General features: G+C 59.9%; 58 protein-coding genes, 1 rRNA gene and 1 riboswitch (1 of these 60 only partly in view). Of the genes, 23 read left to right on the forward strand and 36 right to left on the reverse strand.

Annotated elements, in window-relative coordinates:
- Positions 1-63 (reverse strand): 16S ribosomal RNA (locus CGX12_RS04690); the annotation flags it as partial.
- Between the two features lie 565 nt (positions 64-628).
- Between CGX12_RS04690 and CGX12_RS04695 the strand changes: the two genes are divergently transcribed.
- Positions 629-1,099 carry an RNA recognition motif domain-containing protein gene (locus CGX12_RS04695; protein ID WP_094038739.1) on the forward strand — a complete coding sequence of 157 codons (471 nt, stop codon included), beginning with the start codon at positions 629-631 and terminating at the stop codon, positions 1,097-1,099.
- Between the two features lie 11 nt (positions 1,100-1,110).
- On the opposite strand, the gene murI is transcribed toward CGX12_RS04695, so the two are convergent.
- The gene (gene murI / locus CGX12_RS04700) at positions 1,111-1,902 is read right to left on the reverse strand and encodes a glutamate racemase (protein WP_232513362.1); all 792 of its coding nucleotides are present in this window, start codon (positions 1,900-1,902) and stop codon (positions 1,111-1,113) included.
- Between the two features lie 82 nt (positions 1,903-1,984).
- Complete coding sequence (locus CGX12_RS04705; RefSeq protein WP_094038795.1) at positions 1,985-3,775, reverse strand: TonB-dependent receptor domain-containing protein; 1,791 nt, start codon at positions 3,773-3,775, stop codon at positions 1,985-1,987.
- Between the two features lie 42 nt (positions 3,776-3,817).
- A riboswitch (cobalamin riboswitch) is annotated at positions 3,818-4,022 on the reverse strand.
- Positions 4,023-4,172: 150 nt separating this feature from the next.
- On the opposite strand from CGX12_RS04705, the gene trmA reads away from it, so the two are divergent.
- The gene (trmA, locus tag CGX12_RS04710; RefSeq protein ID WP_094038741.1) at positions 4,173-5,270 is read left to right on the forward strand and encodes a tRNA (uridine(54)-C5)-methyltransferase TrmA; all 1,098 of its coding nucleotides are present in this window, start codon (positions 4,173-4,175) and stop codon (positions 5,268-5,270) included.
- A gap of 361 nt (positions 5,271-5,631) precedes the next feature.
- Here the strand turns inward: trmA and CGX12_RS04715 are convergent, their stop codons facing one another.
- From CGX12_RS04715 to rpmE, 3 genes are all read right to left on the reverse strand, one after another.
- Positions 5,632-6,876, reverse strand: a complete 1,245-nt coding sequence (locus CGX12_RS04715) for a malic enzyme-like NAD(P)-binding protein (protein ID WP_094038742.1) — start codon at positions 6,874-6,876, stop codon at positions 5,632-5,634.
- 96 nt (positions 6,877-6,972) lie between these two features.
- Complete coding sequence (locus tag CGX12_RS04720) at positions 6,973-7,734, reverse strand: thermonuclease family protein (RefSeq protein WP_094038743.1); 762 nt, start codon at positions 7,732-7,734, stop codon at positions 6,973-6,975.
- Positions 7,735-7,843: 109 nt separating this feature from the next.
- Positions 7,844-8,059: a 50S ribosomal protein L31 gene (gene rpmE, locus CGX12_RS04725; protein ID WP_094038744.1), complete on the reverse strand. Its 216-nt coding sequence runs from the start codon at positions 8,057-8,059 to the stop codon at positions 7,844-7,846.
- A gap of 138 nt (positions 8,060-8,197) precedes the next feature.
- Between rpmE and priA the strand changes: the two genes are divergently transcribed.
- Positions 8,198-10,393: a primosomal protein N' gene (priA, locus tag CGX12_RS04730; RefSeq protein ID WP_094038745.1), complete on the forward strand. Its 2,196-nt coding sequence runs from the start codon at positions 8,198-8,200 to the stop codon at positions 10,391-10,393.
- A 3-nt stretch (positions 10,394-10,396) separates the two neighbouring features.
- On the opposite strand, the gene CGX12_RS04735 is transcribed toward priA, so the two are convergent.
- On the reverse strand, positions 10,397-10,987 hold the full coding sequence (locus CGX12_RS04735; RefSeq protein ID WP_094038746.1) for an LON peptidase substrate-binding domain-containing protein: 591 nt from the start codon (positions 10,985-10,987) through the stop codon (positions 10,397-10,399).
- Between the two features lie 166 nt (positions 10,988-11,153).
- Here CGX12_RS04735 and argS point away from each other — a divergent pair, with 166 nt between their 5' ends.
- From argS to CGX12_RS04770, 7 genes are all read left to right on the forward strand, one after another.
- Positions 11,154-12,908 (forward strand): arginine--tRNA ligase, encoded by a 1,755-nt coding sequence (gene argS, locus CGX12_RS04740; protein ID WP_094038747.1) that lies wholly within the window; start codon positions 11,154-11,156, stop codon positions 12,906-12,908.
- A 3-nt stretch (positions 12,909-12,911) separates the two neighbouring features.
- A complete protein-coding gene (locus tag CGX12_RS04745; protein WP_094038748.1) occupies positions 12,912-13,478 on the forward strand; it encodes an SPOR domain-containing protein in 567 nt (188 codons plus the stop codon).
- An 87-nt stretch (positions 13,479-13,565) separates the two neighbouring features.
- Positions 13,566-14,096, forward strand: a complete 531-nt coding sequence (gene hslV / locus CGX12_RS04750) for an ATP-dependent protease subunit HslV (protein WP_094038749.1) — start codon at positions 13,566-13,568, stop codon at positions 14,094-14,096.
- Between the two features lie 47 nt (positions 14,097-14,143).
- The gene (gene hslU / locus CGX12_RS04755) at positions 14,144-15,475 is read left to right on the forward strand and encodes an ATP-dependent protease ATPase subunit HslU (protein ID WP_094038750.1); all 1,332 of its coding nucleotides are present in this window, start codon (positions 14,144-14,146) and stop codon (positions 15,473-15,475) included.
- Positions 15,476-15,572: 97 nt separating this feature from the next.
- Positions 15,573-16,058 carry a ribonuclease E activity regulator RraA gene (gene rraA, locus CGX12_RS04760; protein WP_094038751.1) on the forward strand — a complete coding sequence of 162 codons (486 nt, stop codon included), beginning with the start codon at positions 15,573-15,575 and terminating at the stop codon, positions 16,056-16,058.
- A gap of 127 nt (positions 16,059-16,185) precedes the next feature.
- On the forward strand, positions 16,186-16,971 hold the full coding sequence (locus CGX12_RS04765) for a threonine/serine exporter family protein (RefSeq protein ID WP_094038752.1): 786 nt from the start codon (positions 16,186-16,188) through the stop codon (positions 16,969-16,971).
- Complete coding sequence (locus tag CGX12_RS04770) at positions 16,968-17,435, forward strand: threonine/serine exporter family protein (RefSeq protein ID WP_217898117.1); 468 nt, start codon at positions 16,968-16,970, stop codon at positions 17,433-17,435. Before CGX12_RS04765 ends, CGX12_RS04770 begins: the two co-directional genes overlap by 4 nt.
- A 34-nt stretch (positions 17,436-17,469) precedes the next feature.
- Here CGX12_RS04770 and CGX12_RS04775 read toward each other — a convergent pair whose 3' ends face one another.
- The 11 genes from CGX12_RS04775 to CGX12_RS04825 all read right to left on the reverse strand — a co-directional run bounded on the left by CGX12_RS04775 (position 17,470) and on the right by CGX12_RS04825 (position 25,552).
- The gene (locus CGX12_RS04775; RefSeq protein WP_094038754.1) at positions 17,470-17,679 is read right to left on the reverse strand and encodes a cell division protein ZapB; all 210 of its coding nucleotides are present in this window, start codon (positions 17,677-17,679) and stop codon (positions 17,470-17,472) included.
- Positions 17,680-17,798: 119 nt separating this feature from the next.
- Positions 17,799-18,581 carry a serine O-acetyltransferase gene (gene cysE, locus CGX12_RS04780; protein WP_094038755.1) on the reverse strand — a complete coding sequence of 261 codons (783 nt, stop codon included), beginning with the start codon at positions 18,579-18,581 and terminating at the stop codon, positions 17,799-17,801.
- Between the two features lie 3 nt (positions 18,582-18,584).
- Entirely contained in the window at positions 18,585-19,517 is a 933-nt protein-coding gene (gene fieF, locus CGX12_RS04785) for a cation efflux pump FieF (RefSeq protein ID WP_094038756.1), read from the reverse strand.
- Positions 19,518-19,662: 145 nt separating this feature from the next.
- A complete protein-coding gene (locus tag CGX12_RS04790) occupies positions 19,663-19,965 on the reverse strand; it encodes a hypothetical protein (RefSeq protein WP_094038757.1) in 303 nt (100 codons plus the stop codon).
- Positions 19,966-20,083: 118 nt separating this feature from the next.
- Positions 20,084-20,548 (reverse strand): tRNA (cytidine(34)-2'-O)-methyltransferase, encoded by a 465-nt coding sequence (locus CGX12_RS04795; protein WP_094038758.1) that lies wholly within the window; start codon positions 20,546-20,548, stop codon positions 20,084-20,086.
- Positions 20,541-21,914, reverse strand: a complete 1,374-nt coding sequence (dinF, locus tag CGX12_RS04800) for an MATE family efflux transporter DinF (RefSeq protein ID WP_094038759.1) — start codon at positions 21,912-21,914, stop codon at positions 20,541-20,543. Before dinF ends, CGX12_RS04795 begins: the two co-directional genes overlap by 8 nt.
- 29 nt (positions 21,915-21,943) lie before the next feature.
- Positions 21,944-22,591 (reverse strand): SCO family protein, encoded by a 648-nt coding sequence (locus CGX12_RS04805; protein ID WP_094038760.1) that lies wholly within the window; start codon positions 22,589-22,591, stop codon positions 21,944-21,946.
- Positions 22,584-23,480, reverse strand: coding sequence for a heme o synthase (cyoE, locus tag CGX12_RS04810; RefSeq protein ID WP_094038761.1), 897 nt, complete (start codon positions 23,478-23,480; stop codon positions 22,584-22,586). The genes CGX12_RS04805 and cyoE overlap by 8 nt, the downstream gene beginning before the upstream one ends.
- Complete coding sequence (locus CGX12_RS04815) at positions 23,441-24,448, reverse strand: COX15/CtaA family protein (RefSeq protein ID WP_094038762.1); 1,008 nt, start codon at positions 24,446-24,448, stop codon at positions 23,441-23,443. Before CGX12_RS04815 ends, cyoE begins: the two co-directional genes overlap by 40 nt.
- A gap of 8 nt (positions 24,449-24,456) precedes the next feature.
- Positions 24,457-24,888: a redox-active disulfide-containing membrane protein gene (locus CGX12_RS04820; RefSeq protein WP_094038763.1), complete on the reverse strand. Its 432-nt coding sequence runs from the start codon at positions 24,886-24,888 to the stop codon at positions 24,457-24,459.
- A complete protein-coding gene (locus tag CGX12_RS04825) occupies positions 24,878-25,552 on the reverse strand; it encodes an SURF1 family protein (RefSeq protein WP_094038764.1) in 675 nt (224 codons plus the stop codon). The genes CGX12_RS04820 and CGX12_RS04825 overlap by 11 nt, the downstream gene beginning before the upstream one ends.
- A 26-nt stretch (positions 25,553-25,578) precedes the next feature.
- Between CGX12_RS04825 and CGX12_RS04830 the strand changes: the two genes are divergently transcribed.
- Positions 25,579-25,785: a DUF2909 family protein gene (locus CGX12_RS04830; RefSeq protein ID WP_094038765.1), complete on the forward strand. Its 207-nt coding sequence runs from the start codon at positions 25,579-25,581 to the stop codon at positions 25,783-25,785.
- Between the two features lie 18 nt (positions 25,786-25,803).
- On the opposite strand, the gene CGX12_RS04835 is transcribed toward CGX12_RS04830, so the two are convergent.
- From CGX12_RS04835 to CGX12_RS04865, 7 genes are all read right to left on the reverse strand, one after another.
- Positions 25,804-26,673, reverse strand: coding sequence for a cytochrome c oxidase subunit 3 (locus CGX12_RS04835; protein WP_094038766.1), 870 nt, complete (start codon positions 26,671-26,673; stop codon positions 25,804-25,806).
- A gap of 14 nt (positions 26,674-26,687) precedes the next feature.
- Complete coding sequence (locus CGX12_RS04840) at positions 26,688-27,215, reverse strand: cytochrome c oxidase assembly protein (protein ID WP_094038767.1); 528 nt, start codon at positions 27,213-27,215, stop codon at positions 26,688-26,690.
- Complete coding sequence (gene ctaD, locus CGX12_RS04845; RefSeq protein WP_094038768.1) at positions 27,202-28,827, reverse strand: cytochrome c oxidase subunit I; 1,626 nt, start codon at positions 28,825-28,827, stop codon at positions 27,202-27,204. Before ctaD ends, CGX12_RS04840 begins: the two co-directional genes overlap by 14 nt.
- A gap of 9 nt (positions 28,828-28,836) precedes the next feature.
- On the reverse strand, positions 28,837-29,958 hold the full coding sequence (coxB, locus tag CGX12_RS04850; RefSeq protein WP_332461899.1) for a cytochrome c oxidase subunit II: 1,122 nt from the start codon (positions 29,956-29,958) through the stop codon (positions 28,837-28,839).
- Between the two features lie 291 nt (positions 29,959-30,249).
- Entirely contained in the window at positions 30,250-30,867 is a 618-nt protein-coding gene (gene lexA / locus CGX12_RS04855; protein ID WP_094038769.1) for a transcriptional repressor LexA, read from the reverse strand.
- Between the two features lie 115 nt (positions 30,868-30,982).
- Positions 30,983-31,855 (reverse strand): 4-hydroxybenzoate octaprenyltransferase, encoded by an 873-nt coding sequence (gene ubiA, locus CGX12_RS04860; protein ID WP_094038770.1) that lies wholly within the window; start codon positions 31,853-31,855, stop codon positions 30,983-30,985.
- Positions 31,852-32,400, reverse strand: coding sequence for a chorismate--pyruvate lyase family protein (locus CGX12_RS04865; protein ID WP_232513361.1), 549 nt, complete (start codon positions 32,398-32,400; stop codon positions 31,852-31,854). The genes ubiA and CGX12_RS04865 overlap by 4 nt, the downstream gene beginning before the upstream one ends.
- Positions 32,401-32,532: 132 nt before the next feature.
- On the opposite strand from CGX12_RS04865, the gene CGX12_RS04870 reads away from it, so the two are divergent.
- A complete protein-coding gene (locus CGX12_RS04870; protein WP_094038798.1) occupies positions 32,533-32,934 on the forward strand; it encodes a flagellar basal body-associated FliL family protein in 402 nt (133 codons plus the stop codon).
- On the opposite strand, the gene glpG is transcribed toward CGX12_RS04870, so the two are convergent.
- The 7 genes from glpG to CGX12_RS04905 all read right to left on the reverse strand — a co-directional run bounded on the left by glpG (position 32,928) and on the right by CGX12_RS04905 (position 38,972).
- Positions 32,928-33,761: a rhomboid family intramembrane serine protease GlpG gene (gene glpG, locus CGX12_RS04875; protein ID WP_094038771.1), complete on the reverse strand. Its 834-nt coding sequence runs from the start codon at positions 33,759-33,761 to the stop codon at positions 32,928-32,930. The genes CGX12_RS04870 and glpG overlap by 7 nt on opposite strands.
- Positions 33,758-34,078 (reverse strand): thiosulfate sulfurtransferase GlpE, encoded by a 321-nt coding sequence (gene glpE, locus CGX12_RS04880; RefSeq protein WP_094038772.1) that lies wholly within the window; start codon positions 34,076-34,078, stop codon positions 33,758-33,760. Before glpE ends, glpG begins: the two co-directional genes overlap by 4 nt.
- Before the next feature lie 55 nt (positions 34,079-34,133).
- Positions 34,134-34,838 carry an ABC transporter ATP-binding protein gene (locus CGX12_RS04885; protein ID WP_094038773.1) on the reverse strand — a complete coding sequence of 235 codons (705 nt, stop codon included), beginning with the start codon at positions 34,836-34,838 and terminating at the stop codon, positions 34,134-34,136.
- A gap of 2 nt (positions 34,839-34,840) precedes the next feature.
- On the reverse strand, positions 34,841-35,605 hold the full coding sequence (gene livG / locus CGX12_RS04890) for a high-affinity branched-chain amino acid ABC transporter ATP-binding protein LivG (protein WP_094038774.1): 765 nt from the start codon (positions 35,603-35,605) through the stop codon (positions 34,841-34,843).
- Positions 35,602-36,843, reverse strand: a complete 1,242-nt coding sequence (locus CGX12_RS04895; RefSeq protein WP_094038775.1) for a high-affinity branched-chain amino acid ABC transporter permease LivM — start codon at positions 36,841-36,843, stop codon at positions 35,602-35,604. The genes livG and CGX12_RS04895 overlap by 4 nt, the downstream gene beginning before the upstream one ends.
- Positions 36,840-37,763, reverse strand: coding sequence for a high-affinity branched-chain amino acid ABC transporter permease LivH (gene livH, locus CGX12_RS04900; protein ID WP_094038776.1), 924 nt, complete (start codon positions 37,761-37,763; stop codon positions 36,840-36,842). The genes CGX12_RS04895 and livH overlap by 4 nt, the downstream gene beginning before the upstream one ends.
- Positions 37,764-37,856: 93 nt before the next feature.
- Complete coding sequence (locus tag CGX12_RS04905) at positions 37,857-38,972, reverse strand: branched-chain amino acid ABC transporter substrate-binding protein (protein ID WP_094038777.1); 1,116 nt, start codon at positions 38,970-38,972, stop codon at positions 37,857-37,859.
- Positions 38,973-39,287: 315 nt separating this feature from the next.
- On the opposite strand from CGX12_RS04905, the gene CGX12_RS04910 reads away from it, so the two are divergent.
- Positions 39,288-40,301 carry a substrate-binding domain-containing protein gene (locus CGX12_RS04910; protein WP_094038778.1) on the forward strand — a complete coding sequence of 338 codons (1,014 nt, stop codon included), beginning with the start codon at positions 39,288-39,290 and terminating at the stop codon, positions 40,299-40,301.
- Between the two features lie 93 nt (positions 40,302-40,394).
- Here CGX12_RS04910 and tdh read toward each other — a convergent pair whose 3' ends face one another.
- The 3 genes from tdh to CGX12_RS04925 all read right to left on the reverse strand — a co-directional run bounded on the left by tdh (position 40,395) and on the right by CGX12_RS04925 (position 43,383).
- Positions 40,395-41,420, reverse strand: a complete 1,026-nt coding sequence (tdh, locus tag CGX12_RS04915) for an L-threonine 3-dehydrogenase (RefSeq protein WP_176442001.1) — start codon at positions 41,418-41,420, stop codon at positions 40,395-40,397.
- 13 nt (positions 41,421-41,433) lie between these two features.
- Positions 41,434-42,624, reverse strand: a complete 1,191-nt coding sequence (locus CGX12_RS04920; protein ID WP_094038780.1) for a glycine C-acetyltransferase — start codon at positions 42,622-42,624, stop codon at positions 41,434-41,436.
- A 96-nt stretch (positions 42,625-42,720) separates the two neighbouring features.
- A complete protein-coding gene (locus tag CGX12_RS04925; RefSeq protein WP_094038781.1) occupies positions 42,721-43,383 on the reverse strand; it encodes a TetR/AcrR family transcriptional regulator in 663 nt (220 codons plus the stop codon).
- Between the two features lie 142 nt (positions 43,384-43,525).
- On the opposite strand from CGX12_RS04925, the gene rfaD reads away from it, so the two are divergent.
- From rfaD to waaA, 10 genes are all read left to right on the forward strand, one after another.
- Complete coding sequence (rfaD, locus tag CGX12_RS04930; RefSeq protein ID WP_094038782.1) at positions 43,526-44,479, forward strand: ADP-glyceromanno-heptose 6-epimerase; 954 nt, start codon at positions 43,526-43,528, stop codon at positions 44,477-44,479.
- 14 nt (positions 44,480-44,493) lie between these two features.
- Entirely contained in the window at positions 44,494-46,260 is a 1,767-nt protein-coding gene (locus tag CGX12_RS04935; RefSeq protein WP_094038783.1) for a bifunctional glycosyltransferase family 4 protein/polysaccharide deacetylase, read from the forward strand.
- A gap of 26 nt (positions 46,261-46,286) precedes the next feature.
- Positions 46,287-46,898 carry an acyltransferase gene (locus CGX12_RS20180; protein ID WP_094038784.1) on the forward strand — a complete coding sequence of 204 codons (612 nt, stop codon included), beginning with the start codon at positions 46,287-46,289 and terminating at the stop codon, positions 46,896-46,898.
- 69 nt (positions 46,899-46,967) lie between these two features.
- Complete coding sequence (locus CGX12_RS04945; RefSeq protein ID WP_094038799.1) at positions 46,968-47,762, forward strand: glycosyltransferase family 32 protein; 795 nt, start codon at positions 46,968-46,970, stop codon at positions 47,760-47,762.
- A gap of 95 nt (positions 47,763-47,857) precedes the next feature.
- Positions 47,858-48,238 carry an HAD-IIIC family phosphatase gene (locus CGX12_RS04950; protein WP_094038785.1) on the forward strand — a complete coding sequence of 127 codons (381 nt, stop codon included), beginning with the start codon at positions 47,858-47,860 and terminating at the stop codon, positions 48,236-48,238.
- Positions 48,229-49,818, forward strand: a complete 1,590-nt coding sequence (locus tag CGX12_RS04955; protein WP_094038786.1) for a capsular biosynthesis protein — start codon at positions 48,229-48,231, stop codon at positions 49,816-49,818. Before CGX12_RS04950 ends, CGX12_RS04955 begins: the two co-directional genes overlap by 10 nt.
- On the forward strand, positions 49,815-50,549 hold the full coding sequence (locus CGX12_RS04960; RefSeq protein WP_094038787.1) for a glycosyltransferase family 2 protein: 735 nt from the start codon (positions 49,815-49,817) through the stop codon (positions 50,547-50,549). The genes CGX12_RS04955 and CGX12_RS04960 overlap by 4 nt, the downstream gene beginning before the upstream one ends.
- Positions 50,530-51,477, forward strand: a complete 948-nt coding sequence (locus tag CGX12_RS04965) for a WavE lipopolysaccharide synthesis family protein (protein WP_094038788.1) — start codon at positions 50,530-50,532, stop codon at positions 51,475-51,477. The genes CGX12_RS04960 and CGX12_RS04965 overlap by 20 nt, the downstream gene beginning before the upstream one ends.
- 152 nt (positions 51,478-51,629) lie before the next feature.
- On the forward strand, positions 51,630-52,685 hold the full coding sequence (gene waaF, locus CGX12_RS04970; RefSeq protein ID WP_094038789.1) for a lipopolysaccharide heptosyltransferase II: 1,056 nt from the start codon (positions 51,630-51,632) through the stop codon (positions 52,683-52,685).
- Positions 52,686-52,689: 4 nt separating this feature from the next.
- Positions 52,690-53,952: a lipid IV(A) 3-deoxy-D-manno-octulosonic acid transferase gene (gene waaA, locus CGX12_RS04975; protein WP_094038790.1), complete on the forward strand. Its 1,263-nt coding sequence runs from the start codon at positions 52,690-52,692 to the stop codon at positions 53,950-53,952.
- Positions 53,953-54,135: 183 nt separating this feature from the next.
- Here waaA and CGX12_RS04980 read toward each other — a convergent pair whose 3' ends face one another.
- Positions 54,136-55,932 carry the 3' portion of an acyltransferase family protein gene (locus CGX12_RS04980; RefSeq protein ID WP_094038791.1) on the reverse strand. Its footprint extends 234 nt past the window's final position, so the window shows 1,797 of its 2,031 coding nt (coding positions 235-2,031); the start codon falls outside the window, past its right edge — the gene reads right to left on this strand; its stop codon occupies positions 54,136-54,138.

Genomic DNA, 55,932 nt, shown 5'->3' on the forward strand with positions numbered 1-55,932 from the left:
GACTTGCATGTGTTAGGCCTGCCGCCAGCGTTCAATCTGAGCCATGATCAAACTCTTCAATTTAAGTTTGATGCTCAATGAATTACTGAAGTGTTTGTGCACTTCGACAATCATTGAAAAACAATATTTTTTGCTTCCCAACCACTGCGAGTGCCCACACAGTTTGCTTGATAAGTTGTTAAAGAGCGTTGACCGTTAGCGGGTCAGGGCTGCGCATTCTACGCCGTCCGTTTGATTCGTCAAGCCTCAAAACCGAAGTTTTTCCGCTTGTGACCACCGGCGTGTTCCGCCGTGTCAGTGAGGGCGCATTATAGGGAGCCGCGTTTTTTGCGCAAGGGCTTTTTTGTGAAAAACATCACTTTTGCCACCAAGCGCTGATTAACCCAGCAAAAATACAGCTTAACCACAGGGTTATGCACATCCGGCTGCACCGGGGGCCCACTAACTGATGCTATTTTGCTCGACCCAACGACCTTCATACTGGGAGATCACATTTCTGCCTGCTTTTCCCTGACACCGTTGGCCGCCGAACTCCAATTGAGACTATGCTGTTAGCAATGGCGTAGACTTCGTTGCCCAGGCTTCCGATACGCCGCATCCGTTCAGCCAGCTTGAGATTAGATTGCCGATGAAGCTATTCCAGTATCCCATTTATGTTCAGTCCGCCCTTTTCGCTCTTGTGCTGGCCCTGCTCGGCTACCTGGCCATCAGTTGGACAGCATCAAGTCTCTCCCCTTCCCTTCTTTTTGCGCTCGGCCTGCTGTTCGGGGGCCTGATAGTCCCTTTGCTGGTCCGGGCGCCGGCGCCGGAGGTCATACCGACCATTACCCTTTATGTGGGTAATCTGCCCTACAGGGCCAATGAAGCCTCTGTGAGAACCCTGTTCGAAAACTACGGCCAGGTGCTGTCGGTACGGTTGATGAAGGACAAGCACACCGGCAAGCGGCGTGGTTTCGGTTTTGTGGAGATGCCAAGAGAGGCGGCGCTGGCCGCCCAACAGGCGCTGAATGATTCGGAGTTTCAACAGCGCACCCTGAAAGTCAGGGAGGCGAATGAACGCAAGGACGACGAGGAAGACGGCGAGCAGACACCGTCCTGAGTTTGCTCCCCCTAGGGGAAGAGGCATTGCAGCTCGCCAAATCCCTCCTTGGCAAAGGCGGCGGCCTGCAACCGGGCCTTGGTCGTCCATTCGGTGCAAAACAGCCTGGCCCTCTCTCCCTGCCCGGGGAGGGCTTCTGGCGACAGCAGGCTGGCCACCCGACGGGCAATGGCCTCTCCCGAGTCGATCAGCCTGGTATCGGGCAGCCAGAGGCGCAGCTCTTCGGCCAACAGCGGGAAGTGGGTACAGCCCAGCACCACCGTATCCGGCCGCCACACCCCCAGCCAGGGCGCCAATACCCGTCCCAGCCGTTGCCGATCAACCCCCTGACCGGAGAGCTTGTCTTCGGCCATCTTGACCAGTTCGGTGGTGCCGATAGCGGAAACATCGAGATCGGCGGCGAAGTTGCGAATAAGGTCGGCGGTATATTGCCGGGAAACGGTACCGGGAGTGGCCAGCAGGCCGACCCGGCCGTGCCCATAAGCGCGACTGTGCTCGGCGGCCGGTTTGATGGCAGGCACCACCCCAACCACGGGGATCTGCAATCGCTGGCGCAACGCCGGCAGCACATAGGTACTGGCGGTGTTACAGGCGATAACCACGATATCGACCGGATAACGGCTTACAAAGGTGTCGAACAGCTCTACTACCCGGCTGACCAGTCGCTGTTCGCTCAGTTCGCCGTAAGGAAAGCAGGCATTGTCGAACAGGTACAGATACTGGTGCCCGGGCAAGGCCCGCTGTACCTCGCGGTAAATGGACAGGCCGCCCATGCCGGAGTCGAAAAGAAGAATGGATGCCACTGGCTGCCCTCGCTGTGCAAGGCCGCCATGATAACGCCAAAAGCGGGGATGAAAAAGCCGGCACAAAGGCCGGCTTAAAGGGTCAGAAGCGGTAGTCGGCGCCGATATAGAACTCCATGCCGGGGGCATCGTAGCCGGAGACCACCTGGTAGTCCTTGTCGAACAGGTTGTTCACCTTGCCATTCAGGGTCAGGTTGCTGGTCAGCGGATAGCGGGCACCGATATTCCAGATGGTGTAGGAGGGTGTAAAGGTTCTCGCAAAAGTATTTGCATCAAATGTTTCACGATCACCGACATACAACACCTGAGCAAACAGGTTAGTGTTAGCTATATCGATGTCACCGGTCCAGCTGAGTTTGCGCTTCGCACGGTTAACTAATTGTTTACCTTGGTTAGGAGCACGCTGATCTTCCGCGTCGGTGTATTCATAGCTGGCGGTATGGTGTACAGGACCAGTCGTAGCTTTCACTACAAACTCTGCACCTTTGATTAGCGTATCTGTACTGTCCTTCCTTGTTGGGCTTTGACTAAAAAGCAAGTTATCAATTTCATTACGATACAAATTCAGTTGCCAATTAAACCTCTGATAGTCACCTGTGAATGACAACTCCCAGTTTTCGGACTCCTCTGGATCGAAATTTGGGTTCCCCCAAAAAGCGTATAATTCCAGTAAATTTGGTGCTCTAAATGCAGTGCCATAGCTTAATGTAGCCTTATGCTGCTCGGGCAAGGCAACCGACAAGGCACTCTGCCAAGTTCCGTAAGTACCAAACTGTTCATTATCATCCATCCGGCCGGTCAGCTCGATTGATACCGGAGCCCAAGTATGAAAGACGGATGCGTAAACACCAGTATTGTCTCGGTCAGGAGCGGTGGTGCCTGTGGTTCTAGCCAGCAGCCGATCCCGCTGCCAGTCCATTCCCATCAGTACATAGCCCTGTTCGGAGTAGTGGTACTGGGTCAAGCCATCGAGACGGGTAGTGGCAGTGCTGGTATTGGAAGCAGTTTGGCGACCAGCCCCTTTATTCCAGTCTTCCGCTTCGTATTCACCATAGCTGGCGTTCAGTTGGCCAACTAACTCCTTGCCCTGATAACGAATACCCGTATCAATCTGGTAGGCCTTCGTTTCATTAATATCGGTCCAGCCATCATATTCAAGGTTATTCTTCCAACCATTGAAATTGGCATCCAAGGTCCATTGCTGGTTTAACTGATGCTCAATACCCAGAGTCAGATTTTTACTTTCAAAACCATCTCTATCGGGCTGATTATTGCCAGGCTGCACATCATAGCCCCGGGTCTCACGATAACCAGAGGCCAATTGCAGCCGGGTGGCATCAGTCACCCACTGGTTGATGGACAGATCGGCGGCATAGTAATCATTGCTGCCGGTGGTGACACCAACCTGAGTAGTGTTCACTTCGGATGTAGTGATGATATTGACCACCCCACCGATGGCCTTGGAGCCGTAGATGGCGGCGCGGGGACCACGGATATACTCGATGCGCTCCACATTGGAGACCGGTAACTGGCTGAAATCGACATTGCTGGATACCATCTGCGCCATGGGTCTGCCGTTCATCAGCACCAGCACATGATCCGAGTTGGTGCCACGGACAAATAAACTCGATTGCTGACCAATGCCGCCGTTCTGGCTGCCGAACTGCATCCCCGGCAGGGTTTCCAGCAGATCCACCAGGGAGCGGGGCTGCCGCCGTTCGATTTCGGATTTGGTGATCACTTCCACCGGAGCCAGCGCGCTGGTGAGCGGTTGCGTTACCCGGTTGTAGATGGTGATATCGGTAGAGTCGGAGGAATTCTGGGCAAAGGCCGCCCACGGCAGCAAGGCGGCTGCCAGCCATTGTTTAGACATCTTGTGCTTCCCTAGAACGCGTAGCATCGGCTGCCAGGCCCTTCCTGGACAGCCGCCTTGGCAGGTATTCGGGCTTAAAGGCACAGATGCATGGCATCCACCTAGGCGACAGCTTCCCGCCCATGCCGGGCAGTGCTCGGGGCTTTCCCCCGCGTCGCTTTCGTTCCTTATTACCGCTGCGCGCCAGCTCCGGATTTACACCGGATTCCCGTTTACGCCTGTCGGCACCAAAGCGGTGGGCATTATAGGGAAAGCCCCCCCGGCTGTATATCAAAAACAGCCATAAAGAATGCTGGATGGCTACAACGAAGCACCCGCCCGCGCTTCCATCGGCCACAAACTGGACAAATGAGCCAGAGTCCTTAGAATCGGCGGCTCGCTGTACAGGAGCCCGATCATGACCCACCTCGATACCACCCATTACCCCCGCCAGCTGGACGAAAAGGCCGAACGCCTGCGGCAGGAGTTTGCCGGCTTTGCCCCGCCGGCGTTGGAGGTGTTCGCCTCCGCTCCGGAGCATTACCGGATGCGGGCCGAGTTTCGGGTGTGGCACCAGGGGGACGATCTCTACTACATCATGTTCGATCAGGCCAGCAAGCAGAAATACCGGGTCGAACAGTTCCCCGCCGCCTCGCTGCTGATCAACAGGGCCATGCCGCTGTTGCTGGATGCCTTGCGCCCCTCGCCGGTACTGCGCCGCAAGCTGTTCCAGGTGGACTTTCTGTCGTCCCTCAGCGGTGAGCTGGTGATAAGCCTGCTCTACCACCGCCAGCTGGATGAAGACTGGCAGCAGGCGGCGCGGGCCTTGCGCACTCAGTTGCGTGAACTGGGTATAGTGGTCGACATCATCGGCCGGGCCAAGAAGCAGAAGTGGGTGGTGGAGCGCGACTATGTGGTCGAGAAACTGCAGGTGGCGGGCCGGGAGCTGGTCTACCAGCAGGTGGAAAACAGCTTTACCCAGCCCAACGGCCGGATGAACGAGCAGATGCTGGCCTGGGCCCTGGATGTCACCCGGGGTGCCGCGGGCGATCTGCTCGAGCTCTACTGCGGCAACGGCAACTTCTCCCTGGCCCTGGCGGCCAACTTCCGCCGGGTGCTGGCCACCGAAATCTCCAGCTCCTCGGTCAAGTCGGCCCAATACAACATCGCCGCCAACGGCATCGACAACGTCACCATACTGCGGATGTCGGCGGAAGAATTCACCCAGGCCATGCGCGGTGTGCGCGAGTTTCGCCGCCTGCAGGGTATCGACCTGCAAGGCTACCACTGCAACACCATACTGGTGGACCCGCCCCGGGCCGGCCTGGACGAGGATACCGTACGCCTGGTGCAGGAATACGACAATATCGTCTATATTTCCTGCAACCCGGAGACCCTGCGACAAAACCTGGATACCCTGGCCGACACGCACAGGATCAGCCGCTTCGCCCTGTTCGACCAGTTCCCCTACACCCACCATATGGAAGCCGGGGTTTACCTGACCCGCAAGCCGTAATGCAGAAGGGGAGCCGAAGTCCCTTTCAGATTGCTGACAAACCTTCAGGCTGGCTTACGCAGGCAACGGTTATGCCAAAACAGGCGGACAAAGGGAACTGCTCCGCCGACCGTCACCTGCCAGGGGGCGCGGAGCGCCTTGCACCGGAGGTATCGCCGCGACCGAGTTGCCAGTGACAAGTCGCAGCGCGGCGATACCGACGGTTTCCGCGACATTCGGCATGTGCGAGCCTACATGGACGTACTTGCGGCGTGTAGGCGGAGTTGGCCCTTTGGCCGGCTCATATCAGTGAAACAGACGACTTTGTCATCAAGCAAAAAGGGGAGCCGAAGCTCCCCTTTTTCTGTTACCGGACCGGTGCTCAGTCCAGCATATAGTTGGCCGGCAGCTCGATGCCGGCCACACCGGACTCGACCGCAGCCACGGCCACGGCGCGGGCCACGCGCGGCAACAGGCGCGGATCCATCGGCTTCGGGATCACGTAGTCCTTGCCGAATTCCAGAGCTTCCACGCCGGCCGCGGCCAGCACTTCCTGGGGCACCGGCTCCTTGGCCAGGCTACGGATGGCTTCTACGGCCGCCACTTTCATCTCGTCGTTGATGCGGGACGCACGCACGTCCAGGGCACCGCGGAAGATGAAGGGGAAGCACAGCACGTTGTTGACCTGGTTGGGATAGTCGGAGCGACCGGTCCCCATCACCAGATCCTGGCGCACGGAATGAGCCAGCTCGGGCTTGATTTCCGGATCCGGGTTGGAGCAGGCGAAGATCACCGGCTTTTCCGCCATCATCGCCACCGCTTCCGCCGGCAGCACATCCGGACCGGATACGCCCACAAACACATCGGCGTCGGTGATCACATCTTCCAGGGTGCGCTTGTCGGTGTTGTTGGCGAACAGTTCCTTGTACTCGTTCAGGTCGTCGCGGCGGGTGTGGATCACGCCCTTGCGGTCCAGCATGTAGATGTTCTCGCGCTGGGCACCACACTTGATCAGCAGTTCCATACAGGCCACGGCAGCGGCACCGGCGCCCATGCAGACGATGCGCACGTCGTGGATGTTCTTGCCCTGGATCTCGAGGGCGTTGAGCATGCCGGCGGCGGTGACGATGGCGGTCCCGTGCTGGTCATCGTGGAACACGGGCACGTTGCAGCGCTCGATCAGGGCTTTTTCGATCTCGAAGCACTCGGGCGCCTTGATGTCTTCCAGGTTGATGCCGCCGAAGGTGTCGGCGATGGCCGCCACGGTCTGAATGAATTCTTCGGTGGTGCGGTGCTTGACTTCGATGTCGATGGAGTCGAGACCGGCGAACCGCTTGAACAGCAGGGCCTTGCCTTCCATCACCGGCTTGGAGGCCAGCGGGCCCAGATTGCCCAGGCCGAGGATGGCGGTACCGTTACTGATCACCGCCACCAGGTTGCCCTTGGCGGTATATTTGTAGGCGTTCTCGGGATCGGCAGCGATCTCACGCACCGGCTCGGCCACGCCCGGGCTGTAGGCGAGGGCGAGATCCTTGGCGGTTTCTGCCGGTTTGCTGATTTCGACGGAGATCTTGCCCGGCTTGGGGAAGGCATGATAGTCGAGCGCTTTTTGACGAAAGTCGGTCATTCTGCGAGTACCCTGATGCGATTGTTGACATTTGTGCTTTTAAAGTGTGAACAAGTTTACCACAATGTTTATACAATGTGATAGTAGTCAACTTATTCAACATTGCCCAGCACAATCACTAACTTTTTCCTGGTAAAACTGCCAGGGATGGTTTAGCCACAGCTGCCAACCATTCCCGGCGGGCCTGACCCAGCCCCGGACGAACAGGCGGTCACCCGGCCCGAGCAGCGCCAATCGATGGCGGGCTTCGGACGGCAGCCGTTTGCCGGCCCGGATCCTGAGCTCGCCCTCCAGCACGAGTTCCAACCTTCCTCGTCCCGAAATGCCCCGGACCACGAGGCCTGAAAGCTGCTGCCAGCCGGCCGCGACGGGCGTCGCGGCAAGCGGTATCGACCAGATACCCCGGCGGCTACGTCGAGCCTGCCGCTCCGCCTCCAGCCAGCAGGGCCAGTAGTCGTGATTGGGCGGAAACAGCATCAGCCGGCCCAGCCCCTGGGTCAGCATCTGCGTGACCAGCAGCTCGCCCTCGGACGTGAGCGGGTGGGCCAGCCAGCGGCCATAATCATCACGTCTTTTGACCCCAAAAACCAGTTTCAATTGACTCTGTTTTACAATTTTATTTACAAGCCAGTCCCGCGCTGCCTCGGCGCCGAACTCCGGCAAGCCATTGTTGTGTTTGTTTAATTCTGGCGCATCCACGCCGATAAAGCGAATAACCCTGTCATCTTTCAAGATAACAGTATCACCATCTATAACATGGCGAACAAGCACCTCTTCATCCGGCTGCAAATGGGGGCAGCCGGCCACGGCCACGGGCGGCCAGCACAGCAGGACAAGAATGTATTTCCAACGGGACATGGCGCTTCCTCACGGGTATCAGGAGTAACCATGGAAAGGAGCCGGCTCCGGCGCAAGAAGAGAGGAACAAAAAAGGCGCCCGGGGCGCCTTTTTTTGAGCAGGAAGTGCTTACTTCTTGCTGGACAGGGCGCCGAAGCGCTTGTTGAAGCGATCAACACGGCCGCCGGTGTCAACAATCTTCTGCTTGCCGGTGTAGAAGGGGTGGCAGGCGGAGCAAACGTCCAGGTTCAGATCATGGCCCAGGGTGGAGCGGGTCTTGATCTCGTTACCGCAAGAACATTTGGCAACAATTTCTTTGTATTCCGGGTGGATACCTTGTTTCATGGACAACCTCTATCTGTAGGCCGTGTCGCTATCTGATCCTGAGCCAGACACCACACGAGTGATACACGTTTTGTGAAGGGTGCGAATAATATAGGATCGCCTTTTTGCAGGCAAGGGTAACAGGGGGAAAAATCACCAATGACGACACCGGCCCAGTACGGCTTGCTCAGGGTGGTCCTGCCCGTTCCGTTGCGGCGGGAATTCGACTATCTCTGCCCCCTGCCCCTGCCGGCCAGGGGCTGCCGGGTCAGGGTTCCGTTCGGCAATCGCACCCTGGTGGCCCTGGTGCTTGATCACCCCACGGCGTCGGAGGTTCCTCCCGACAAGCTCAAGCCCCTGGACTCGGTGCTGGACGAGGAACCGGTGCTGGCCGATGCCGATCTCCGGCTGCTGGCCTGGGCCACCGGCTACTACCTGCATGCGCCCGGCGAAGTCTACTTCCAGGCCCTGCCCACCCTGCTGCGCAAGGGGGAGACGGCCGGCTACCGCAGCATGGACTACTGGCACCTGCTCGAGCCGGATGCGCGGGTTTCCGCCCAGGCGGTCAAGCAACAGCAGGCCCTGACCCTGCTGCGCCAGGGGCCGCTGACCAGCGGCGAGCTGGACGCCAGGGGCATCGGCAGCCCCATCCTCCAGACCCTGGCCAGGAAGGGAGTGATAGAAAAACGGGAGCAGTTGCCGGCACGGGACGACTGGCGGCCGGCCCTGGCCATCAACCAGGACGACAAGCCCCGGCTGGGCCGCGAGCAGGCCCTGGCGGTCAGCCTGCTGCACCAGGCCGAGGGATTCGTGCCTTTCCTGCTGGAAGGGATCACCGGCTCCGGCAAGACCGAGGTCTACCTGCAGGCGATGGAGCCGGTGCTCGCGGCCGGCCGGCAGGTGCTGGTGCTGGTGCCGGAAATCGGCCTGACCCCCCAGACCATAGCACGCTTCCAGCGCCGGTTCCGGGCACCGGTCAGTACCCTGCATTCGGGCATGAGCGAACGGGAGCGGCTGGATACCTGGCTGGCCTGCCGGGACGGCGGCACCGCCATCCTGATCGGCACCCGATCGGCACTGCTGACCCCCTTCCGGCAACTGGGCCTTATCATCATCGACGAGGAGCACGACACCTCCTTCAAGCAGCAGGACGGCTTTCGCTATCACGCCCGGGATCTGGCCCTGCTGCGCGCCCGCCAGTTGGACATCCCCATCCTGCTCGGCTCGGCCACCCCCAGCTTCGAGAGCCTGCACAACGCCGCCACCGGCAAGTACCGCCACCTGATCCTGAGCCAGCGCCCCGGTACCGCCACCGTCGCCCGGCACCTGCTGCTGGACAGCAAGCATGTGCAGTTGCAGGCCGGTCTTTCCCCCCAGTTGCTGCAACTGATGGAGCAGGAACTGGCCCAGGGCAACCAGGTGATGCTGTTCCTCAACCGCCGCGGCTACGCCCCGGCGCTGCTCTGCCACGACTGCGGTTGGCTGGCCGACTGCGAACGTTGCGACGCCCACTACACCTGGCACCGGCAGCAGTCCCGTCTGCACTGCCACCACTGCGATCACCAGCGCCCCTTGCCCCCCCGTTGCCCCCAGTGCGGCAGCCAGCAGCTGATGGGCACCGGGCTGGGCACCGAGCAGGTGGAGCAGGCCCTGGCCGGACTCTTTCCCCAGTACGCCAGCATCCGTATCGACCGGGACAACACCCGCCGCAAGGGCAGTTTCCAGCAGCATCTGGACGGCATCCGCGCCGGCAGGTACCAGATCCTGATCGGCACCCAGATGCTGGCCAAGGGGCACCATTTTCCCGACGTCACCCTGGTGGCCATGCTGGACGTGGACGGCGCCCTGTTCGCCAGCGACTTCCGCGCCACCGAGCGCTTCGCCCAGCTCTATATTCAGGTGGCGGGCCGGGCCGGCCGGGCCAGCAAGCCGGGCCGGGTGGTGCTGCAGAGCCACCATCCGGAACACGCCCTGCTGCAGGATCTGGCCAACCAGGGCTATCGCCATTTCGCCCAGGGCGCCCTGCGGGAACGCCAGGCCGCTGCCTTGCCGCCCTTCAGCTTCCAGGCCCTATTCCGGGTGCAGGCCACCCGTGCCCAGTATTGCCAGGAATTTCTGCAGCAACTGGCCGGGCAACTGGCCCCCGGCCTGTCGCCGGGGGTGCTCTGTCTCGGGCCCATGAGTGCGCAGATGGAACGAAAGGCCGGCCAGTACCGCTACCAGTTGCTGTTGCAGGCCGCCAGCCGCCGCGAACTCGCCGGCGCCTGTCGGCAGGCGCTGGCCTTGATTGAAACCCTGGCCTCGGCCCGCAAGGTGCGCTGGTCGCTGGATATCGATCCGGTGGAGTTGTGGTAATGCTCAGTGCCGGCTGCCCGGCTGGGACTCGGGCTTGAGCATCGACATCAGGAAGGCCAGGGCCCGGCGGCAGCTGTCTTCCGCCATCAGCAGCTGCGCCAACTGGCCTTTGATCGGCAGCACCTCCAGCCAGCGCTGGGTCACCCAGGCCGCGTCCCGCCAGCTGGGCGCCGGATGCAAATCGGCCAGCTCCGGGTATTCGGCGAAGACTTCCTGCAACTTGTCGGACAATACCTGCTCGAAGGGCGACAGGGCACAGGACTGCCAGTTGTCGAGCAGCTCGACCTCGGCCCGCAGCAGGCCATCCGACTCCCGTTCCAGGCTGCGGATGCGAAACCGCTCCGTCGCCTCGACGGTGATGCCCAGCAGGCCATCCGTCAGGGTATAGAAGTCGATGATCCGCACCCGGGTGCCCAGCATAAAGAGGTCGCTGTTGCCTTCCTCGTCCAGTTCATCGAGCATGCCGATGCCGAAGCCGGTACCGCTTCGGCTCGCTTCGCTGACCATCCTTACATACCTGGGCTCGAAGATGCGCAAGGGCAGCTTGCCACCGGGCATCAGGTGGAGGGTCAGCGGCAATAACGCCAGTTTCATACATCCTCCCCTCCTCGAACAAGTAGCCATAAAGACCCGTTTTTAGCGGGCCCGCTTTCAGGGAGCCCCATGCCACGCCCTTGACGGTAGTTTTCTGCGACCGTTATGAGTAGAATTTCTCCCCCCAGGTTTCTTCCGACCTTGTCTTAATTTTGGTGAACTGATAATGAAAGAACATATTCAAGCACTGCTTGAGCAGACGGTCTCGACCCTGAAACAACAAGGCAAGCTGCCCGCCGAGCTGGCGCCCCGCATCCAGGTAGACCGAACCAAAGACAAGGCCCACGGAGATCTCGCCACCAACCTGGCCCTGCTGCTGGCCAAGCCCGCCGGGCAGAATCCCCGCGCCCTGGCCCAGTTGCTGGTGGACAACCTGCCCGCCTCCGAGCTGGTGGCCAAGACCGAGCTGGCCGGCCCCGGCTTTATCAACTTTTTCCTGGACAGCGGCTGGCTGGCCCGCCAGGTAGACGCCATGGTGGCCAACGAACGCGCCAATGTACCGACCGCAGAGCAGCCGCAGACGGTGGTGGTGGACTACTCCGCCCCCAACGTGGCCAAGGAGATGCACGTGGGCCACCTGCGCTCCACCATCATCGGCGATGCCGTGGTGCGTACCCTGGAATTCCTCGGCCACAAGGTGATCCGTGCCAACCACATCGGCGACTGGGGCACCCAGTTCGGCATGCTGATCGCCCACCTGGAACAGCTGGAGAAGCAAAATCCGGCTGTGCTGTCCTCGGGCCTGTCGGATCTGGAGCAGTTCTACCGGGAATCCAAGCAGCAGTACGACGCCGATCCGGATTTTGCCGAGCGCGCCCGCAACTACGTGGTCCGGCTGCAGGGCGGCGATGACTATTGCCTGAACATGTGGCAGAAACTGGTGGACATCACCCTGCAGCACAACCAGCAGGTCTACGACCGGCTCAACGTATCGCTGAGCCCGGCGGACGTGATGGGCGAAAGCATGTACAACCCCATGCTGGCGGGCATCGTCGCCGATCTGCAGAAAAAGGGCCTGGCGGTGGAAGACGACGGCGCCATCGTCGTCTACCTCGACGAATACAAGAACAAGGACGGCGATCCCATGGGGGTCATCATCCGCAAGAAGGATGGCGGCTACCTTTACACCACCACCGACATCGCCTGCGCCAAGTACCGCTACGAGCAGTTGGGGGCCGACCGGGTGCTCTATTTCATCGACTCCCGTCAGCACCAGCACCTGATGCAGGCCTGGAGCATAGTGCGCCAGGCCGGTTATGTGCCGGAGTCGGTCAGCCTGGAGCACCACGCCTTTGGCATGATGCTGGGCAAGGACGGCCGCCCCTTCAAGACCCGCTCCGGCGGCACCATCAAGCTGGTGGACCTGCTCGAGGAGGCGGAGGAGCGCGCCGCCGCCCTGCTGGCACAGAAGCAGACCGAACTCAGCGCCGAAGAAAAGGCCCAGGTGGTCAGGCGGGTGGCCATGGGCGCGGTGAAATACGCCGATCTCTCCAAGAGCCGCACCACCGACTATATCTTCGACTGGGACAACATGCTGTCCTTCGAGGGCAACACCGCCCCCTACCTGCAGTATGCCTACACCCGGGTACAATCCATCTTCCGCAAGGCCGGCATCACCCCGGGCCAGTTGGACGGCGCCATCCTTATCCAGGCGCCGGCGGAAGAGGCCCTGGCCCAGAAGCTGGTGCAGTTCAACGACACCGTCCGGTCGGTGGCCGACAAGGGCATGCCGCACCTGCTGTGCCTCTACCTTTACGAACTGTCCGGCGCCTTTATGAGCTTCTACGAGGCCTGCCCCATCAACAAGGACGGGGTGTCCGCCGCCGAGCGCGCCAGCCGGCTGCGCCTCTGTGCCGCCACCGCCAAGGTCCTGCAGCAGGGCCTGTCGCTGCTCGGTATCGACACCATGGAGCGCATGTAACCCATGCCCAGGGATTACGTCCGGCGCAGCAAACCCAAGCAAAACGGCCGCAGTTCCCGCTCCGGCGGGCGCGGCCGGGCGCCGGAGCGGCGGATCCCCTGGCTGGCCCTGACCCTGGTGGTGCTGCTCGGCGCCAGCCTGGGCTACCTGATCTACCTGGTCAAGGGGTCGGCCGATACCCGCACGGCGACGACCGCCAAGGCCGCCCAGACCACCCAGAGCCCGCCGCCGGCACCGGTCAATCCCATCGACCAGCGCCCGGTGGAAAAGTGGCGCTATATCGAGCAGCTGGAAAACAAGGAAATCGTGGTGGACGTGCCCAAGGAGCAAGAGTCCAACGTGCGCTACCAGATGCAATGCGGCTCCTTCCGCTCCGCCGACCAGGCCGAGCAGCTCAAGGCCCGTATCGCCTTCCAGGGCATGGTGGCCCAGGTCCGCCGCACCGAGGGCAGCAATGGCGTCTGGTACCGGGTGGTGCTCGGCCCCTACGAGCGCAAGCGCCAGGCCGAACAGGACAAGCACAAGCTGCTGCGGGCCAACGTCAATCATTGCGCTATCTGGAACTGGTAGGGTTGAACTCTCCCGCCACCGCCCCCATTACTGTGAGCATGACATTTCCGCCAGTCCGGCTGGCCATACCGTCAAGTGAGGTTCACAGTGACAACAATCGTTTCAGTTCGCCGTAACGGCAAGGTGGTCATCGGAGGCGATGGCCAGGTTTCCCTCGGCAATACGGTGATGAAAGGCAACGCCCGCAAGGTACACCGCCTGTTCAACGGCAAGGTACTGGCCGGCTTCGCCGGCGGCACCGCCGACGCCTTTACCCTGCTGGAACGCTTCGAAGCCAAGCTGCAGGCCCACCAGGGCAACCTGGAACGCGCCGCCGTGGCCCTGGCCAAGGACTGGCGAACCGATCGCATGCTGCGCCGGCTGGAGGCCCTGCTGGCGGTGGCCGACGACAAACACTCCTTCATCATCACCGGCAACGGCGACGTGGTACAGCCCGAGCAGGATCTGATCGCCATCGGTTCCGGCGGCGCCTTCGCCCAGGCCGCCGCCCGCGCCCTGCTGGAGAACACCGAGCTGGACGCCCGCGACATCGTCGAGAAGGCGCTGACCATCGCCGGCGACATCTGCGTCTACACCAACAGCAACCAGACCATCGAAGAGCTCGACTACAGCCGTTGATTCACCGGCGCCCTTCCCTGCTGGTGCCCGTATTACAGGATTTGATTATGTCTGAAATGACCCCGAGAGAAATCGTCCACGAGCTGGACCGCCACATCGTCGGCCAGGCCGAGGCCAAGCGCGCCGTGGCCATCGCCCTGCGCAACCGCTGGCGCCGCATGCAGCTCCAGCCCGAACTGCGCCAGGAAGTCACCCCCAAGAACATCCTGATGATAGGCCCGACCGGGGTGGGCAAGACCGAAATCGCCCGCCGCCTGGCCAAGCTGGCCAATGCCCCCTTCATCAAGGTGGAAGCGACCAAGTTCACCGAAGTCGGCTATGTCGGCAAGGAAGTGGACTCCATCATCCGCGATCTGACCGACATCGCCATGAAGATGACCCGCGAACAGCAGATGGACAAGTTCCGTCACCGGGCCGAGGAAGCGGCGGAAGAGCGCATCCTCGATGCCCTGCTGCCCAACCCGCGCAATACCTGGGGCGAGGAGGAAAAGGCCGACAACAACAGCAACAGCCGACAGATCTTCCGCAAGAAGTTGCGGGAGGGCCAGCTCGACGATAAAGAGATTGAAATCAACGTCTCGGCGCCGCAGATGGGGGTGGAAATCATGGCTCCTCCCGGCATGGAGGAGATGACCAACCAGCTGCAGAGCATGTTCCAGAATTTGTCCGGCAACACCAGCAAGCAGCGCAAAATGAAAATCAGGGATGCGCTCAAGCTGCTGGTGGAAGAGGAAGCGGCCAAGCTGCTCAACCCGGAAGAACTGAAGGAACAGGCCATCGCCGCGGTGGAAAACCAGGGCATCGTCTTTATCGACGAGATCGACAAGATCTGCAAGCGCGGTGAAAGCTCGGGCCCGGACGTGTCCCGGGAAGGGGTACAGCGGGATCTGCTGCCCCTGGTGGAAGGCTGCACCGTCAATACCAAGCACGGCATGGTGCGCACCGATCACATGCTGTTTATCGCCTCCGGCGCCTTCCAGGTGGCCAAACCCTCGGATCTGATCCCCGAACTGCAGGGCCGGCTACCGATCCGGGTGGAGCTGAACTCCCTGACCACCGAAGACTTCGAACGTATCCTCACCGAGCCCAGCGCCTCGCTTACCGAGCAGTACAAGGCGCTGCTGGCCACCGAAAACGTCAGCATTGCCTTCACCCAGGATGGCATCCGCCGGCTGGCGGAAGCGGCCTGGCGGGTCAACGAGACCACCGAAAACATCGGCGCCCGCCGCCTGCACACCGTGATGGAGCGGCTGCTGGACGAGCTGTCCTATGAAGCCTCCGACAAATCCGGCGAAAGCATCACCATCGACGCCGACTACGTGGATCGCTACCTCAAGAACCTGGTCGAAGACGAAGATCTGAGCCGTTTTATCCTCTGATCCCGCCGATAACGGGAGCGGTCACATTATTGTGATTGAAAACCGCTCCCGCCTCTTTATACTGAAAGTCACCTTGTTTCCAGATGTGGCTGATTCCATGGAATACAATACTTCTGAACTGTGCGATACCTACATGGACATGGTCGACGTGGTCGAACCCATGTTCTCCAGCTTCGGCGGCCGCAGCTCCTTCGGCGGCACCGTTTCCACCATCAAGTGCTTCGAGGCCAACGGCCTGATCATGGAGGCGGTCAAGGAGAATGGCGTGGGTCGGGTATTGCTGATCGACGGCGGCGGCTCATTGCGCCGGGCGCTTATCGATGCCGACATCGCCGAGACGGCGGCGGAAAACGGCTGGGAAGGCATTGTCTGCTATGGCTGTGTGCGGGAAGTCGACGCCCTGGAAGAACTGGACATCGGCATCCAGGCCCTGGCATCCATCCCGGTGGGCGCCGACGGCAGCGACATCGGCGAGCAGGACATTCCGGTCAACTTCGGCGGCGTGACCTTCCTGCCCGAGGATCATCTCTACGCCGATACCACCGGCATCATCCTCTCTCCCGAGCCCCTGGATATAGAATAAGGTTCCATCCTGCCAGCAGCCTGTCTCCGGACAGGCTTTTTTGTTTTATTACCTAAAAATTGATAGCCGACAACATTAACAGGTAAAAAGCGGAGTAAAAATACATCATCTTTAAGGAGGTGGTGTGATGCAGGACTGGCTCTCTCCCGCAGCCGACACGGCACAACGGCAGCTGTCGCGGCTGGTCATCCAGGCCGGCCAGTTGCTGATGCAGCATGGTGCCGAAAGCGCCCTGATCGAAGCCCTGACCCGGCGCCTCGGCCTGGCCCTCGGACTGGACGGAGTCGAAGTCAGCCTGGCCAATGATGCGCTGATCGTCACCACCCTGCTCCGGGGACACTGCCTCACCACCTGCCGGCGCTGTCCCGACAAGGGCATCAACATGCAGATGGTGTCGGAGGTGCAGCGGCTCTGCATCATGGCCGAGAAAGGGTTGCTCGACGGCCGGACCGCGGCTCGCCGGCTGGCCCGGCTCAAGCCGCTGCGCTATCCCCGCCCCCTGGTGATCCTGATGGTGGGGCTTTCCTGCGCCTCCTTTGCCCGCCTGGCCGGCGCCGACTGGCCGGTATTCGCCCTGACCCTGGTCGCCTCGACCTGCGGCATCTGGGTGCGCCAGGAGCTGGCCCTGCGCCACTTCAACCCCCTGCTCAACTTTGCCGTCACCGCCTTCATCACCACCCTGATTGCCAGCCAGGGGCTGCTGCATCGCTGGGGCGAGCAACCCTTCCTGGCCATCCCGTCCTCGGTGCTGATGCTGGTGCCGGGCTTTCCCCTGATCAATGCCGCCGCCGACATGGTCAAGGGCTATATCAACACCGGTCTGGCGCGCTGGACCATGGCCACCCTGCTGACCCTGGCCACCAGCATCGGCATTATCTCGGCGATGAACCTGCTTGGAATACGGGGGTGGTGATGGAGCTGCTGACAGGGCTGGCCAACGACATGCTGTTCGCCATGATACCGGCGCTGGGCTTCGCCCTGCTGTTCAACGTTCCCAGGAGCGCGCTCAAATACTGCGCCCAGGGCGGGGCCCTGGGCCATGGTTGCCGCTACCTGCTGCTGGCGATCGGCATGCCGATAGAATGGGCCAGCTTTCTCGCCGCCACCCTGGTGGGGATGCTGGGGGTCTACTGGGCCCGCCGCTTCCTGGCCCACCCCAAGGTATTCACGGTGGCGGCGGTGATCCCCATGATACCGGGAGTCTACGCCTATCGGGCGATGATCGCCCTGGTGGAGATCAGCCAGCACGGCTATACCCCGGAGCTGTGGGGCAGTCTGGTGGCCAACTTTCTCAAGGCGATGTTTATCGTGGCCGGGTTGGCCATCGGACTGGCGATGCCGGGGCTGCTGTTCTACCGGCGGCGGCCTTTGGTGTAAAAAAGATAACGCCGGCATGGCCGGCGTTCGGTACTCAGGCGTGTTCTTCCACCTGGTCGATCTTGCCCAACAGCACCCGCAGGCGCTCCTGCCAGGCATCGTGCTGCTGCTTCAGTTGCTGGTTTTCTTCGTCCAGACGGCCGTTTTGCTCCTTCAGCTCGTCCACTTCCATCTGCAACAGGGAAATGGTGTCTACCGCCGCCTGGATTTTGGCTTCCAGTTTTTCCAATACATCAAAAGACATGCACTAACCCCTAATCATCGTTATCCGGCCCGCAGGCCCCTCACGCCCGAGCATACCCCGGCCACTCCAAGACAACAAGCGGCCCCGGGGCTCTTTGCCGTCAATTTGTGCCGCCCGCCCTAGATATTCTGACTCATATCCAGCGACGGCTTGTCGGACCCGGGCCGGCCCACTATCCGGGCCGGCACCCCGGCAACGGTGGTGTGGGCCGGCACCGCCTCCAGCACCACGCTGCCGGCACCGATCTTGGCACCCTCGCCCACCTCGATGTTGCCCAGAATCTTGGCCCCGGCGCCGATCATCACCCCCTCCCGGATCTTGGGGTGACGATCGCCGCCTTCCTTGCCGGTGCCGCCCAGGGTCACGTTCTGCAGTATGGACACATCGTCCTCGATCACCGCCGTCTCCCCCACTACTATGCCGGTGGCGTGGTCGAACATGATGCCCTTGCCGATGCGCGCCGCCGGATGCACATCCACCCCGAACACCACCGAAATCTGGTTCTGCAGATAGGTAGCCAGGGAGCGGCGGCCGTGGCGCCACAGCCAGTTGGAGATACGATAGCCCTGCAGCGCGTGGAAGCCTTTGAGGTACAGCAAGGGAGTGGAAAACAGCGTCACCGCCGGATCCCTCTCCTGTACCGCACAGATATCCGTGGCCACCATGTCCAGGATGGCCGGCTCTTCGTCCAGCGCCACCTCTATCACTTCCCGCAAGCTGATGGCCGGCATCACCGAGCTTTCCAGCTTGTTGGCCAGGATAAAACTCAGGGCACACTTCAGGGTATCGTGGTTGAGGATGGTGGAATAAAAAAAGCTGCCGAGCATCGGCTCTTCCGCGATCATCCGCTGGGCTTCTTCGCGGATACGCAGCCAGGTTCTGGATTGAATGCCGTCTTCCATGGATTAGACCTTGTTTTCTATAAATTGATGTTCACTCATATCCTGGGAATGGGCCTCACGGGGAACGACCGAGATGGGGTCCATATGAATAATGACGTCGGTATCGGGAAACAGGGTGCGCAGTTCCCGCTCTGCCCTGTCGGCGATGCGGTGGGCTCGGACCAGGGGCAGCTGATCATCCAGCTCCAGGTGCAGCTGGATAAAACGGGTCGGGCCCGATTGCCGGGTACGCAGCTCATGCAGGCCACGTACCCCTTCCACCGCCAAACAGGTATCAATAATGCGCTTTTGCTCTTCTTCCGGCAACTGCCTGTCGAGCAACATCTGCACCGAGTCGTAGCCTATCTTCAGCGCTCCTCGCAGTATGTAACCACCGATCAGCACCGCGAAGGCGCCATCGGCCCAGTGCCAGCCGTACCAGGCCAGGGCGATGGCCAGCAGCACGCCAAAATTGAGCAGGATATCCGAGCGATAGTGCAGTTGATCGGCCCGGATGGCCACGGAGCCGGTGCGCCGGATCACATAGCCCTGGAACAGGACCAAGCCGATGGTCAGCACCATGGAAAACAGCATCACCCAGAGTCCAAGCTCCGCATGGGTCACCTCCTGGGCGTTCAGCAGCCGGGAAACACCGTTGATGATCAAAAAGATGGCCGAGCCGCTGATAAAGGCCGACTGGGCCAGCCCCGCCAGGGATTCGGCCTTGCCGTGGCCGAACTTGTGGTCCTGATCCGGCGGCACCAGGGCGTAACGGATGGCCATCAGGTTGATAAGTGAGGCGCTGATGTCCAGCAGGGAGTCGGTCAGGGAGGCGAGCATGCTGGCGGAGCCGGTGTAGAACCAGGCCAGCAGCTTGGCCAGTATCAAGGTGCCGGCCACCGCCGACGCGGCAACGGCGGCAGTGGTCACCAGGCGGGAATAGGAAGATGGCTTCATGGCGCGGCCGGGCAAGGGGATTTGGTTTAGTATACCCCCGTCGAGCGGCGAATGTGACCCCGAAGGCCGGGGCCTAAATGAAATGCCCCGCGGACGCGGGGCATGAGGGGTAATAATAAAATCGCTTGCCGTGGCTGTAGTGCTGCTATAAATCGCACAGCAGGCATTCCAGTTCCTGCTTGGCGTCATCGATCATCTGATACAGCTCGAAGGCATCCTGCCGCTGCAAAGTCAGGCTGACCTGCTGTTGCGGAGCCTCGTCGCACTGTTCGCAGACCAGTTCCATGCCCTGCTCGCCCCGCTTGAAGTAGACGTGTTCAAACTCGCTGGTAAAATGCTGATTACGCTCGATAATATCAACTTCCAGCAGGCCGGTCGGATTGACCACTATGTGGGCGTGAAGTGGTTCTGCGCCCTGTAGGGTATAGCTACATTGCCTTGCCAACATCTCCGTCTCCTTCTGCCTGAAAAATTGCCTCACTATTGTAGAACAGGCCCGGAGTGATCGATAAATAATCAATGGAGTTTCATGGTTATGCCTTAATAACCAGACCGTCTAAATGGTTTTATCGCGCTCCCGCAAAACCCTGCTGGCGCCAGGCTTCGTAGCTGATGACCGCCACCGCGTTGGACAGGTTCAGGCTGCGGCTGTCGGGCTGCATGGGGATGCGGATGCGAAATTCGGGCGCCACCGCCGCCAGCACCGCATCCGGCAGGCCCCGGGTCTCGGGTCCGAACAGCAGCACGTCGCCGGGCTGGTAGGCCGGCTCGTGGTGGTGCCGGCTGCCCTTGGTGGTACAGGCGAACAGGCGCCGCCCGGCCATGGCCGCCAGAAACGCCGCGTAGTTGGAGTGCAGCTGGATCCGGCCGAAATCCGCATAATCCAGCCCGGCCCGGCGCAGCTTCTTCTCCTCCAGGTCGAAGCCGAGCGGCTCGATCAGGTGCAGCCGGCAGCCGTTATTGCGCACCAGGCGCATGATGTTGCCGGTATTGGGGGCAATTTCCGGCTCGTAGAGGGCAATCTCAAACATCTTTAGTCTCTCTCATCAATACGGCCCCGCCGGTAAAACCCTGCCGACGATCGAGCCGCCACCAGGCCCAGCCCAGAGTCAGCCCCCGCGCCAGCATAAAGCAGAGCATGGCCAGCCAGAGGCCGTGGTTATCCAGACCCCGGGCCAGCCACCACACCGGGAAGAAGACCCCCAGGGTGGCGACCAGCATCATGTCGCGCATCTCCCGCCCGCGGGTAGTGCCGATAAAGATGCCGTCGAGGATAAAGCACCAGCAGGCGGCCAGCGGCATCAGCACCAGCCAGGGCAGGTAGAGGGCCGCCAGGCTCCGCACCTCGGGAATACTGGTGATCAGACCGATCAGCGGCTCACCGGCCAGGGCGAACACCAGGGTAAAGAGCACCGCCACCAGGGCGCCCCAGAACAGGTTGAGGGCGCAGGCCTGCCGGAATCGCTGTCGGTTGCCCTCCCCCACCGCCTTGCCCACCATGGCCTCCACCGCGTAGGCGAAGCCATCGAGGCCGTAGGAGATGAACATCAGGAAATTCATCAGCACGGCATTGGCCGCCACCACCCCATCCCCCAGCCGGGCGCCCTGGAAGGTCATAAAGGCAAAGGTCAATTGCAGGCAGAGGGCACGGATAAAGATGTCCCGGTTCAGCCCCAGCAGACGGCCGAAGGCCGCGCGGTTCAGGCAGCGCCGCCAGAAACCGGCACCGGGCCCGAGCCCGCGGCCGCGCAACGTTCGCCAGACCAGCCAGGCCCCCAGCCCCATGGCCAGGTAGTCGGCCAGCACCGAGGCCGCCGCCGCCCCCTTGACCTGCCAGCCCAGGCCCAGCACGAACCAGATATCGAGCAGGATATTGGCGCCGTTGCCCAGGATCAGCAACCACATGGGAGCCCGGGCGTTCTGGTTGCCCAGCAGCCAGCCCAGCAGCACCAGGTTGGTCAAGGCCGCCGGCGCGCTCCAGATGCGGATGCTCACATATTCACGGCCATGGTACTGCACTTCGGCGCTGCCGCCGGCCAGCCAGAAGGCCAGCTCCATCAGGGGCCACTGCAGCAGCAGGATCAGCAACGCCAGCCCCCAGGCCAGCAGCAGGGCCCGCGCCAGCACCTGCAACAGCCGCTCGCCATCACCTGCGCCGAAGGCCTGGGCCGCCAGTCCGGTGGTCGACATCCGTAAAAAACCGAGCAGCCAGAAGATCAGGCTGATGATGGTGGCGCCCACCGCCACCCCACCCAGGTAGTAGGCCTGCTCCAGATGGCCGATGACGATGGTGTCCACCAGGCCGAGCAGGGGCACGGTAATGTTGGACAGCACCATGGGCAGGGCCAGGGCGAACACCTGGCGGTGGCCGGCCCCGCTAAAGAAGGAAGACCCCATGTCGTCGGGTGAGCGGAGAAACGGGCGGCCTAGCCGCCCCATTGCCTGAGGATACGGGCCAGATCCCGGACCAGTTCATCCCCGTCGACCAGCGGCATCATGCTCTGCTCGTCGAAGCCGGGGCGGAAGGAGGCATGCAGTTCCCCCCTGGGATTGACCAGGGCGATGGAGGCGGAATGATCCACCAGGTAATCCTGCTCTTCCCGCTCGTGGATACCGTAGATCAGCCCCAGCTGCTGCACCGCCGGCATCAGTCGCTCGTGGCCGGCGGTCGCCGCCACGAAGTCGGGATTGAAGTAGGCGGTGTAGGCCTTGAGCCGTTCGGGCGTGTCCCGCTCCGGATCCACCGACACGAACACCACCTGCACCGGCCCGTTCAGTTGCCGCAGCTCGGGGTAGATTCGCGCCAGATCCGCCAGGGTGGTGGGGCAGATATCGGGGCAGAAGGTATAGCCGACGAACACCAGGCTCCAGCGCCCGGCAAACCGCTGCTCGGTAAAGGGCTCGCCGTCGGCGTCGAGCAGGCTGATGTCCTTCAGCGGCCGCGGCTCGGGGTAGACCACTACCGCCTCGGTCAGGCTATTTTCCTGGTTGTTGTACCAGGCGATGCCGCTCAGGGTGCCCGCTATCAGCAAGGCAACCGCCACTATCCATATCAGCTTGCTCGTATTAGCCATAGTCTATCCAGTGATCCGCCAGTATCAGCACGAACAGCCACATCAGGTGGCTGATTGAAAAGCGGAAACATTGTAGTGCGGTTTGCGGCCCAGGTCTAAACTTCAGGCGCCAGGCCCACTGGATAAAACGCAGGTTGAGCGCCAATGCCCCCAGCAGGTAGAGCGGGCCCGACATGCCCACCACCCAGGGCAGCAGGCACACCAGGGTGAGCAGCAGGGTATAGAGCAGCACGCAGGTCTTGGTGAACTCGATGCCATGGGTCACCGGCAGCATGGGAATGTCGGCCTTGGCGTAGTCGTCGCGCCGGTGGATGGCCAGCGCCCAGAAATGGGGCGGAGTCCAGGCGAAGATGATCATCACCAGCAGCAGGGCATGGCCATGGAAGCCCCCGCTTACCGCCGTCCAGCCCAGCAGGGGCGGCATGGCGCCAGCCAGGCCGCCGATGACGATGTTCTGGGGGGTTGCCCGTTTCAGCCAGACGGTGTAGACCACCGCATAGCCGAGCAGGGACGCCAGAGTCAGCCAGGCGGTCAGGGCGTTGACCCACAGCAGCAGCACCGCCAGTCCTGTTGCCGAGAGGGCAAAGGCAAAGGCCAGGGCGGGCACCGTCTGCACCCGGCCCTGGGCCACCGGCCGGTGGTAGGTACGGGCCATCTTGATATCGATGCGCCGGTCCAGCACATGGTTGATGGCCGCCGCCCCGCCCGCCATCAGGCCTATCCCCAGGGTGGCCGCCACCACCAGTTGCGGGCTCGGCAAGGCGCCGGTGAGAAACATCCCCACCACGGCGGTCAGCAGGATCAGCAGCACCACCTTGGGCTTGGTAAGGGCGAAATAATCCCGCCAGGTCAGTTCCCAGCGTCTGGGCAATAATGCGCTTCGTGCCATGTTTCCTCCCTGTAACGCCAGAGGCGTTCTCCGGTTCCCGTTAAAATCAGCAATAGCGCCGCCGCCCCGGCATTGTGGGCCACCGCCACCGCCAGCGGCAGGTGCAGCACCACGTTGGCCACCCCCAGGGCCAGCTGGCCAGCGACCCCCAGGGCCAGACAGGCTCCCCAGCCCTTCATGCCGCGTCGCTGCCACAGCCGCCAGGCCAGCGCCAGCAGCAGCAACGCGGTGACCAGGGCCCACAGCCGGTGGGCGGCATGGATGGTGACCCGCTCCTCCTGGCTGAGCACCCCGTATTGGTAAGTCTCGGCAGGCACCCCATGGGGATGGAAGGCACTCCACTGCCACTGGCCCAGCCAGTCACCCTGACACACCGGCAGCTCCAGGCAGGACAAGGCGGCATAGTTGGCCGCGGTCCAGCCACCCAGGGCGATCTGCAGCACCAGGGCGCCCAGCCCCGCCAGGTACCAGCCGCCCAGGCCGGCAACCCGGGGCGGCTCGGGCATCGCTCGCCGTCCCTGACAGATGGCCAGGAACAGCAGCGCCAGTATGGTAAAACCGCCCAGCAGGTGGCCCATCACCACGAAGGGCAGCAGGTTGAGGGTCACCGTCAGCATGCCCAGGGTCGCCTGCCCCGTCACCAGCGCCAGCAGCAGCCAGGCGGGAAGCCGGTAGGCACGGTGCACCGCCTTCAGCGACCACAGCGCCATCAGCAGTATGGTCACCCCCAGCAGGCCCGCCGCGTAGCGGTGCACCATTTCGTTGCGTGCCTTGACCGGCTCCAGCGGGCTGTCGGGAAAGCGCTCCGCCGCCAGCCGCTGGGCCTGCTCGGACTTGGGCACGGTGTGAAAGCCGTAGCAGCCGGGCCAGTCCGGGCAGCCCAGGCCGGCGTCGGTGAGGCGGGTATAGGCACCCAGCACCACCACCACCAGGGTCAGGGCAAAGGCAAAGAGACAAAGTTTACGCATGGCGCCTCCTATCCGGCCCGGGAAAACTTGAGCAGACGACGCAGATCCTCAAGCAGGGCCTTGCCGGTCAGCCGGTCCTGTTGCTCGTTGCCGCTCAGGGCATAGCGCATGACGAGTTGGCCGGGCGGATCCGCGATATAGACAAAACCGGCCTCCAGCCCGGGGCCGGCCGACACCGGCATCACCGCCACCCTTTCCTGGTCCCGTCCCAGGGCGAGGTCGATGTTGTGCAACAGGGAAGCGGCGTCGGCGCAGTGGCCGCATTCCGGCGCCAGCGGCAGCAGCAGCCGCCACTGGCGGGCCCCTTCTATCCGTCCCTCCACCCACTCCCCCTGGCCCTTGACCCCGGGGGTGAACCAGCCCTGCTGCAGAACGACCCAGGCCAGGGCTACCGGCAACAGGAATACCCCCACCAACGCCAACACCGGTTTATGTTTCATGCCGCCTCCGATAGAACACCAATGCCGCCACCCACACCGCCAGGGCCATGGCAAACCACTGCACCGCATAGCCCAGGTGCCGCTCCGGCCCCATCACCACCGGCTGCCACTCGGTTCCCTCCGTCTCCAGCCGCAACACGAACGGCAGCGTCCGTTGGCCCCAGCGGGCCCGCAGCAGGTCCGGGTCCAGCCCGCTGATGCGTCGGGTCTGGGGATCCGGGGCGCCACCCAGGGAAAGGGGCGGCCGGTAGGGCCGGACCAGCACGCCATTCAACTGCACCGGCCCTTCCGGTACCGCCACCACCGGCAGCCGCCGCCGGTCCGGATCCGCCGGCCACCAGCCGGCATCCACCGCCAGCAGGCCGTAGGGGCTCTGCAGCGGGCGGATCAGGCGGTAGCCCGCCCGCCCTTCGTGCATCTGGTTGTCGAGGAAGAGATCGCCGCCGGCCAGGTAAAGACCGCTCACCTCCAGGCGATAGCCGAAGGGGTTATCGATAGCCAGGGTTTCATCCAGATCCAGAGCGATGTCGCGCCGCTGCTGCCATTCCTGCAACAACTGCCGCTTGTCATCGGCCCGGGACAACTGCCAGATCCCCATGGTGACCATCAGCATGGTCATCAGCAGGGTCAGCGCCAACAATCCCCAACTTTTTCCTATACTCAAGACCTGGTCTCTCCGGGAAGCGATTGATGCTGTTCAAACTACTGATTGTCTTGCTGTTGTTGATGATGATCGGCAACCTGCTGCTGGGTCTCAGGGCCATGCTCGGCAACCGGGATCCGGCACTGATGGCCCGCTATATCGGTCGCCGCCTGCTGTTCGCCGTCATCATACTGCTGCTGTTGATCGCCGCCATGGCCAGCGGGCTGCTGGTGCCCCATCCCACCCCGGGATAGAGCACCAAATGAAGCCCGCTATAAAATATAGACGAAGACGAACAAACAGAGCCAGACCACGTCCACAAAGTGCCAGTACCAGCTGCTGGCCTGAAAGCCGAAATGCTGCGCCGGGGTGAAATGCCCCTTGTTGACCCTGAGCCACATGATGAACAGCATCAGGGTGCCCAGGGTGACGTGGGCCCCGTGAAAACCGGTGAGCAGGAAGAAGGTGTTGCCGTAGATGCCGGAATCCAGCCGCAGGCCCAGATCCCGGTAGGCGTGCACGTACTCCCAGGCCTGCAGGCCCAGGAACAGCGCTCCCAGCAGCACCGTTCCCCCCAGCCATTGCTTGAGCCGGGCCCGCTGCTCCCGCAGCAGCGCCAGGTGCGCCAGGTGCACCGTCACCGAGGAGGACAGCAGTATGATGGTGTTGACCAGCGGCAGGCCGAACCAGCCCATGGCGGTGGTTTCGATGCCGCCGGGGGTCAGTACCAGGGGCCAGACCGGATTGAACTCGGGCCACAGCACCTCGTGGGTCATGGCGTTGTTGCCGGCACCGCCCAGCCAGGGCACCGCCAGCACCCGGGCGTAGAAAAGGGCACCGAAGAAGGCACCGAAGAACATCACCTCCGAGAAGATGAACCAGCTCATGCCCTGGCGGAAGGATCTGTCCATCTGCTCGCTGTACAGGCCAGAGTGGGCTTCGTCAATCACGTTGCCGAACCAGCCAAACAGCATAAAGGTCATCACCAGGGTGCCGGCACCGAACACTACGGGCCCCCAGATGCCGGCGATGCCCGCCGCCCACATGCCGGCCCCCGACGCCAGCAGGAAAAGCCCGACCGCCCCCACTATGGGCCAGGGGCTCTGGGCCGGAACATAATAACTCTGAGTCTTGACCGCCATGACTGCCTCCTTGCTCAGCTGCGCGTGGCAACCTGCTCGCTGATGTCGTAAAGGGTATAGGACAGGGTGAACACCTCGATATGACCGGGCAGGGCTTCATCCACATAGAAGCGCATCGGCATCACCGCCTGCTGCCGCGCCGCCAGGGGCTGCTCCTGGAAACAGAAGCACTCGGTCTTGCGCAGGTAGCCCGCCGCCACCCCCGGCGACACCGAGGGAATGGCCCGCAGCACCCGGTCCTCCGCCACATGGCTGGTCACGATGAAGTCCACCTGGTGCATCTCGCCCGGATGCACCTGCAGCCGGCGCACCGAGGGTTCGAAGTCGCCGCTGAGGCCCTTGGCCTTGTAGGTCACAAACTCCACGGTGATCAGCCGCTGCTCGTCCATGGTCCTGGACTCCGCCGCCGCGCTGGTGGCGGTCTTGCCATTGAGGCCGGTGATATCGCAGAACACGTCGTACAGGGGGACCAGGGCGAAGCCGAAGCCGAACATCCCCACCGCCACCAGACCGAGCTTGAGCGCCTTTTTACCGTGATCCATTGCCTTCCACCTCCGGGGGGGTGCTGAAGGTGTGGTAGGGCGCCGGCGAGGGCACCGTCCACTCCAGGCCGTGGGCCCCTTCCCAGGGGCAGGCCGCCGCTTTTTCTCCGCCGCGGATGCACTTCACCAGCACCGCCACGAAGATCAGCTGGGACAGGCCGAAGGCGAAGCCGCCGATGCTGACCAGGGCGTTGATGTCGGCGAATTGCAGGGCGTAGTCCGGGATCCGCCTGGGCATGCCGGCCAGCCCCAGGAAATGCATGGGGAAAAAGAGAATGTTCACCGAAATCACCGAGCACCAGAAATGCCACTTGGCCAGCCGCTCGTCGAACATGTGGCCGGTCCATTTCGGCATCCAGTAATAGGCCGCCGCCATGATGGAAAAGATGGCGCCGGACACCAGCACGTAGTGGAAGTGGGCTACCACGAAGTAGGTGTCGTGGTACTGGAAGTCGGCCGGGGTGATGGCCAGCATCAGGCCGCTGAAACCACCGATGGTAAACAGCACGATAAAGGCCAGGGCGAACAGCATGGGCACCTCGAAGCTGATGGAGCCCCGCCACATGGTGGCCACCCAGTTGAACACTTTGACCCCGGTGGGCACCGAGATCAGCATGGTGCAGTACATGAAGAACAGCTCCGCCGCCACCGGCATGCCCACGGTGAACATGTGGTGGGCCCATACCAGGAAGCTCAGGCCGGCGATGGAGGCGGTGGCGTACACCATGGAGGCGTAGCCGAACAGCCGCTTGCGGCTGAAGGTGGGCACTATGGCCGAGATGATGCCGAAACTCGGCAAGATCATGATGTACACCTCGGGGTGGCCGAAGAACCAGAAGATGTGCTGGAACAACACAGGGTCGCCGCCCCCGGCCGCGTCGAAGAAGCTGGTGCCGAAGTACTTGTCGGTGAGCACCATGGTCACCGCCCCCGCCAGCACCGGCATCACCGCGATCAGCAGGAAGGCGGTGATCAGCCAGGTCCAGCAGAACAGGGGCAGTTTCATCCAGGTCATGCCCGGCGCCCGCAGGTTCCAGATGGTAACGATGACGTTGATCGCCCCCATGATGGAGCTGATGCCCATGATATGGATGGCGAACACGAACAGGGCGGTGCTGTCCGGCGCGTAGGTGGTGGACAGGGGCGCGTAGAAGGTCCAGCCGAAGTTGGGGCCGCCGCCGGGCATGAACAGCGAGCTCAGCATCAGCAGGAAGGCAAAGGGCAATATCCAGAAGCTCCAGTTGTTCATGCGCGGCAGCGCCATGTCGGGCGCCCCTATCATCATGGGGATCATCCAGTTGGCCAGGCCCACGAAGGCGGGCATGACGGCGCCGAACACCATGATAAGGCCGTGCATGGTGGTCATCTGGTTGAAGAAGTTCGGCTCCACCAGTTGCATGCCGGGCTGGAACAGCTCGGCACGGATCACCATGGCCATGCTGCCGCCCAGCAGGAACATGGCCAGGCTGAACAGCAGGTAGAGACTGCCGATGTCCTTGTGATTGGTGGTCAACAACCAGCGCATGATGCCCCTGGCCGGGCCATGGTGGTGATGGTCGTCCGCCACGCCCAACTGGCCGTTCGCGGTCTGAGTACGGTCTAACTGCGTCATCCCTGCCCCCTATTGTCCCTGCCTGGCTTCATGGATGTCCTTGGGCTGCACCAGATCGCCGGTGTCGTTGCCCCAGGCGTTGCGCTCGTAGGTGATGACGGCGGCCAGCTCCTTCAGCGCCAGCTGCCGGTCAAAACTCTGCATGGCGGTACCCGCCTTGCCGTAGAGCACGATGTCGATATGGGCGGCCCTGTCGTTCAGCACCATCTGGCTACCCTTGAGCGCCGGAAAAGCGCCGGGGATCCCTTCGCCATTGGCCATGTGGCAGGCGGCGCAGCTGCGCTGATAGACCTGCTCGCCCAGGGCCATCATCTCCTCCATGGTCATCTCCATGGCCAGCAGTTCCTGCTCGGCGGCCCGGGCGGCGGCCTGCTCCGCCTTGGCTTGCGCCAGCCAGTCGTCGAACTCGGCGGCCGGCCGGGCATCCACCACTATGGGCATAAAAGCATGATCCTTGCCGCACAGCTCGGCGCACTGGCCCCGGTAGATACCGGGCTGGTTGATGCGGGTCCAGGCCTCGTTGATAAAGCCGGGGATGGCGTCCTTCTTGACCGCGAAGGCCGGCATCCACCAGGAGTGGATGACGTCGTCGGCAGTGATCAGGAAGCGCACCTTGCGATCGGTGGGCAGCACCAGGGGCCGGTCCACCTCCAGCAGGTAGTTGTCGCGCTTGCGCAGGCTGCCGTCGATTTCCTGGGGCAGGGTCGCCAGCAGGCTGAAAAACTCGACGTCCTCGCCGAAGTAGCGGTAGTGCCACTTCCACTGGGAGGCGGTGACCTGCACCGTCAGATCCGACTGGCTGGCATCCTCCATGGCGATCAGGGTGCGGGTGGCGGGAATGGCCATGCCCACCAGGATCAGGAAGGGAATGATGGTCCAGAGGATCTCCACCTTGGTGCTTTCGTGAAACTGGGCGGCCTTGGCGCCCCTGGACTTGCGGTGGTGGATGATGGCCCAGAACATGACCCCGAACACCACCAGGCCGATCAGCGCACAGATGATGAGTATGGTCATGTGCAGGCCATACACCTTCTGGCTGATATCGGTGACCCCCTGGGTCATGTTGAAACGGCTTTGCGCCCACACGGGCAACGATGCCACTAGCGACAGCAGCAGAACGATCGGCTTCACACGCACCCCCAAAAAGTCTTGGTCCTTTATTTTGGCGCACTCGCAAGAGAGTCAGTGCTTACCGAACCACCGCGTCCATCGGTCCGGCACACACTAAGTAAAGCATTGATTATGAAAAAGTAAAAAAATGAAAAAAGAAGCGGGAAGCGGGAAGCGGGAAGCGGGAAGCGGGAAGCGGGAAGCGGGAAGCGGGAAGCGGGAAGCGGGAAGCGGGAAGCGGGAAGCGGGAAGCGGGAAGCGGGAAGCGGGAAGCATGCTAAGCCCCCGCCAACCCCAAGGCAAGCGGACGAGTTAAAAGTCGGTGTTGCGGATCACGCCCACCGCCAGGCCCTCGATGGTCAGTTCCTGGCTGCGCAGATCGACCTCGATGGGAGACAGCTCCTCGTTCTCCGGCAGCAGGCTGACCTTGCTGCCCTGGCGCCGGAAGCGCTTGACCGTGACTTCATCGTCGAGCCGGGCCACTACTACCTGGCCGTTGCGGGCCTCACCGGTCTTGTGCACCGCCAGCAGATCGCCGTCCATGATGCCGATGTTCTTCATGCTCATGCCCCTGACCCGCAGCAGGAAATCGGCCGGCGGATGGAACAGGGCCGGATCCAGCTTGTAGTGGCTTTCTATGTGCTGCTGCGCCAGGATGGGCTCGCCGGCGGCCACCCGCCCGATCAGCGGCAGGCCCGGCTCTTCCTCCGGCTCTTCTTCCTGGGCCAGGCGAATGCCGCGGGAGGTGCCGGGCATCATCTCGATCACCCCTTTCTTGGCCAGGGCCTTCAGATGCTCCTCGGCGGCGTTGGCGGACTTGAACCCCAGGGACTGGGCAATTTCGGCACGGGTGGGCGGCATGCCGGTCTGCTGGATATGCGCCTTGATGATTTCCAGCACCTGGGACTGACGGGGGGTTAGCGCTTTCATAGGGAACCTGTCTTTTTATACAGCTAACTGTCAGTATATCCAGTAAATCCGGCAGGGCAAGCACAATACGCCCTCCCCGGCCGGCACTCCCCTGGCGACCAGGGCGGGAACAGGGCTACAGCAGCGCCAGGGCCAGACCGGCGAACACCGCCATACCCGCGAAGTTGTTGTTGAGGAAGGCCCGGAAGCAGGCCATCCGTTCCCGGTCCCGGATCAGCCGCTGCTGGTGCACGAAGAGCGCGGCGGCGCCCAACAGCCCCCAGTAGAAAGGCGCGGCCAGGGCGAATACCTGGCCCGCTGCCACCAACAGCAGCAGGGTGACCAGCTGCAGCAGGCCGACCATCAGCTTGTCGCGCCGGCCGAACAGAACGGCGGTGGACTTGACCCCGATCCGGAGATCGTCGTCCCTGTCCACCATGGCGTACATGGTGTCGTAGGCCACGGTCCAGCTCAGATTGGCGGCAAACAGCAGCCAGAGCCCCGCGGGCAGGCTGTTTGCCTGGGCCGCAAAGGCCATGGGAATGGCCCAGGAGAAGGCGATACCCAGGAACAGCTGGGGCAGGTGGGTATAGCGCTTCATAAAGGGGTAGAGCGCGGCCCAGCCCAGGCCGGCGAAAGCCAGCTGGATGGTCAGGGTGTTGGTGGTCAGCACCAGCAGGAAGGAAATGGCCACCAGCAGGGCGAAAAAGCCCAGGGCCTGGCGCTCGGTCAGTTCGCCGGCAGGCAGCGGCCGGGTCTGGGTGCGCTTGACGTGGCCATCGATATGGCGGTCCGCATAGTCGTTGATCACGCAGCCGGCGGAGCGCATAAAGAAGACACCGGCGACGAACACCAGCAGCAGCCAAAGTGAAGGCAGGCCGTCGGCGGCGATCCACAGGGCCCAGAGGGTGGGCCAGAGCAGCAGCAGGCTGCCGATGGGCTTGTCCATGCGGGCCAGCGCCATATAGGCACGCCAGCGCGGGCGGGAAGGCGAAGTCAGGGTGGTCATGCTACAGGCTCCTGATAGGCGGGCACGGCGGGCAGAAACAGCTCGGTCACCAGCACCCGGGCACGCCCGGTGGCCAGCACGGAACGCCGGCCCCAGAGCGGTCCCGGGCTTGGGTCCAGACCGGCGCGGTGGCAAAGTCGAATGCGCTCATCGTTGGTCAGTTCGGCGAACTCGAAGGTGGATCGCTGCAGATCCGGGGCATCGAACAGCAACTCGCCCAGGGCGCGCCGTCCCAGCCCGGTCAATTGCGGCATGGCAGCCCGGGTGGCCGGAGAATAGAGGGAACTGGCATAGACCCAGGGGGTTTCGTCGCAGTAGAGCAATACCTCCCGGCAATAGGCCTGCTCGCAGTCCAGCAGGGCCTTCTGTTGCGGGGTCAGGGAGAGCAGCGCTTCGCTGGCCAGCACCTCGACCCGGAAGTCCCGGCAATGCCGGCGCAGGCGCTCGGTCAGGGAGCCGGGATCCCGCAGCCAGTCGCACAGGGCGGGCCACCCCAATGGCGACGCTGCCGACCAGCCCCAGCGGTGATCGATGGACGCCGTCACGGCGCGCTCCTGAAATAACGGATAGACATAAAAAGGGACAGCTCAGTTACCTTAAAAACCACCTAATTACTTGACCGGCACGATATTTGTTTAAACAATGCGCCCCAGAAACCAAGGTTGGAGACATTGTTTATGCTACGCATTGCTGCGCTGTGCCTGTTGCTGACGATAGCGGGCCAGACCCGGGCACAGGAAGCATCGCCGGCTCCCGAAGGGGCCCTATACTACACCATGACGCCGGACATTATTACCAACTACCAGCATTCGGGCGATCAGCTCGGTTATATCCGGGTGGCCGTCGAGCTGATGCTGGAGCGCCCGGAGCAGATGCCGCTGGTGGAGCGGCACATGCCGCTGCTGCGGGACGCCATCAACAGCCTGCTGGCCGAGAAAAACCAGCAGGAGATCCGCTCCCTGGCCGCCCGCACCGAACTGGCCAGCGAGGGCCAGCGCCGGCTGAACGACCTGCTGCTGAAGGAAACCGGCGAGGCGCCCATCCGTCGCCTGCTGTTCACCAATTTCCTCTATCAGTAACGGCGGGATCTGTTGTCGAGCCAGGCCTGGGCCAGGCCGATCAGGCCGCCGCCCAGGTGGGCCATATTGGCCACCGGTCCCAGCACCCCGGCGAAGCCCAGCACCAACCACACCACCATAAACACCGCCATGCCGTCCGGCAGGCCGATACCCCGCAGCGGGTTGAGCCGGCCGCTGAGCCAGACATAGGCCAGCAGGGCATAGACCACCCCGGACAGGCCGCCAAAGCGGGGGCCGCTGGCCCAGTACTGCATCAGGTTGGGCAGCACCGCCGCCACCAGCAGCAGGGTCAGCAGCTTGCCGTGCCCCAGGCGGCGCTCCACCATGCCGCCCAGGTACCACCACCAGAACAGGTTGAACACCAGGTGCATCAGGGAAAAGTGCAGCAGTGCCGGGGTAAAGGCGCGCCAGAACTCCAGCCCCAGCAGCAGTTCCCAGCGGGGCGGAAAGGACAGCAGCCCGAACATGGGCAGCCCCAGCCAGCTCAGGCCATAGACCAGCAGGCAGGCCAGCACCACCACCATGTTCACCGGTCCGGTCTGGCGCAGCAGATCGCCCAGCCAGCCGGGCTCCTGGCGACCGTGGCTAAAGCGGACCTGGGTGTCGCCCTGGCGCCAGGAGGCATCCTGGTAGCGGGGATGCAGCGGCTCCGCCAGGAAGCGTTTCACCTCCTGCAACGCCTCCTGATAGCGGGACTCGTTGACCAGCCAGATGCTGACGTTGCCGTCGTCGTCCAGGGTCAACTCGCACTTGAGCCCGATGTCGGCCAGATAATCCACGAAGGCCTGGGCCCGGCGCGGATCATCGAGCACCAGTAGCAGCTTCATCCGGCCCCGACCACAGCCTGGGTACGGCGCCAGGCCTCGAAGCCGCCGTCCAGGCTGTAGACTTCCTCGAAGCCTTGGTGGATCAGGTACTGGGCCGCACCCTGGCTGCTGATGCCGTGGTAGCACATCACGATCACCGGGGTATCGAACTCCACCTCACTGGTGAACCGCACCAGGCTGTCGTTGGTAAGATGAAAGGCGCCCTCGGCATGGGCCAGGGCAAAGGACTGGGCATCGCGGATATCCACCAGCCGGGCGCGGCCCTCGGCCAGCAGGGTACCGGCCTCGGCCACCGAAATATGGGCAAACTGATCCATAGACTCCTCCTCGAGTAATGTCAGGGCAGTTTACCCAATAGCGGCGGCCTTGGCATCATCCGCCCAGGTAGGCCCGCCGTACCTGTTCGTTGACCAGCAGGGCGGCGCCGGTATCGGCCAGCACGATACGGCCGTTTTCCAGCACATAGCCCCGATCCGCCAGCTTCAGCGCCTGGTTGGCGTTCTGCTCCACCAGGAAGATGGTCATGCCCTTCTCCTCGCGCAAGCGGGCGATGGTGTCGAAGATCTGGGCGATGATGATGGGCGCCAGGCCGAGCGAGGGCTCGTCCAGCAGCAGCAGCCGCGGCTTGCTCATCAGCGCCCGGCCGATGGCCAGCATCTGCTGCTCGCCGCCGGACATGGTGCCGGCCCGCTGGTGCATGCGCTCCTTGAGTCGGGGGAACATCTGGTACACCTCCTCCAGCAGCCCCTGGTGCTCGGCCTTGTCCACGAAGAAGGCGCCCATGTGCAGGTTCTCCTCCACCGTCAACCGGGAAAAGATCCGCCGCCCCTCGGGCACGATGGCGATGTCCTTGCGCATGATGGTGGCGGTGTCCAGGGCGCTCATGTCCTGCCCCTCGAACAGCACCCGCCCCTGGGTCGGCTTGGGATCGCCGCAGATGGTCATCATCAGGGTGGTCTTGCCCGCCCCGTTGGCGCCGATCAGGGTGACTATCTCCCCCTGGTCGATATGGATGGACACCTGTTCCAGCGCCTGGATCTTGCCGTAGCTGGCACTCACATTCTCCACTCGCAGCATGGTCAGGCTTCTCCCAGGTAGGCGTTGATCACATCGGGGTTGTTGCGCACCTGCTCGGGGGTGCCGTCGGCCAGGGGCCGGCCCTGGTTAACCACGTAGATATGGTCGGAGATGCCCATCACCAGTTTCATGTCGTGCTCGATCAGCAGTATGCTCACGCCCTCGTTGTCGCGCAGATCGCAGATCAGCCGATCCAGCTCATGGGTCTCGTTCGGATTAAGCCCCGCCGCCGGCTCGTCCAGCATCAGCAGTTGCGGCCGGGCCGCCATGCAGCGGGCGATCTCCAGCCGGCGCTGCTGGCCGTAGGCCAGGTTGCCGGCGGTGCGGTTGGCAAACTCGGTCAATCGTACCTTCTCCAGCCAGTAGTGGGCCCGCTCCAACCCTTCCCGCTCCGCCCGGCGAAAACCGGGGGTCTTGAACAGGCCGGCGAGAAAGTTGGTATTGAGATGGCGATGCTGGGCCACCAGCAGGTTTTCCAGCACCGTCATTTCCTTGAACAGGCGTACGTGCTGGAAGGTGCGCACCATGCCGAGACGGGCGATTTTGTGGCCGGGCATGCCCTGGATCTCCTGCCCCCGGAAATTGACGGTGCCGCCGCTCGGCCGGTAGAAGCCGGACAGGCAGTTGAACACCGTGGTCTTGCCGGCCCCGTTGGGGCCGATCACCGAGACGATCTGCCGCTCTCCCAGGGACAGCGCCACCCCGTCCACCGCCACCAGGCCGCCGAAGCGCATGGTCAGGCCGGATACCTTTAACAGCTCGGTCATGATTTCAGCTCCATGTGCGGTCGGTGCATCGGCAGCAGGCCCTGGGGCCGCCAGATCATCATCAATACCATCAGCAGGCCGAACAGCAGCATGCGGTATTCGTTAAACTCCCGGGTCAGCTCCGGCAGTATGGTCATGACGATGGCCGCCAGCACCACCCCTATCTGCGAGCCCATGCCGCCCAGCACCACGATGGCAAGGATGATGGCCGACTCGATGAACACGAAGGACTCGGGGCTGATAAAGCCCTGGCGGGCGGCGAAGAAGCTGCCGGCAAAACCGGCGAAGGCGGCCCCGATGGTGAAGGCGCTCAGCTTGATCAGCGTCGGGTTGAGGCCAAGCGAGCGGCAGGCGATTTCGTCCTCGCGCAGCGCCTCCCAGGCCCGGCCGAGCGGCATGCGCAGCAGCCGGTTGATGATAAAGATGGTGAACACCACCAGCACCAGCGCCAGCAGGTAAAGGAAGATCACCTTGTGTCCCGAGTTGTAGGCAATGCCGAAGAATTCGTGGAAAAGGTTCTCGCCCCGGCGCTCGAACTCCAGCCCGAACAGGGTCGGCTTGGGAATGCCGGCGATGCCGTTGGGGCCGCCGGTCACCTCCGTCATGTTGTTGAGCAGGATGCGGATGATCTCGCCGAAGCCCAGGGTGACGATGGCCAGGTAGTCGCCGCGCAGGCGCAGCACCGGAAAGCCGAGCAAAAAGCCGAACAGGGCCGCCATGCCACCGGCGATCAGCAGACAGGTCCAGAAATCCAGCCCCAGGTAGGCGTTGAGCAGGGCATAGGTATAGGCGCCCACCGCGTAGAAGCCCACGTAGCCCAGATCCAGCAGCCCGGCCAGGCCCACCACCACGTTGAGTCCCAACCCCAGCATCACGTAGATCAGGGTCAGGGTGGCCAGATCGACGGCACCGCGGGAACCGACGAAAGGCCAGATGATGAGGGCGCTCAGCACCAGCACGGTGACGATGCGATACAGCCAGGGCTGCTCTTCCGGCGCAGGCAGGGCGAAATGGCCCTTGCGATCGGAGAGGTAACGGAAGGGCTTGCGCAATTGGGCCTGAAACAGCTGGGCCAGGAACACCAGGGCGGCCCCCAGCGCCAACCACTCCCAGGCCGCGTCCAGGCGGTTGGTCACCACCAGCCGGGTACCGGCGGTTTCCAGCCGGAAGCCGAGCAGCCAGCCGGCCAGCACCAGGAACAGGGCGGCGGCGATGAAGGCGGGTTTGAACTTGTTCATACCTTTTCCACCTCCGGTTTGCCCAGAATGCCGGTGGGCATGAACAGCAGCACCGCGATCAACAGGCCGAAGGACACCACGTCCTTGTACTCGGTGCTGAAGTAGGCGCCGGTCATGGCCTCGGTCACGCCCAGCAGCAGGCCGCCGAGCACGGCACCGGGAATGCTGCCGATGCCGCCAAGCACGGCGGCGGTAAAGGCCTTGAGCCCGGCCATAAAGCCGATATAGGGGTTGATGACGCCGTAATAGGAGCCCAGCAGCACCCCGGCCACCGCCGCCAGGGCGGCGCCGATCACGAAGGTGAGGGCGATGATGGTGTTGCTGTTGATGCCGAGCAGGTTGGCCATCTTCAGATCCTCGGCGCAGGCGCGGCAGGCGCGGCCCATGCGCGAGCGGGAGATAAACAGCGACAGCAGGGTCATGGCGACGAAGGTCACCAGGAAGATGATCAGCTGCATGTAGGACAGGGAGGCCTGGAAGCTACCCTCGCCGAAGCTCCAGCCGCCGGGGATCAGGCTGGGCATGGCGACGTCCCGCGAGCCCTGGCTGAGGCGCATCATGTTCTGCAGGAAGATGGACATGCCGATGGCGGAGATCAGGGCGATCAACCGCTTGCTGCTGCGCAGCGGCCGGTAGGCCACCCGCTCGATGGAATAGCCATAAACGCTGGTCAGGGTGATGCTCACCAGGAAGGCGGACGTCAGCAGCAGGAAGCTGCTGTCGATGCCCATCATCATCAGGCCGGTCATCACCATGAAGGCGGCATAGGCGCCGATCATGTAGACCTCGCCATGGGCGAAGTTGATCATGCCGATGATGCCGTACACCATGGTATAGCCGATGGCGATCAGGGCATAGGTGCTGCCAATGGTCAGGCCATTGAGCAGTTGCTGGATGAAATAAAGCACAGGCTCAGACATACAACCTTGTCCTTGTCGTAAGAGCGGTCGGGAAAATGGGGGAATACCAAAGCGGGGCCGGCAGGCCCCGCTTGCGTCAGGAGGTGCTTCCCCTTACAGCTGGGTGGAAGAGCCGTCCTTGTGCCATTCGAACACGCCGAACTCAAAGCCGAGCAGGTCGCCCTTGTCATCCCAGGAAAGAGGGCCCATCACGGTATTCACCGGCTCGGCGCGCAGCGCTTCGGCCACCGCTTCCGGCTCGGTGCCGGCGCGCTTGATGCCCTCGGCGATGGCTTCCACCGCCGCATAGGTGGTCCATACGAAGGGGCCGGTGGGATCCTCGCCCTTGGCCTTGATCGCCTCGACCACGGCGGCGTTGGCCGGATCCAGGTCGTATTTCTTGGGCAGGGTGACCAGCAGGCCTTCGGAGGCATCGCCGGCGATGGAGGTGATGTCCTTGTGGCCCACGCCTTCCGGTCCCATAAAGCGGGCCTTGAAACCTTTCTCGGCGGATTGCCGCAGGATCAGCCCCAGTTCCGGGTGGTAGCCGCCATAATAGACGAAGTCCACCTGTTCCCGCTGCAGCTTGGCGATCAGTGCCGAGAAATCCTTGTCGCCCGAGGTGATCCCCTCGTAGGCCACCACCTCGACACCGGCCTGCTTCAGCGCGTCGCGCACACTGGAGGCCAGGCCTTCACCGTACTGTTTCTTGTCATGGATCACCGCGATGCGGCTGGGCTTGGCGTGCTCCAGGATATAGCGGGCGGCGGTCGGCCCCTGGTCACTGTCGAGGCCGATGGTCCGCATCACAAACTCCAGGCCCCGCTCGGTGATGGCGGGGTTGGTAGAGGCCGGCGTTACCATCAGTATGCCTTCGTCGTCGTACACGTCCGACGCCGGCAGGGTGCTGTCGGAGCACAGGTGGCCCACCACGAACTGGACACCGTCATTGACGATGCGGTTGGCCACCGCCACCGCCTGCTTGGGATCGCAGGCATCGTCGTATTCCACCGCCTGCAGGCTGTACTCGCCCAGGGTGCCGGACTGGTTGAGCAGCTCCACCGCCATGCGGCCGCCGGTAAACTGCATGTCGCCGTACTGGGCCACGGCACCGGTTACCGGGCCGGCAATGGCAATCTTTACGGTTTCCGCCGAGGCGGAAAAGGCCGCGCCGTAACCCAGGGCGGCGAACACCGCCACCGCTACCGCCTTCTTGTTCCATATGACCATGTAAATTCCCTCTGTCCTGATATTGGTCTTGCCGGAGATGATCCGGTCTGCCCTTTTTTCTAACCCTAGTGCGTCATTTCCACAAGAGAAAAATGCTTCAGATGGGGCCGGTTACAAAATAAAAACAAAGAGTGTGAAGCCGGATCCCATCCGGGAGTGGTCCATAACCCGAACCTGCCTAAAAAACAGGCAGCGAGGTGTCATGCCGCCTTCCGGCTCCGTCCTCGCCGAGGTGTCGCCCGGAGGTGAACACCAAAGCACCGCTTGACGATGACATTTGCTACTATGTGTCCTTTCCCAGTTCGAGGTGTCAGCATGGCGACCATCAAAGATGTGGCAGCACAGGCGGGAGTGTCCATCTCCACCGTCTCCCATGTGCTCAACCGGACCCGCAAGGTGAGCGAGGCCGCCCGGACCCGGGTCGAGCAGGCGGTGCGGGAACTCAACTACGCCCCCAACTCGGTGGCGCGCAGCCTCAAGGTCAACAATACCCGCACCATCGGCATGCTGGTCACCACCAGCGCCCATCCCTTCTTCGCGGAAGTGGTGCAGGCGGTGGAGGATCTCTGCTTCGAACTGGGCTACAGTCTGATTTTGTGCAATACCGAGAACCAGCCCGAGCGACAGCTGATGCACCTGCGCATGCTGCTCGAGAAACGGGTGGACGGCCTGCTGGTGATCTGCACCGATACCCCCCCTTCCCTCACCGAACTGTTGCAGCAGCACCCCAGCCTGCCGCTGGTGATGCTGGATTGGAGCCGGGACAATGATTTTGCCGACATCATCCACGATAACGCCGACATTGGCGGGTATCTGGCCGCCAAATACCTTATAGAACAAGGACACCGGGATTTCGCCTGCATCACCGGCCACCTGCACAAGGGCACCAGCCGGCTGCGACTGGACGGCTTTACCCGGGCGTTGGCCGAGGCCGGCCTGGAACTGCCGCCCGAACAGATTATCGAGGGAGATTTCGAGAGCGAAAGCGGCTACCGGGCCATGCAGCAGTTGCTGCGGCAGGGGAGCAGCGCCACGGCCGTGTTCGCCTTCTGCGACACCATGGCCTTCGGCGCCATCTGCGCCATCACCCAGGCCGGGCTCAGGGTACCCCAGGACATTTCGGTGATCGGCTATGATGACGTCAACATGGCACGCTTTACCAGCCCGCCCCTGACCACCATCTCCCATCCCAAACGCACCCTGGGCCGCTGGGCCCTGGAGCTGCTGCTGAAGCAGATCAAGGAAAAAGATCACCGGCCCGAGCAGCTGGAACTCCAGCCCCGGCTGGTGGTGCGGGACTCGGTATGTCCGCCCGGGAGCAGGGATTAGGGACTGAAAGCCGGAAGCCGGAAGCCATATCCCCGGATTTCCGAAAGAACAGGGCCCGCCGAGGCGGGCCCTTGTTTAACCAGGCGGGGCGGCTTACTGCCAGTCCAGTATCACCTTGCCGGACTGGCCCGAGCGCATCACGTCGAAGCCCTGCTGGAAGTCGTCCACCTTGAAGTGGTGGGTGATGATGGGGGTCAGATCCAGGCCGGACTGGATCAGGCTGGCCATCTTGTACCAGGTTTCGAACATCTCCCGGCCGTAGATGCCCTTGAGCACCAGGCCCTTGAAGATCACCTTGTTCCAGTCGATGGCCATGTCGGAGGGCGGTATGCCCAGCATGGCCACCTTGCCGCCGTGGTTCAGCTTGTCCAGCATGTCGCGGAAGGCCGCCGGCACCCCGGACATTTCCAGGCCCACGTCGAAGCCTTCGGTCATGCCCAGCTCGGCCATGACGTCGTCCAGTTTTTCCTTGGCCACGTTGACCGCCCGGGTCACGCCCATCTTGCGGGCCAGCTCGAGCCGGTATTCGTTGACGTCGGTGATCACCACATGGCGGGCCCCCACATGGCGGGCCACGGCGGCGGCCATGATGCCGATGGGGCCGGCGCCGGTGATCAGCACGTCCTCGCCCACCAGATCGAAGGACAGGGCGGTGTGCACCGCATTGCCAAAGGGGTCGAAGATGGAGGCCAGATCGTCGGAAATCTCGTCCGGCAGCTTGAAGGCGTTGAAGGCCGGGATCACCAGGTACTCGGCGAAGGCGCCCTCCCGGTTCACCCCCACCCCCACGGTGTTGCGGCACAGGTGGGTGCGGCCGGCGCGGCAGTTGCGGCAGTGGCCGCAGGTGATATGGCCCTCGCCGGACACCCGGTCGCCAATGTCAAAGCCACGCACTTCCTGGCCGATGGCCACCACCTCGCCCACGTATTCGTGGCCGACCACCATGGGCACGGGGATGGTCTTCTGGGACCAGTCGTCCCAGTTGTAGATGTGGATATCGGTGCCGCAGATGGCGGTCTTGCGGATCTTGATCAGCAGATCGTTGTGGCCCAGCTCGGGTTCGGGCACTTCCGTCATCCAGATGCCGGGTTCCGCTTTCAGTTTTGCCAGTGCTTTCATCGTCATGCTCCCCTTAGATCACGCCCAGTTCCCGGCCGACTTCGGTGAAGGCGGCGATGGCCCGGTCCAGCTGTGCGCGGCTGTGGGCCGCCGACATCTGGGTACGGATGCGGGCCTGGCCCTTGGGCACCACCGGGAAAGAGAAACCGATGACATAGATGCCCCGCTCCAGCAGCCTGTCGGCCATGTTGGCCGCCAGGGCGGCATCGCCCAGCATCACCGGGATGATGGCGTGATCCTTGCCCGCCAGGGTAAAGCCGGCGGCGGTCATCTTCTCCCGGAAATAGTCGCTGTTTTCCCGCACCTTTCTGCGCAAATCGTCGCCGTCTTTCAGCATTTCCAGCACCTTGATGGAGGCGGCGACGATGGCCGGCGCCACCGAGTTGGAAAACAGGTAGGGACGGGAGCGCTGGCGCAGCCAGTCGATCACTTCCTTTTTGCCGGAGGTATAACCACCGGAAGCACCACCCAGGGCCTTGCCCAGGGTGCCGGTGATGATGTCGACCCGGCCCATCACGTCACAGTACTCGGGGGTGCCCCGGCCCTGCTCGCCGACGAAACCCACGGCGTGGGAGTCGTCCACCATCACCAGGGCGTCGTACTTGTCCGCCAGGTCGCAGATGGCCTTGAGGTTGGCGATGACGCCATCCATGGAGAAGACACCGTCGGTGGCGATCAGCTTGAAGCGGGCACCGTCGGCGGAGGCCTGTTGCAGGCAGGCCTCCAGCTCGGCCATGTCGTTGTTGGCATAGCGGTAGCGCTTGGCCTTGCACAGCCGCACCCCGTCGATGATGGAGGCGTGATTGAGGGCATCGGAGATGATGGCATCTTCCGGCCCCAGCAGGGTTTCGAACAGGCCGGCATTGGCGTCGAAGCAGGAGGTGTAGAGGATGGTGTCTTCCATGCCGAGGAAGGCGGACAGCTCCGCCTCCAGCCGCTTGTGCAGATCCTGGGTACCGCAAATGAAACGCACCGAGGCCATGCCGAAACCGTGGCTGTCCAGTCCCTGCTGGGCCGCCTTGATCAATGCGGGATGGTTGGCGAGTCCCAGGTAGTTGTTGGCACAGAAGTTAATCACTTCCCGCTGACCAACCTCGATGGCCGCACTCTGGGGAGAGGTGATCACCCGCTCCTGCTTGTAGAGCCCTTCGGCCTTGGTTTGCGCCAATTGCTCGCTGATATGAGCATAAAATGCCAACGACATACTGAACTCCCGTTATCAATCTGGCTGACTGGGTTAATTTCAGGTCATTTTACTACCAACAATCCCCTTTGACACAAGATATTCTAAGCAAGCCGACTATTTGTGAAAGGGATCACTGGGCGTACGGGCCAACGCCTGATAATGCTCCGACAATTTGGCCAGTTCGGCTCCTTTCTCCGGGTGGAAGTAGGGCTTGAGCAACAGCAGCACCCGGGCCACCCCCTCGTACAGCACCGCCTGGCTGATGCGGGGATCGAGCGACTGGGCCGACTGGTAGCTGACCCAGAAGGAGACGACCATCTTCAGGGTCTGAGTCAGGGGCTCTATCTCCTGGTCGGGAATGGCCAGCACCTGCTGGGCATTCAGCTCCCGCAGCAGGGCCTGCAGGTTGACGGCCAACTCCCGCTGCACCGCCAGGTACTTTTTGTGCAGCTCCGGATCCCGGTGCAGGATGTCGTTGAGATTGGCGTAGAAGAAACGGAACTCCCACATTACATAGAAGATGGCGTCCAGGTAGTGGAACCACACCGCCGGGCTGGCGCTGGCCGGGCCGGTGACCGGGGTAAAACTCTTGCGCAAATGCTCGGCATATTGCTGGAAAATGCGATGGATAATGTCGTTTTTATTGCGAAAGTGGTAATAAAGATTGCCCGGACTGATGCCCAGATGGGCGGCAATATGGTTGGTGGTAACATTCGCCTCCCCCTGCTCGTTGAACAACTGCAGGGCGGCGGCGACAATACGGTCCTTGGTTTTCATCCTGTTAACCAATACTCACTGACATAACTGAATAGTAACACAGGCGGGCGGGTTAGTTTTCTGTCGCCGAACCATGATAAACTTTCGCCCGATTTTATTCCGTTTTGCCGGACAGATTCCGGCCAGCAAGAGGCAGCTAACGATGATCATTGTGACTGGCGGCGCCGGCTTTATCGGCAGTAACCTGGTGAAGACCCTGAACGAGCAGGGCCGGACCGACGTGGTGGTGATCGACGATCTGACCGATGGCACCAAGTTCGTCAACCTGGTCGACCTGACCATCGCCGACTACCTGGACAAGGACGAGTTTCTGCACCGCATCGTGTCCGGCGACGAATTCGAGGAGTGGGGCGGCATCGAGGTCATCTTCCATGAAGGCGCCTGCTCCGCCACCACCGAGTGGGACGGCAAGTTCATGATGGAGAACAACTACGAGTACTCCAAGGATCTGCTGCACTACTGCCTGGAACGGGACATTCCCTTTATCTACGCCTCTTCCGCCGCCACCTACGGCGGCCGCAACGACAACTTCATCGAAGAGCCGCAATACGAGCAGCCGCTCAACGTCTACGGCTACTCCAAGCAACTGTTCGACCAGTACGTGCGCCGCCTGCAGCCGGAGATCCAGTCCCAGGTGGTGGGGCTCAAATACTTCAACGTGTACGGCCCGCGCGAACAGCACAAGGGCGGCATGTCGAGCGTAGCCTTCCACCTCAACACCCAGCTGCACAAGGGCGAAAACCCCAAACTGTTCGAAGGCTGCGACGGCTACCCGGACGGCGGCCAGATGCGCGACTTCATCTACGTGGACGATGTGTGCAAGGTCAACCTCTGGTTCTGGCAGAACCCGCAGGTTTCCGGCATTTTCAACTGCGGCACCGGCCGCGCCGAGCCCTTCAGCAACGTGGCCGAGGCGGTGATCAAACATCATGGCAAGGGCCAGATTGAGTACATCCCTTTCCCCGAGCAGTTGAAGGGCCGCTACCAGAGCTTTACCCAGGCCGATCTGACCAAGCTGCGCGCCGCCGGCTACCCCCATGAATTCAGGACGGTGACCGAAGGGGTGGCGGAATACATGGCCTGGCTGAACAGATAACGCCCGGGCCGCCCATGAATATACTGATGGCGCTGTCCCAGCTGGAAGTGACCGGGGCCGAGGTGTATGCCACCACCCTCGGCGACGAGCTGAACCGGCGCGGGCACCGGGTATTTTATGTCTCCGACACCCTGACCAAGCCGCACCAGGGCCAGTTCTTCCGGCTGCGCTTCAACAAGCGCAGCGTCCCCCGTCGCTTCTGGCATGTGGGTTACCTGATTTATCTCATCAAAAAACACCGCATCCAGCTGGTGCATGCCCACAGCCGCGCCTCCAGCTGGAGCTGTTATGTGGCCTGCAAACTGACCGGCACGCCCATGATCACCTCGGTGCACGGCCGCCAGCCGGTGCACGCCTCACGCAAGAAATTCCATGCCCTGGGCGACCGCGCCCTGGCGGTATGCGAGGCGGTGCGGGACCAGCTGATCAGTGCCCTTGGCGTCGAACCCGGATTGATCGCCATCGGCCGCAACGGCATCGACACCCGTCATTACCAGCCCGTGCCGGCACCGGTGAATGAACGGCCGGTGATCAGCATCGTCGGCCGGCTCACCGGCCCCAAAGGCGAGCTCTGCTACCGGCTGCTGGATCAGTGCCTGGATACCGACAGGTACCGGGTGCAGGTGGCCTCCGGCTCCGAGCTTCCCGAGCGCTTCCGGCGCTTTCAGGACAAGGTGGAGTTTCTCGGTTATGTGCGGGACGTGCCCGGGCTGATGGCCACCTCCGATCTGGTGATCGGTGCCGGCCGGGTGGCCATGGAGTCCATCCTGATGGGCAGGCCCACCTTCGCCATCGGCGAAGCCAGCGCCCCGGGGCTGGTGACGCCCGACAATATTGATGCTGCCATGGCCGGCAACTTCGGCGATATCGGGCCCATGGACCTGGACATCGACTTCGCCGCCCTGCCCGACCGGATAGCGACGGCGCTGGCCTGCCAGGGCACGGCACCCGCGGTAATGACAAAGGTCAGGAGCAACTACGATCTCGTCGCCGTGGCCGACGAGCTGGAGCAGCACTACCAGAGCGTCTATGTGCACCGGCTGCGGCGGGAAGTGCCCATCGTCATGTACCACCGCTTTATCCGCGACGACAGCGAAAAAGGGGTACATGGCACCTATCTGCATGTGAACATGCTGGAAAAGCACTTCAAGCTGCTCAAACGCCTCGGCTACCGGACCCTCACCTTCGCCGATCTGGCCGACCAGGGCCTGGCCAGCCGGCTGACGCCGGACAGCAAGTACATCATCATCACGGTAGACGACGGCTACCGGGACAACTACGAGTTGCTGTTCCCCCTGCTGAAAAAGTACGGTTTCAAGGCGGTGATCTACCTGGTGACCGGCGAGCGTTTCAATCGCTGGGACGTGGAGCAGCCCGGCAACCCGGAAAAGCGGGTGGAGCTGATGACGCCGGAGCAGATCAAGGAAATGGCCGACTCCGGCCTGGTGGAATTCGGCGGACATACCCTGACCCACCCGCACCTGGACACCCTGAGCAGGGAAGAACAGCGACGGGAAATCGCCGACAACAAGGCGCAACTGGAACAGCTGCTGGGCCGGCCCCTCGCCTCCTTCGCCTACCCCTTCGGCAGCCATAACGAAGACAGCAAAGCGCTGGCCAGGGAGCTGGGCTACCCCTTCGCCGTAGCCACCAACAGCGGCCCCCTGGCCATGCACGAAGATCCTTACCAGATCCGCCGTATCGCCATCTTCCCCCGCACCGACGTGTTCGGGCTGTGGCGGAAGATCAAGGGGGATTATGTGTTCAGAAAGAATAAATAGTCTTCTCAAGTCAATGGAATATTTTCATGTTTAACAAGCTGACATCAAGATTGCTAAATATAATAAAAAGCAAAGGCGGCCAGCTCCTTACCAGCCCGGATTCTTATCTGATATGGAACAAAATCAAGTTATCTGGTAAGGGAAACCGTCTTGTTGTTCTTGGCAATGGTAAGTTTCGCCGTTGCGTGATCAGCGTTAGAGGAGAGAACAACATCATAGAAATTGATAATGGTGCCAATATCAGCTTTAGCACATTGGAAATAGTCGGCAACAACTGTCTTATTCGTATAGGTAAACAAACAGATATCGGAGGAGCGTATTTGTCAGCCAAGGGTGAGGGTACCAGGCTCACGATAGGTGAGCATTGCATGTTTTCTCGCGATATCAGTGTCATGACTTACGATGGACATCCTATTTACGATGCGGATACAAAAAAAATTCTTAACCACCCTCAAGACATCCACATAGGCAATAACGTATGGATAGCCGCCAATGCTTCCATATTAAAAGGTGTAACTATAAATGATGGCAGCATTGTTGCCTTCGGCGCCATAGTTACTAGAGATGTTGAAGAAAAAACAATTGTTGCTGGAACTCCCGCAAGAAAGATAAAAAGTAACATTGCGTGGGAGCACTAAAGTGAAAAAACATTGGTTAAGGCCATCCCCACAACCTGAGCGCTCATGCATCTGAAATACAGGACCATTATGAACAAGACTCCTATTCTCATAGTCAACCGCCTCACCCGATTGATCGGCAATGTTTTCAAAATTTTCTCCTACCTATTTCACTTCTTATTACCAAATCTACGCTTTTCCATCCCTGAGTACTCCCCTGCAAAGCTCAGTCTGTCCCGACGCAGCTCGATTCCTCGTACCATTTGGCAAACCAACTTCACCAACAAGTGCACCTTGCCCGTGTATATGAACTACTTGTTCAATCGCTTAATGTCCCTTGACTGTGACTACCGCTATGTAAGCACCGAAGCTCGTGGAGAATATTTAAAAAATAACGCGAAAAAAGAAGTCTATGACGCCTATATGAAACTCACCAATGGTGCAGCTCAGGCTGATTTATGGCGCCTGGTAGTCTTGAATCTCGAAGGTGGTGTATATATGGATATAGATGCTACCCTGGTATGGCCGTTGGACAAGCTGATTGGTATGGAAGAAAAGGCTATTTATATAAAAATAGATAACAACACTCGCTTCACCAATTATTTTATTGCATCCGCCCCAAACAATCAGGATCTTGAAAGCGCGATTGAAAAAGTATTATACAATATTGATAATTATGATCCGGCCATGGGAGTTTATTACTCTACCGGACCAGGCGTATTTGACGAGCTTCTCAAAGAAAAAAATGACATTCATACGGAAGATCGTAAATACGTTTGTATCCAGGGGAGTTTCACCAATGAACACTTTCAATATTTGGATCGTCCTCGCTCCAAATGGACCCACATCAATCCGGCAGACCTGGTCAAAAAAGAGGATAACTGAGTGTCTATTTCTGAAAAGGCATCGCTAATTCTAACAAATTTGTCTGCTTGCATGAGCAATAACAATAAAGTTAAAGGTAGTGGGGTCAACAAAATATGAGAAAACTAATTGTTGACCTGGATGGTACTCTGACTCAGGCTAACACCTCTGACTACAGGAATGTGCTCCCCAAAGAGGAAGTAATAGAGCAACTTCGAGAATATAAAAAGCAAGGATTTGAGATTGTCATTTCTACGGCACGCAATATGCGCACCTATGAGGGAAATGTTGGTAAAATTAACATCCATACACTGCCTGTCATTACAGATTGGCTGGACAGACACTCTGTGCCCTATGATGAAATCCTGGTTGGCAAGCCGTGGTGTGGCCACGAAGGTTTTTATATTGATGATCGTTCCATTCGCCCCTCTGAATTCACTTCAATGACATTAGAAGAAATTCACAAACTGCTCGAGAAAGAAAAAACATGTTTCTAATCATGTCGGGTGCCTATGTTGGGCAGGAGCTAGAGTCAGAATTCGGACGAATACCTCCCAGCTTTTTACCCCTGGGGAATAGGCGACTATTTCAGCATCAGGTGGCTTTGGCACCAAAGGGATTACAGATTTATCTTTCCCTTCCGGAGTCGTTCGATATTTCTCCCATTGACCAAGCCTGGCTGGATGAAAACAAAATAGAAGTCGTCCCCATCCCCGATGGACTGAGCCTGGGTGCATCCCTGGTAGCGGCAGTCAATATCAGTGGTCATCGACTCGACAAGCCGTTGCATGTGCTTTATGGAGATACCCTATTCCAACAACTACCTGTTGGTGATGACGTAGTCAGTATTTCTTTGGCAAAATACAGTTACAACTGGGCGGTATTAACTGACGACCATTGTGAGTGGCTAAAAGATCACCAACCTCAGAAAACGAGAGAGACAACAAGAATCATAGATGGCTACTTCAAGTTCAGCCAACCTAAGACAATTCTGAAATGCATTACTCAGAGTGAGTGGAACTTTATACAGGGTCTTAACCGCTATCATCAAGCTGTCGGACTGACACCAGTATATTCTTCTGGCTGGTTGGACTTTGGCCATGTTAATACCTACTACCGTTCCAAGGCAAAATTCACTACACAACGTGCATTCAACGAGTTGGTGATCACGCCACACTGGATAGAAAAATCCAGTTCACATAACAATAAGATCTCGGCAGAAGCAGAGTGGTTCACAAAGCTGCCGGCCCCATTACGCGGCTATACTCCACAGTTTTTGGGCTGCGAGACCTCACGTGATGGCAAGATTTCTTATCGTCTTGAGTATTTGCATAATACGGCACTTAATGAGCTATTCGTCTTTTCAAGACTTCCCCTTCCAAGCTGGCAATCCATATTAAAGAATTGCATTGATTTTCTTGTTGAATGCTATAACACAAAGGCCCCGGACGAAGCCGAAAGCAACTCCCTGGATATATTGTTCGGAATAAAGACTGAACAACGAATAAAGGAATATTGCCAAAATACCGATCTGGATCCTTCAAGCTGTTGGGTATTCAATGGCGAGCCAAGTGTGTCACTCAAGAAAATATTGCAGGACAGTCACGACAACTTGCCCGATTGCAGTCCTCATGCCTCGGTCCTGCATGGTGACTTCTGCTTCAGTAATATACTATATGATTTTCGTGCCGAGAAAATCAAAATAATAGATCCGAGAGGCATGACTCCTGAAGGAAAAAAAACTTTATATGGTGATATTCGTTATGACATAGCCAAGCTCAGTCACTCTGTGCTGGGCTTGTATGACTGGATAGTTGCGGGATATTATCAGGTTGACACCCACGAAAATAACATATTTTTATCAATTGCAGAGCCTGCCGAACACAAAGAATTACAGCAGGGATTTGTTGAAATGATTAAACATCACTTTGGGCTGGAAGCACAGCATCTCTATGCCATGCAAATACAGTTATTTTTGTCGATGCTGCCTCTTCATGAGGATGACCCAAAACGTCAGCAGGCCTTTTTTGCCAATGCATTTAGACTTCATCAGATCATGACGAGAGTTAAGCAATGATAGTGATACCGATGGCGGGTATGAGTTCACGTTTTTTTAAAGCCGGCTATGCAAAGCCCAAGTATATGCTTGAGGCTCATGGAAAGACGTTGTTCGACCACTCAGTGAGCAGTTTTGATTCATACTTTTTGAGCACACCATTTCTTTTTATTGTCAGAGACGCTTTCAATACTGCGGACTTTGTTGCGCAGTCTGCAAAAAGACTGGGGATTAAAGAATTCCATATCATTGTTCTGGAGCAGGAAACACGCGGTCAGGCTGAAACCGTTTCGCTAGGACTGGCCGGATTATCAGACCAAGGCATTGATTACAATGATGAAATCACCATTTTCAATATAGACACCTTCAGACCAAACTTCGTTTTCCCGGAGGTGGCAAGTTCAGGTTGTGGATATCTGGAAGTCTTTGAAGGAAGCGGTGACAACTGGTCATTTGCCAAGCCCAGGCATCCTGACAGCACCGAAGTGATTCAGACTGCTGAAAAAAAACCAATATCCAACTTATGTAGCACTGGATTATATCACTTTTCTAAAAAAAATCATTTTTTAAATGCGTACTTTGACTATTTATCAAAACCCAAGACAGAATGGGAAAAGGGGGAACTCTATATTGCTCCGCTATACAACCATCTGATTGAGAAAGGATTGACGGTTCACTATCACCTTATTGATCGTGATGATGTTATTTTTTGTGGCATTCCGAGTGAGTATCATGAGTTTCTACAAGCCTGAAAACGATATCAAAATTGATGACAAAGACATTACCTTTGTATTGCAAGGACCCGTATCTTCTAGTAAAAGCCGTGCACAGATTGAAGGTGTAACAGAACAAAATGTTGCATCAATCAGAGAGCTATTCCCCAGTTCCACCATCATACTGTCAACCTGGAAAGGTCAGGATGTTGCCAACCTGGGTGTAGATAAAGTGTTACTACTTGATGATCCAGGACAAAATAGTGTTTTCAATGATAATGAAGAGATAAAACTGAACAACAACAGGCAGCTCCATAGCGCCCATCAGGGCCTCATGGCTGTAAAAACTCGATACGCAGCCAAAGTAAGAACCGACAACATTATTAAAGGCCGAGGTTTTGTTGATCTATTTGAACGATTTGCCTCTGCTCCAAGAGTACCAGCCATTTCCTACTTGAAGAATCGCGTTGTCACAAGCAGCACATTTTTTATTTCATCTCACATCGGCCAGCCAGTTCACTTCCACAAGAGTGATTTATTTGACTTTGGGGAAACACAGGACTTGCTTAAAATATGGCATGACCTTCCTGTTCCAGCGCTTCACTTCAGTAAGCGTTCTGGATACAAGTCTCGCTATCCAGCAACAGAGCAGTTTTTGTGCCTTCACTGGTTGTCCAGACTGATGAACAAAAAGCTGTTTATTAACACTAAAGCTGGAGATGATGCAGGTCTGGGGCCTGATTTTTGGAGAACATTTATCGCCCATAACCTTATAGTTTGCGAACCAGCCAAGATGGGGCTTGATGTCACTGAAAGATTTTATCAGCGCGGAAACATTGCACTTGAGTATGACTTGGATGATTGGAAATACATGGCAGGCTTGTCGGGAAAGCCGGTCGACAAAAAACGCCTAAAAAGATCATTAAAAAACCTTGAAGGACGACTACTTAGAAGAATTTTTAAATAATCACCACCTACCATTTTTTGCATTAAAGAGTGTTAATAAATGATGATTGAAAAAGATGACACATCAGACATCCACTTTCTATGGTAGCTATATCAGGTTCATCTATTTATAATCATGCAACATAACATGGCTTTACAGACGAATATATCCGGATGAAAACTCTAGTCATAGGCCCCTCCTGGGTGGGTGACATGGTGATGTCCCAGAGCCTCTATATCACCCTGAAGCGCTTGCACCCCGGTGCCGAGCTGCATGTGATGGCGCCGGCCTGGTGCTGCGCCCTGCTGGAGCGGATGCCCGAGGTGGACAGGGCCATCGTTATGCCACTGGGCCACGGGGACTTCAAGCTGGCCGAACGCTTCCGCCTGGGCCGGCAACTGGCCGCCGAGGGCTATGACTGGGCCATTGTCCAGCCCAACTCCCTCAAATCTGCGCTGATCCCGCTGTTTGCCGGCATCAAAAAACGCACTGGCTGGAAGGGCGAGTCCCGCTATGGCCTGCTGAATGATCTGCGCCGCAACAAGACCGATTTCCCACTGATGGTGGAACGCTACGTCTCACTGGCCTACCCCAGGGAGCAGATGAAGGATAACCACTGTCTCCCGGAACTGCCCTGGCCCACACTGCGGGTCGATCCGCAGAACCAGCGGCAGGCCCTGAGCGAGCTGGGACTGACCACAGACAGATCCATTCTGAGCCTATGCCCGGGCGCCGAGTTCGGGCCGGCCAAACGCTGGCCGGAGCAGTACTACGCCGAGGTCGCCCGGCACCAGATCGAGCAGGGCCGACAAGTATGGATCTTTGGCTCGGCCAAGGATATCCCGGTGGCGGAGGCCATCAAACACCACTTGCCGCAGCGGCTGCAGGAGCATTGTCATATTCTGGCGGGCAGAACCTCGCTGCACCAGGCCATCGACCTGATGGCGCTCAGTTCCGCCGTGGTGTCCAACGACTCGGGGCTGATGCATATCGCCGCCGCCCTGCAACGCCCCCTGGTCGGCATCTACGGCTCCACTTCCCCCCGGTACACCCCGCCACTGGCCGAGCGGGTCGCCGTGGTTCATACGGATATCGAATGCCGCCCCTGCTTCAAGCGGGAGTGCCCCTTGGGTCACCTCAAGTGCCTGAAGGAACTGCCAGCCAAGCGAGTGATCACCGCACTCGAGAAGTTGCTCGGCCACGAGCTTATCTCCACATCTGCCCGGTAAGCCCATGCCCTATCGCCACGTATACAACCTGCTTATCCATCTGTTCAGCCCCGTCCTGCTGGCCATGCTCTACTGGCCCAAACGGGGCAAACCGGGATTCGGCCGGCGCTGGCCGGAGCATCTGGGCTGGGTCAGGCCAACATCGACAGCAAGACCGCTCTGGCTGCATGCGGTGAGCGTAGGCGAGGTGGTGGCCGCGACTCCCCTGATCAAGGCGCTGAAGGCCGCCCATCCAGAGATTCCTATAGTGGTGACCACCACCACCCGAACCGGAGCGGATCAGGTGGCCAGGCTGGGAGAACTGGTGGAGCACCGCTATGCGCCGCTGGATTTCCCCTGGGCGGTGGCAGGCTTTATGCGCCGCATCCGGCCGCGGGCCCTGCTGATCATGGAAACCGAACTCTGGCCCAACCTGCTGCACGCCTGCGGCCAGCGCCGGTTGCCGGTGCTGGTGCTTAACGCCCGGCTGTCGGCCCGTTCCGCCGACAGATACCGGCGTTTTCACGGTATATTCCGGCTATTGTCCGCCAATATCACTCACATCGCCTGCCAGCACCGGGACGATGCCGAGCGCTTCGCCGGGCTGGGTGTGCCCCGCTATCGGCTCAGCATCACCGGCTCGATGAAATTCGATATCGAGTACGGCGAGGGTATCCTCGAGCAGGGTCGGCAACTGCGCGAGCAGCTGGGAACTGCACGCCCGGTCTGGATCGCCGCCTCCACCCATGAAGGCGAAGACGAACAGCTCCTCGCCGCCCATCGCCAGTTGCTGCAACGGCACCCTGACGCCCTGCTGATACTGGTGCCACGCCATCCCCAGCGTTTCGACCAGGTGGCGGAGCTGGTTGCGCAGCAGGGTTTCATACTCTGTCGCCGCACCGAGGGCAATCCCGGCCCGCAGACCCAGGTCTATCTGGGTGATACCATGGGCGAACTGCCCGTCATGCTGGCGGCGGCGGACATCGCCTTTGTCGGCGGCAGTCTGATCGAGCGGGGCGGCCACAACCTGCTGGAGCCCGCCGCCCTGGGCAAGCCGGTGCTGACCGGTCCTTACACCTTCAATTTCAGTGACATTTATTTACGCCTGAAGAATAATGATGCCATTATCGCTGTACACGACAGCCATACGCTAAGCACCAGTCTCAATAACCTTTTGCAAGATGAAACATACCGCCTTAGGATTGGACAGAATGCCAAGAAATTCGTGTATAACAATAAAGGAGCCATCAAGAAGACTCTAGAGCAAACCCTTCCTTTTATTCACTAACCCGCTGGCAGTTTGTCTTCCTCAGAATCGCGTTGAAAAACACCAATACTTTGATGAAAAAAAACAGCAACTCCACATAGTAGATAATACAAGATAGCACGAAAATATCGCTGAACAAGCACGCTGCCCCAGGGATAATTTAGTGGCGTTTCCAAGGAGGGGAACACCCCCTCCTGCTGTTAGTTATTTCAGAAAGATAGCGCGCAACTTCTGATAAGCCTCACTTTCCTCATACAAATCAAACAGCATCTCACTGCCTTTTGCATTTAGATGATCGTTATCTAGGTACAGTGGCACGCCATTCAGCTCACTAAAACAAACATCTCCCTGACAGATAAATTTGTTGAGTCGGATGACTATCAACTCTGGATACTTCTTCTCCATCTCGGATATAACTGCATTAGCGTAATGCTGTCGCTTATCTACGGAGGCCTTATCTATATCGCAAGACTCTTCACTCAGCCAGCTATATCTTGCTTTCCTTACCAAACAGTTACTGGGTAGAAATGGATAGGCAGGCGCTTGCTCAAACAGCACAGGGCGCTTACTATAGGCAATCAATTGTTCAATTGTTGCATCCATGCCTGCACGAAAAGCCCTGCGACTATTTTCCAATGACTCTGAATAATCACTACTATCACCAAGAAAAACTCGACTACCTTTCTCTCCTTCCGAACGAGTGGTTTCCGTATACATGGCCCAGCGCCCAGCAAGGAACACTATAGACGTTTCCGACTTCTTTATTACCTCAAGCAGCCGATTATTTTTGTCGGTGCATTCTATCTCTGGCCGACCATTTTTAATCAAGTCAACACCGATGAATGGTGGACAACCACCGGCGCCACCATAGAGACTGTAAAATCCGTTCTTTTTTCCCATCACTTCAATAAAAGGACGAAAATGCCCTGCATGAGAATCCCCCCATAGAAATACCAAAGGCGCATCAGGCAACAAATGCTCATCACCAATAGGGATAAGCTCGAATGGCAGATAGCGGCTATCTGCGGCAACATTTTTTACCACACCATCAAAGCTGGAAACGGAGAGTTTATAGAGAAGACGCGCTTGCTCCGGCATTCTGTCTTCATAGCCACTGTGTCGTTTGATATCTTTTGCAATCATCACCAATAAGAAAATTGGTAAAATAAAATAGCCGACAAATACCCACCTTTTACGGACATTAAGATACCTGAGTGGCTTCTCAAAGTATTTCCAGGAAAGAAAGGAAAATAGAAACGTCAGAGCCGCACAGGCAGCATATCCCTGAGCACCGATAGCATTAAAGTAATAGCGATAAAGAACCAGCACAGGCCAATGCCACAAATACAGGGAAAAGGACAGCCTGCCAATAAACGCCAACCCTCGACTGCTCAGCAAACGATAGAGTACGCCTTTTCTCAACTCGCCACTCAGAATAACCATTGCAGTGGCAATAGATACCAAGGCAGCGTTTAAACCAGGAAATACAGACTCTTCATTCAGCGAAAAAAAGAGAGTGAATAGAATGACGCCACCAATCAATCCAGACAGAGCCAGCGTTGATTCACGAGCAAATAGCGCATCTTTTCTGCCATGAACGAGCATGCTCAACAAGGCACCCGTCAGCAATTCACAGCCTCGATACTGGATCAGGTAATAAGCGGACGCTTCTGCTCCTCGGGCTGCATACTCAGACACGCCAACAAGAACCAACAAAGACAGAATAAAAAACAAGTTTCTGTCTCTGGCAGGCAAGTACTTCACCGACAAAAAAAGCAGTAATGGCCAGACAAAATAAAACTGCTCTTCGACAGAAAGTGACCACATGTGCAACAAGGGCATAGTGTCAGCAGCTGGCGCAAAATAGCCTGAGTTTTTCTCGAAATAAATATTGGCAATAAATACACTGGCATAGCGTAGACTGTCGGCCAACCGCACCAAATCGTCAGGAGTAAGCATAAACCAGGCAGCTGCAAGCGTACTCACCGAAACAAGATAAAA

Origin of the sequence: Zobellella denitrificans, assembly GCF_002237365.1 — a bacterium.
Taxonomy (GTDB): domain Bacteria; phylum Pseudomonadota; class Gammaproteobacteria; order Enterobacterales; family Aeromonadaceae; genus Oceanimonas; species Oceanimonas denitrificans.

Coding starts and splice junctions, on each gene's coding strand:
- CGX12_RS04695 (WP_094038739.1), top strand. CDS start 629: ATGAAGCTATTCCAGTATCCCATTTATGTTCAGTCCGCCCTTTTCGCT.
- CGX12_RS04705 (WP_094038795.1), bottom strand. CDS start 3,775: ATGTCTAAACAATGGCTGGCAGCCGCCTTGCTGCCGTGGGCGGCCTTT.
- trmA (WP_094038741.1), top strand. CDS start 4,173: ATGACCCACCTCGATACCACCCATTACCCCCGCCAGCTGGACGAAAAG.
- CGX12_RS04715 (WP_094038742.1), bottom strand. CDS start 6,876: ATGACCGACTTTCGTCAAAAAGCGCTCGACTATCATGCCTTCCCCAAG.
- CGX12_RS04720 (WP_094038743.1), bottom strand. CDS start 7,734: ATGTCCCGTTGGAAATACATTCTTGTCCTGCTGTGCTGGCCGCCCGTG.
- rpmE (WP_094038744.1), bottom strand. CDS start 8,059: ATGAAACAAGGTATCCACCCGGAATACAAAGAAATTGTTGCCAAATGT.
- priA (WP_094038745.1), top strand. CDS start 8,198: ATGACGACACCGGCCCAGTACGGCTTGCTCAGGGTGGTCCTGCCCGTT.
- CGX12_RS04735 (WP_094038746.1), bottom strand. CDS start 10,987: ATGAAACTGGCGTTATTGCCGCTGACCCTCCACCTGATGCCCGGTGGC.
- argS (WP_094038747.1), top strand. CDS start 11,154: ATGAAAGAACATATTCAAGCACTGCTTGAGCAGACGGTCTCGACCCTG.
- CGX12_RS04745 (WP_094038748.1), top strand. CDS start 12,912: ATGCCCAGGGATTACGTCCGGCGCAGCAAACCCAAGCAAAACGGCCGC.
- hslU (WP_094038750.1), top strand. CDS start 14,144: ATGTCTGAAATGACCCCGAGAGAAATCGTCCACGAGCTGGACCGCCAC.
- rraA (WP_094038751.1), top strand. CDS start 15,573: ATGGAATACAATACTTCTGAACTGTGCGATACCTACATGGACATGGTC.
- CGX12_RS04765 (WP_094038752.1), top strand. CDS start 16,186: ATGCAGGACTGGCTCTCTCCCGCAGCCGACACGGCACAACGGCAGCTG.
- CGX12_RS04775 (WP_094038754.1), bottom strand. CDS start 17,679: ATGTCTTTTGATGTATTGGAAAAACTGGAAGCCAAAATCCAGGCGGCG.
- cysE (WP_094038755.1), bottom strand. CDS start 18,581: ATGGAAGACGGCATTCAATCCAGAACCTGGCTGCGTATCCGCGAAGAA.
- fieF (WP_094038756.1), bottom strand. CDS start 19,517: ATGAAGCCATCTTCCTATTCCCGCCTGGTGACCACTGCCGCCGTTGCC.
- CGX12_RS04790 (WP_094038757.1), bottom strand. CDS start 19,965: ATGTTGGCAAGGCAATGTAGCTATACCCTACAGGGCGCAGAACCACTT.
- CGX12_RS04795 (WP_094038758.1), bottom strand. CDS start 20,548: ATGTTTGAGATTGCCCTCTACGAGCCGGAAATTGCCCCCAATACCGGC.
- dinF (WP_094038759.1), bottom strand. CDS start 21,914: ATGGGGTCTTCCTTCTTTAGCGGGGCCGGCCACCGCCAGGTGTTCGCC.
- CGX12_RS04805 (WP_094038760.1), bottom strand. CDS start 22,591: ATGGCTAATACGAGCAAGCTGATATGGATAGTGGCGGTTGCCTTGCTG.
- cyoE (WP_094038761.1), bottom strand. CDS start 23,480: ATGGCACGAAGCGCATTATTGCCCAGACGCTGGGAACTGACCTGGCGG.
- CGX12_RS04815 (WP_094038762.1), bottom strand. CDS start 24,448: ATGCGTAAACTTTGTCTCTTTGCCTTTGCCCTGACCCTGGTGGTGGTG.
- CGX12_RS04820 (WP_094038763.1), bottom strand. CDS start 24,888: ATGAAACATAAACCGGTGTTGGCGTTGGTGGGGGTATTCCTGTTGCCG.
- CGX12_RS04830 (WP_094038765.1), top strand. CDS start 25,579: ATGCTGTTCAAACTACTGATTGTCTTGCTGTTGTTGATGATGATCGGC.
- CGX12_RS04835 (WP_094038766.1), bottom strand. CDS start 26,673: ATGGCGGTCAAGACTCAGAGTTATTATGTTCCGGCCCAGAGCCCCTGG.
- CGX12_RS04840 (WP_094038767.1), bottom strand. CDS start 27,215: ATGGATCACGGTAAAAAGGCGCTCAAGCTCGGTCTGGTGGCGGTGGGG.
- ctaD (WP_094038768.1), bottom strand. CDS start 28,827: ATGACGCAGTTAGACCGTACTCAGACCGCGAACGGCCAGTTGGGCGTG.
- lexA (WP_094038769.1), bottom strand. CDS start 30,867: ATGAAAGCGCTAACCCCCCGTCAGTCCCAGGTGCTGGAAATCATCAAG.
- ubiA (WP_094038770.1), bottom strand. CDS start 31,855: ATGACCACCCTGACTTCGCCTTCCCGCCCGCGCTGGCGTGCCTATATG.
- CGX12_RS04870 (WP_094038798.1), top strand. CDS start 32,533: ATGCTACGCATTGCTGCGCTGTGCCTGTTGCTGACGATAGCGGGCCAG.
- glpG (WP_094038771.1), bottom strand. CDS start 33,761: ATGAAGCTGCTACTGGTGCTCGATGATCCGCGCCGGGCCCAGGCCTTC.
- glpE (WP_094038772.1), bottom strand. CDS start 34,078: ATGGATCAGTTTGCCCATATTTCGGTGGCCGAGGCCGGTACCCTGCTG.
- CGX12_RS04885 (WP_094038773.1), bottom strand. CDS start 34,838: ATGCTGCGAGTGGAGAATGTGAGTGCCAGCTACGGCAAGATCCAGGCG.
- livG (WP_094038774.1), bottom strand. CDS start 35,605: ATGACCGAGCTGTTAAAGGTATCCGGCCTGACCATGCGCTTCGGCGGC.
- CGX12_RS04895 (WP_094038775.1), bottom strand. CDS start 36,843: ATGAACAAGTTCAAACCCGCCTTCATCGCCGCCGCCCTGTTCCTGGTG.
- livH (WP_094038776.1), bottom strand. CDS start 37,763: ATGTCTGAGCCTGTGCTTTATTTCATCCAGCAACTGCTCAATGGCCTG.
- CGX12_RS04905 (WP_094038777.1), bottom strand. CDS start 38,972: ATGGTCATATGGAACAAGAAGGCGGTAGCGGTGGCGGTGTTCGCCGCC.
- CGX12_RS04910 (WP_094038778.1), top strand. CDS start 39,288: ATGGCGACCATCAAAGATGTGGCAGCACAGGCGGGAGTGTCCATCTCC.
- tdh (WP_176442001.1), bottom strand. CDS start 41,420: ATGAAAGCACTGGCAAAACTGAAAGCGGAACCCGGCATCTGGATGACG.
- CGX12_RS04920 (WP_094038780.1), bottom strand. CDS start 42,624: ATGTCGTTGGCATTTTATGCTCATATCAGCGAGCAATTGGCGCAAACC.
- CGX12_RS04925 (WP_094038781.1), bottom strand. CDS start 43,383: ATGAAAACCAAGGACCGTATTGTCGCCGCCGCCCTGCAGTTGTTCAAC.
- rfaD (WP_094038782.1), top strand. CDS start 43,526: ATGATCATTGTGACTGGCGGCGCCGGCTTTATCGGCAGTAACCTGGTG.
- CGX12_RS04935 (WP_094038783.1), top strand. CDS start 44,494: ATGAATATACTGATGGCGCTGTCCCAGCTGGAAGTGACCGGGGCCGAG.
- CGX12_RS20180 (WP_094038784.1), top strand. CDS start 46,287: ATGTTTAACAAGCTGACATCAAGATTGCTAAATATAATAAAAAGCAAA.
- CGX12_RS04945 (WP_094038799.1), top strand. CDS start 46,968: ATGAACAAGACTCCTATTCTCATAGTCAACCGCCTCACCCGATTGATC.
- CGX12_RS04950 (WP_094038785.1), top strand. CDS start 47,858: ATGAGAAAACTAATTGTTGACCTGGATGGTACTCTGACTCAGGCTAAC.
- CGX12_RS04955 (WP_094038786.1), top strand. CDS start 48,229: ATGTTTCTAATCATGTCGGGTGCCTATGTTGGGCAGGAGCTAGAGTCA.
- CGX12_RS04960 (WP_094038787.1), top strand. CDS start 49,815: ATGATAGTGATACCGATGGCGGGTATGAGTTCACGTTTTTTTAAAGCC.
- CGX12_RS04965 (WP_094038788.1), top strand. CDS start 50,530: ATGAGTTTCTACAAGCCTGAAAACGATATCAAAATTGATGACAAAGAC.
- waaF (WP_094038789.1), top strand. CDS start 51,630: ATGAAAACTCTAGTCATAGGCCCCTCCTGGGTGGGTGACATGGTGATG.
- waaA (WP_094038790.1), top strand. CDS start 52,690: ATGCCCTATCGCCACGTATACAACCTGCTTATCCATCTGTTCAGCCCC.